Raw genomic sequence first — 57,671 nt, 5'->3', positions numbered from 1 at the left:
AAAGCGTTAAGACCTAAAGTTGGAGCAGATGCAATGGGGTAGTTGGCAATCACGCCCATCACAATACAGGTAAAAGCACTTGCTAATGCAGTAGTAGTGAACAAAGCTCCTTTATCCATCCCGCTTGCACCTAAGACATTAGGATTAACAAACAAAATATATGACATACTAACAAAAGTTGTCAGTCCTGCTAAAAGTTCCGTTTTGATTGAAGTCTGATTTTCCTTTAAATGGAAAAAGTGACTGATAGAGTTCATATTTACCTCCATAATATGAATATTGTTCGTAAAACATTATTTATATATAAGATATAAGCAGATAAAAATATTATATTTTATTATTATCCGAATATTTATTTTTAATTATACTTAAATAGTTAACATTTTCAATAGAAAGAGATAAATTTATTCAGTTTTTTAGGTAAAATAAAAATGCCACCAATTGGTGACATTTTCATTACTTAATATTTAATACCCATAAGAAGATTAAGAATACGAAGAATAGTACCCACATCATTGGGCTGATTTCTTTTCCACGTTTTGCAGAAATCATACAAATTGGATAAGTAATCATTCCAAGTGCAAGTCCGTCAGAAATTGAATAAGTAAGTGGCATCCCAAGTAAAATTAAGAAACTTGGTACAGCAATTTCAAGTTTATTCCAATGAATATGAGCTGTATTTTGTGCCATTAATACCCCAACGATAATTAAAGCAGGAGCAGTAACTTGAGTAGTGAAAAGTCCTAACAAAGGACTAAAAATCATTGAAATCAAGAAAAAGATTGCTACAAATACAGCAGTAAGTCCTGTTCTACCACCAACAGCAATTCCGGCGCTAGATTCTACAAACGCTCCAACTGGAGAAGTCCCAAATATTGAACCAAACATCATTGCAGTTGAATCAGCTGCCAAGGCCTTCCCAACACGTGGCATCTTATTATTTTTCATAAAACCAGCTTGTTGAGCAAGTCCAATTAAAGTACCAGCAGTATCAAAGAAAGTTACTAATAAGAAAGTAAGTACAACTACCCACATTTGCAAACTATTAATATCTTTTACGTGAAAAACTGCTTGACCAAAAGTTGGTGCTAAACTTGGAGCAGTTGAAATAATTTTATGTGGCAATTGAATTTGACCAATACATACTCCAAAAATTGCAGCTAATAACATTCCGATGAAGATTGCACCAGGAACTCTTAAAATCATTAAGATAATAGTAACTAATAATCCAAAAATTGTAATCCAAACAAGTGGATCATGAAGAGAACCTAAGCTAACTAAAGTTGATTTGTTATCAACAATCATATGACCATTTTGTAAACCAAGAAAGGCAATGAAAAGACCAATCCCTGATGAAATGGCAAATTTTAAATCACTTGGAATAGCATCAATAATTTTTTCACGTAATTTAAAAAGTGTAATTAAAATAAAAATAATTGATGCAACAAATACACTAGCTAGGGCTGTTTCCCATGAAACATGCATCCCTACACATACTGTATAAGCAAAAAAGGCGTTGATACCAAGTGCTGGTGCTTCACCGATTGGATAATTTGCTACAATTCCCATAATTGCAGTACCAAGAGCAGCTGCTAAAGCAGTTGATGTAAATACTGCTCCTGTATCCATTCCACTTGCTCCTAAAACACTTGGGTTAACAAAAAGGATATAAGACATACTAATAAAAGTAGTTAATCCGGCAATAAATTCTGTTTTGATGCTTGTATTATATTTATCAAGCTGGAAATAACTCTTAATAAAATTCATTTTATCTCTCCAAAAAAGTAAATGTTCGTGTTTTATCTTTTTAAGACAACTATTATACTTTACCATTCATTAATAAGAATGTAAATGCGAATTATTTTAGGAATAGACTAGCAATACAGTTAGAAATTTTAAAGCATATAATATTTATTTTTTAAGCAATCTTGAAAGCGCTTAAATTAATGTTGAATAGATAGTTATGAATAGTTATTATAGATAGTAACTTAAAAAATATTACTAAAAACAGAAAGCGGTCGGCAATGTATACTATTAAAGATATAGCAAAAAAGGCAGGTGTTTCACCATCTACTGCTTCAAGAGCCTTAAATAATAATCCAAGAATTAGTGAAGAAACTAAGAAAAGAATTCGTAAAATTGCTTCCCAAATGGAGTATCAACCTGATTATGCCGGAAGAAATTTAACTTTAGGTGAAGCAAATATGGTTGGAATCATCTTTCCAGTAACAGGCGAAACAGCTCCAGCTAATCCATTTCATATTGATTTGATGAGAGGAATTAGCACCGAACTACAGAAAAGAAATTATGAAATGTTAGTAGCAATCGCTCCCAGTCAAAAGCAGTTATTAAGTCAGGTTCAATCCATGGTCAAACAAGCAAAAGTGCATAATTTTGTTATTTTTTATTCTCAAAAAAAGGATCCTATTATAAAGTACTTAGCTGAAAAAAATTTAAATTTCGTAATAATTGGATCTTCTAACAAATATAAATTTGTTGATAATGACAATGTTGCTGCAGGTTTTTCTGCAACTGAATTTTTATGGGAAAATAAGCAAGTTAAATATCCAGCATTTGTAGAATCTAGTTATCATTGGTCGTATGAATTAGATAGAAGAAAAGGTTATCAGAAGTTTTTAACACAGAAGAATGTCAAAACTAAAATAATTGATTTAAATCCAGATAAAGATGAATTAAATCAATTTCTAAAAAATAACTCTCAAGTAGATGGATTGATTTTTTCAGATGATATCTTATATTTGAGATATTTGCAAGAGTTAAAAAATGATAAGAAATATCCTGTAATTTGCTTTAATAGCAGTAAACTACTTGGAATGGTATTAGGGACTACTTTACAAGTTGATTTGCAACCAAAAAAATTGGGTAATGCTGCGATTGAAGTTTTATTTTCTAAACTACAGCATAAAATTATTCCATATGAGATTGGCTGATAAGCGAATCTTTTTATTTTTGTGCAAACGGTTGCACAAAATTAGAATATTTGTTATAGTAATAGTCAAGGAAATGTGAAAGCGCTTTTAAGTAAAAATAGGGGAATATTAAAGATGAGTCAAGAAAATAAATCAAGTATTGGCTTGCCTACCTTAGCTAAAAGTACAATTTGGATGATAAACTTTGGCTATTTAGGGGTTCAGACAGCTTTTACTTTACAGAGTTCACAAATGAGTCGTATCTTTCAAACTATTGGTGCTGATCCGAATAATTTAGGTTGGTTTTTCATTTTACCACCTTTAGCAGGACTTTTAGTTCAACCAATCATTGGATATTATTCAGATAAGACATGGCTTCCTAAGTTGGGTGGGCGTCGTTTGCCATATTTATTGCTCGGGATGATTGTAGCTGTTATCGTGATGCTACTTTTACCAAATGCGGGAAGTTTTGGCTTTGGTTATGGGTCTCTTGCAGCATTATGGTTTGGTGCAATTACTATTGCATTATTAGATTTATCTTCTAATGTTGCAATGCAGCCATTCAAAATGATGGTTGGGGATATGGTTAATGATAACCAAAAGAGTTATGCATATGGAATTCAAAGTTTCTTATCAAATACTGGTGCGGTTTTAGCTGCAATTTTTCCATTTTTGTTTACTCTATTTGGAATTCCTAATACTGCAGCTAAAGGCGTGGTTCCACCATCTGTAGTTATTGCTTTTTATGTTGGAGCTGCAATTTTAGTTGTAACTAGTTTGTTTACAGTATTTAAAGTTGAAGAATATGATCCTAAAACTTATGCTCATTACCATGGAATCAATGAGGATGATAATAAGGAAGGGGGAAATTGGCTTCAACTTTTAAAAGAAGCACCACAAGCATTTTGGACAGTAGCTGTAGTACAATTTTTCTGCTGGTTTGCATTTCAGTATCTTTGGACTTATGCGCCGGGAGCAATTGCTCAAAATGTATGGCACACTGCTAATCCATCTTCTGCTGGATATCAAGCTGCTGGTAACTGGTATGGGGTTTTATCAGCTGTTCAATCTATTGCAGCCGTTATTTGGTCATATGTTTTAGCAAGTGTTCCAAACAATCGTCATAAGTTTGGTTATGCTGGTAGTTTGCTGCTGGGTGCACTTGGATTTATCTCAGTATTCTTTGTTCATAGTCAATGGCTATTAGTTATCTCATTTATTCTAATTGGGATTGCTTGGGCTGGGATGAGTACTTACCCGTTAACTATTGTTACTAATGCACTCTCTGGTAAACACATGGGAACTTACCTGGGCTTGTTCAACGGTTCAATTTGTATTCCGCAAATTGTTGCTTCGCTATTAAGTTTTGTTTTATTCCCATTATTAGGAAACTCACAGGTAAATATGTTTATTTTAGCAGGAATCGTGTTAGTATTAGGTGCAATTTCTGTTAATGGAATCAAAGAAACTTACGTTAATTAATTGATGAATAATAAGAAAAGAGGATTATTTTTATGAAACGTACTTTTAATGTTGCTCCATGGAACGTTGCTACAGAAAATTGGGCTCCTGAAGATAAGCGTCTTCAAGAATCTATGACTAGTATCGCAAATGAAAATTTGGGTATGCGTGGATTTTTCGAAGAAGGTTATTCTGGTGACACGCTAGAAGGAGTATATCTTGGTGGAGTTTGGTATCCAGATAAAACTCGTGTTGGTTGGTGGAAGAATGGCTATCCACAATACTTTGGTAAGATGATCAACGCAGTAAACTTCATTAAGATGCTTATTAAAGTAAATGGTGAACAACTTGATTTAGCTAAGCAAACTCCAGAAAACTTTAAGTTGGATTTAGACTTAAAGCGCGGAATTTTTACCCGTAAGTTTGATGTAGAAATTGGTGGCAGTAAGCTTCAATTTACTTTTGAACGTTTTGCAAGTGTAGTTCAAAAGGAATTAGTTGGTCAAAGAGTTCTGGTTAAAAACTTATCAGATTCTGCAGTGAAAATTGAAATCAGTAACATCATTGATGCTGATGTTTATAATGAAGATGCAAATTATGATGAACAATTCTGGAATGTTTTAGCTAAGTCTGCTAAAGGTACTCACGCTGAAATCATGTCTCAAACTAAGAAAAACGATTTTGGTGTACCTCAATTTATGGTCGGAATGCGCAATAGTGTTAAAACTAACCTAGATCATATTGATGATGCAATCGGTGAAAAGGATGTTAGAAATACATTTGCTGGTGAAATTCAAGCTGGCGAGGAAATTACTTTTGAAAAGCGCAGCTTAGTTGTGACTTCACGTGATTTTGATACACAAGAAAAAATCGATCAAAGATTAGATGCTTTAATGGCTGTTGTAGATACTCAAAAGTTCGATGAACTTTTAGATCCACATATTGCAGAATGGCAAAAACGTTGGGATAAATCTGACATCCAAATTGATGGTGATGAAGAAGCCCAACAAGGTATCAGATTTAACCTCTTCCAATTATTCTCAACTTACTATGGTGATGACTATCGCTTAAACATTAGTCCAAAAGGTTTCACTGGTGAAAAATACGGCGGTGCAACTTACTGGGATACTGAAGCCTATTGTGTGCCCGTATACCTTGGAGTGGGTGATCCTAAGATTGCAAGAAACTTATTAATGTATCGTTACAAGCAATTGCCAGGAGCTTATATCAATGCTGAGCAACAAGGCTTAAAGGGTGCTCTTTTCCCAATGGTAACTTTCAATGGTATTGAATGTCACAACGAATGGGAAATTACTTTTGAAGAAATTCACCGTAACGGTGATATTGCTTATGCAATTTACCTTTACACTAACTATACTGGTGATAAGAGCTATGTTCTTCATGAAGGGGCAAAAGTTTTAACTGAAATTTCTCGCTTCTGGGCTGACCGTGTTCACTATTCACAAAGAAAGAACAAGTACATGCTTCATGCTGTTACTGGCCCTGATGAATACGACAACAATGTTAATAATGATTGGTACACTAACCTTCTTTGCCAGTGGACTTTAAGATATACTCTTGAAATTTTAGATGAAGTAGATGAAGAAACTGCTAAGAAATTAAATGTTTCAGAAGATGAAAAGCGTCGTTGGAAGGGTATTGCAGATAACATGTATCTTCCATATGACAAGGAAAAGGATATTTTCCCAGAAAATGATGGTTTCTTAGATAAGGACTTAAAACCAGTTTCTGAAATTCCAAGTGATCAATTACCACTTAATCAAAATTGGTCATGGGACAGAATCTTGCGTTCACCATATGTTAAGCAAGGTGATGTTATTCAAGGTCTTTGGGACTTCATTGATGACTTTACTCAAGAAGAAAAGAAGAATAACTTTGACTTCTATGAACAATTTACTGTTCATGAATCAAGTCTTTCTGCTTCAGTATATTCAATTATTGCTTCTGATATTGGTTACCATGATAAAGCAGTTGAATTATATGAAAGAGCAGCTCGTCTTGATTTAGATAATTACAACAATGATACTGAAGATGGTTTACACATTACTTCAATGACTGGTAGTTGGCTTGATATTGTCCAAGGATTTGCTGGAATGAGAGTAAGAAATGGTGAACTTCACTATGCACCATTCCTTCCAAAGAAATGGAATTCATACAAATTCCGTCAAGCATTCCGTGGTCGTGTATTAGAAGTAACGGTTGATAAGAAGGGTACTCATATTGAATTAGTATCAGGTGAACCATTAACCATTGACTTAAATGGTGAAAAACTTGAATTAAAATAAATTGGAGGAAATTATGACTTTTGCTGATATTCAAGGTTTTGCAATTGACTTAGATGGTGTGATTGCAGATACTGCAAAGTTTCATGGACAAGCTTGGCGTCAAGTAGCTGATAAAGTTGGTACTGAATGGACTGAAGAACTTGCTGATAGCTTACGGGGTGTAAGCAGAATGGATTCTTTGGAACTGATTTTAAAAGCTGGCGGTCATGAAAATGACTACACTCAAGAAGAAAAAGAAAAGTTAGCTGAAGAAAAAAATGACAACTATCTTGAATTGGTAAAAACTCTAACTCCAAATGATATTTTGCCAGGGATGAAAAAGTTCTTGGATGAAGCAAAAGCTAAAGGCTATCATTTAGCTCTTGCTTCTGCTTCTAAAAATGGTCCAACAATTCTTAAATATCTTCAACTTGGAGATTATTTTGAAGGTAGAGTTGATCCTGCTAAGTTAAAGAAAGGTAAGCCAGATCCAGAAATTTATTTGCAAGCTGCAGAAATTATGAATTTGGATCCTGTACATGTAGCAGGTATTGAAGATGCCCAATCTGGTGTTGAATCAATTAACCGTGCTGGTGAAATTTCAATCGGAATTGGCAAGAATCTTAAAGATGCAGATGTTAAATTCAATGATACTAGTGAATTAACACTTGATGCTTTAGCTAAAAAGTTAGGGTAAATAAAAAAGCGCCATTCGGCGCTTTTTTTAATATTAAAATGCTCCGCCACCGGAACCTCCGCCAAAGCCACCCGAGCTTCCTCCAGAAAAGCCTCCGCTAGACCCACTAGTTGAACTATCAAGTCCTGCTCCCGATTGTAAGCTAGAATTAAAGCTTCTTTCAAAATTGCCACTATACCAGTAATAACTTGAAGGAGGAAAGACTGTGGCAATTTCAGCCTTATCAAATTCAATATTTAATTGCTTAATAACTTTTTTAGAAAGACCAAAGGCAACTGCATAAGGCATAACTTCTTCCCAAAAAATCAATTCCCCAATGTCTTTCATTTTAAAATTACCGATATCATCAAGCATTTTTTCAAATCCTCGCACTTTGTTGGCTTCTTCAGCACCCTTTTTAGTGTAAATTGAGTTTGCTTTTTTATAGAATAATCCTAAGGTGATGTTTATCAGTGCCAAAAGGAAGACAATAATTGGTAGCCAGATTTTACTTGGAATGAATAATAGGGAAACGATGAATAAAACGATATAAACTGACGTAGACCAGCGATATAAACGTCGCCCTTTGCTATATTTTTCTTCATATTCTTCACTAATTAAGTTAGCTTGTTCAACTTTTTCAAACATTTCATCTTGCCAATCATTAAAATCTTCTTCTAAGTCGGCTTTTTTCATTTGTTTAGTTGTGAAACTTGTGCCGTCTCCAACTTCATCAAAAAGTGTTTCTACTAACTTGGATTCATCTTTTACAGTTGGATCTACTAGAGTTATGCGGTAGTTCTTTCGTTTAACATTTTCAATTTTAATACGGTGTTTACCAGCAAGCTGTGTTAAATAAGCAGTAAAAGCATAGGTATCTGGGTTACTACCATCATCTAATATTTGAGCGGTGACTGGATCGACATTAGGAATTTCATAATTATGAGGCAAATCAGAATACTTTCTCAGTTTTGTACCAAAATGAGGAGTTTTTAAAATTTTAATACTTCCAAATAAAGATAAGACTGCTGCAATAATAATTATTCCCCAGGAAATGATTTGCTCAAATAATTCATGCTGATGACGTTTTCTGTTAGCTTCTTCAGCAAGTGCTTTTTCTTGAGCTAATATTGCCTTCTTATGATTTTTATCACGAGTATTTTTATTTAATGAGGTAATAGAAGTTGGGAAAATTGCATGAACTTCAATTCCACTGTCGCCAGGAACATCTGTGTCAGTTAAAGTGGCTTGACCTAACTTGCGATTAACATTAACATAGCCACTAAGTGGACCATGTGCCCAGACTTTAAGTTCTGGAACTGCTTTTGAATTATTAAAGTTAATTTTTATTTTTACTTTATTAAGATCAGTGTCCCAGCCATCACCAATTATTTTGTAATTAAGTTCAGCTGTATCACGCCAGTTGATAATTGCATTTGTAATAGTGTAAGAGTATTTGACTGTTACATCATCACCATCTTCAATATTATGATAAAGCTTGAATTTATAACCATCAGTATCATAAGTTAATTCATAAGTGTTATTAGTTTTTGTACCTTTTGTAGCGACAATTTCTTTGCCATGGTTAGTTGTAACACTTACTTTTGGATTAATAAGTTTTTGTTTTGTATCTAAGTTTTGTCGATAATATACTCCATGAGCATCACTATCAAACTTATAAGATACATAACGTTGAATTTTAAGCGAGCCGTCTTTTTCCACTGTTGCATTAACTTTCACTTCATTAATATCATAATCAACATCTGCATGAGCGATGTTAATACCAGTGAATAATAAAATTATGGTAAAGACAAAACCTAATAAGTATTTAAATTTATGTTTATTCATATTTTTCCTTCTATAGAAATATAAAAAACTGAAATAATTAATTATTTTTAATTATACAAAAAAAGCTACTACAAAAATATACTTTTGTAGTAGCTAATAAATTTTATGCTTCAATTTGAATGTCGGTTGACTTATCCCAGTCTTCGGGAAGTTTACCAACTTCTTTTAATTTATCTACGATTTTATCAAGTACGATTTGTTTATCATTTTCACTAGACATAAAGTCAAGTTCATCACCGTTGATTGTCATCTTTGGTGAATAATCATAATTTTCGTACCATGGTTTGTAGTATTTTAAAAGGCGCTTGTAGTAGTCTTCAAGAGTTGCATCGTAGCTTAGTTGTTCATAAGGACGACCACGTTTTTGAATACGTTTGATCATCGTATCATAAGATACATCAATGTGAACAAGCAAATCAGGGTTCTTCTTAGGCATTCGCTTAAGTTCATCCATCATATTGTGAAGAAGTTCATAGTAAGTATCAACTTCTTCACTGGTGGCACGGCCAATGTCTGCGTTCATTTGGAAGAAAAGGGCGTCTTCATAGATTGAACGGTCAAGAACGTTGTTGTCTTGGCTAAGTGCTGCTTTAATGCTGTGAAAGCGTGTATTTAAGAAATATACTTGAAGTAAAAATGCATATTTTTCAGGATCAGCATAAAAAAGTGGCAAGACAGGATTTTCATCAACACTTTCATAAAATGGCTTAGTTCCTAAATAATCTGACAAAATACTAGTTAAACTGGATTTCCCGGCTCCAATTGGCCCGCTTAAAACAATAACTGTCATCACGTTCCTTCTTTTTATCTTTTATAAATTATAAATTACCAATTTCGCGTAATTTATTATCGATTTCACTTAAAACTTCTTTTTTAGCATCTTCATCAATAACAAAATCAAGTTTATCACCATTGATTCTGATTTTTGGAGAAGCGTTATAGTTTTCATACCATGGTTCATAGTAGCTAAGAAGACGAGCATAGTAGTCTTTTAAACTTGGATCGGTAGAAAGCTGTTCATAAGAACGACCACGTTTCTTGATTCTATTAAGCATTGTATCTAATGAAACATGGATATAGATAAGAAGGTCTGGCTTCTTGCTTGGATTGCCAGGAGTATCTTCCATCATATTTTCAAGTAAATCATCATAAATTTTAAATTCAGTTGGATCAGCAACCTTGCTATCAGCGTTCATTTTAAAGAAAAGGGCATCTTCATAAATTGAACGATCAGAAACACTGTTCTTATCACGAATAGCTTGATTGATTTGTGCTAGACGATGGTTGAGCAAGTAGGTATTAAGCAAAAAGGTGTATCGCTTCATATCCTTGTAATATAAAGGAAGAACTGGGTTAGTATCAACACCCTCATAAAATGCTTGAGTACCTAAATGTTCAGCTAAAATACTGGTTAAACTGGATTTCCCGGCTCCAATTGGCCCACTTAATACAATAACTTGGATCACATTCTTTCTTAAATACTAGATGTAGTTGAGTACTTAACTAGTGTAATACGAGATGTTGTGTCTAACAAGGAGAAATTTAATTTGCTATTTTTGAAAATTGTCAAGGAATTTGACAATTTTTTTGAATAGAAATCTTCAAGATTGGTCGGAATGGGATTATTTGAGTAGAAAACGAAAATCAGTTAGCAATAATTTTGCTAGCTGGTTTTTAAGTTGATTTACTTTTTTGCTAATAAATATAATTGTCGAATACCAATAACTAGAGTGGCTATTCCAAGAATTGGTTCACCGATATTTGGTAATGAGAATCTTTTTTGGAGTAGAATAATACCAAAATCTACTCCTGTTGCAAATATACAAATAAAAGCGCCGAAAGCTGTAATAAATTTGGAAATAATTTTATTGTTAAAGAAATTTTTGATTGAATTCATATTATTTAAATCTCCTAATTTTATATTTATTATAGAAAGTTTATAAATTCTTACAATACTTTGAAGTATAATTTTTAGAAAAAACAATTATAAAAAGTTGGATTTATAATGTACGTCAATGGTGATCAGACAATTGGTTTTAGTGAATTGTCTGAAAAGATTAAAAGTTACATTGAAAAACAGCTAGATAAGCAGGGATTATCCTTATATCCAGATAATTAACATTCCCTAGAAAATAAAAACCAGTTAGCAATAATTTTGCTAGCTGGTTTTTTATGTTCAAAATAAATTATGTTTAGTTCTTATATTTGTCGTCAAGTTCTTTGGCTGCAGCTTCATCTATAATTACAGTTACATCTGGGTGCTTTTGCAAAACTGATGCAGGAACTTCTTCAGTGATTGGTCCTTCAATCATTTTCTTAATTGCGTGAGCTTTCTTTTCACCAAAGGCCATTAAAACAATCTTTTTAGCAGACATAATGTTGGCAATTCCCATGCAGATGGCACTAGTTGGCACATCTTCGATACTATCGAAGAAACGAGAATTTGCCTTAATAGTATTTTCTGTTAGTTTAACTTCACGAGTTACAGTATCAAATGAGGAACCTGGTTCGTTAAATGCGATGTGGCCATTTCTACCAATTCCTAAAAGTTGAATATCAATTGGATTATCTTTAATAATTTTATTGTATTCATCACAAGCCTTTTGTGGATCTGTAGCAGCTAATACACCATTTGGAATATAAGACTTCTTGAATGGCTTCTTGTTAAATAAGTGTTCTTGCATGAAGTAATGGTAACTTTGAGGATTATCAGGTTTTAAGCCGACATATTCATCAAGGTTAATACTTGTTAAGTTATCGCAATTTAAGTCACTCTTAACCCAGTTTTGGTAAAGAGTAACAGGGGTTGAGCCAGTTGCTAAACCTAAAGTCTTGGCACCATTTTTGATACCTTTTTCAAAAATTTCAAATGCTGCAGCTCCACCTTGAATGTCGTTTTCTCTAACAATTACTTTTATCATGATTAAATCCTCCTTGTTTACTGGTCTAGTCCATTATAAAATGGTATGTACCATTATGTCAACCGCTTTCTTAAAGAAAGTAGTAGAATTTAAGTGAGGTGATTAATAATGAAACTATCCGGCATTGGCATGGGTACTTGGGCCATGGGAGATAATTTAAATAAGAAAAATGATGAAATTTCTGCACTGCGCTATGGCTTAGATAATGGTTTAACAATAATTGATACAGCAGAAATGTATGGTGAAGGTAAAAGTGAAAAATTAGTTGGGGAAGCAATTAAAGGATATGATCGAAGTAAGATTTATTTAATTTCGAAATTTTATCCTTATCACGCAACACCTGAACTAGAAAGAAAAAGTCTAGAAGCAAGTCTAGATCGTTTAGGAACTGATTACTTAGATTTGTATTTACTTCACTGGCGAGGAAATCATAGACTTTCAGATACTATTTATGGATTAGAACAGTTGAAAAAAGAAGGCTTAATTCATGAATGGGGCGTATCAAACTTTGATACTTCTGATATGGAAGAGTTAACAAGTTTGGAAAATGGTAATAATTGTTTTGCTAATGAAGACTTGTATAACTTGGATCATCGTGGGGTAGAGTATGACTTACTGCCTTGGCAAGAAAAGAAAAATATTAACTTTATTGGATATTCTCCATTTAATTCAGGAAGTGGAAATTCTATTAGAATTACGCAAAACTTAAAAATCGTTGCTCGAAATCATAATGTTACTCCACATCAAATTATGTTGGCATGGGCAATTAGAAATAAAAATGTGTTGTCGATTCCTAAGGCTGCTTCTATTAAACATATGGAAGATAATATTAAGGCGTTAGATATTGAGCTGACAGAGGATGATTTGCGCCTTATCAATGCAGATTTTCCAAAACCTGTTGCGAAACAGCCATTAGACGTAATTTAACTAGCTACAAGATATGGTATATATAGTTAACCAATTTCAACATCTTGTGGATAACTCTGTGGATTTGTGTGAAACTTTGATAAAATGATATTAAATAGTATGATATACGTAATTTCAACAATTATTTTTATAGCTTTAATAATTTGGGCGTATAATACGCCGGAAAGAAAAGCTTATGATGACTAGTATGCAAAGAAGCTGGGATATTGGGACACAGTATTATGTATTTCGTTATTAGTTATATACAATGTCGTCATGTACGCACTATTTGGAAAATTAGGTTTGATTTTTCCATTTAGTTTTGTGTATGACACTATGTTAATTTTTGCAATTATTAGTTCAGTTATAAGAGTTAAGCGCGTAAGAAAAAAGAAGAATAAATAAAAAAATCGCCCTCCACTATCTGGAGGGCGATTTAATTTAGATAAAGATATTCAATTACATTCTACGCGCAAGTTTTACTAAAAGTGAACTAAAATAAGTTAATTATTCACTTCTAAGAGCAATTGCGGCATCCTTTTTAGCAGCCATTTTTGCTGGAATGTGACCACCAATTAAAGTTAAAACAGTTGAAATAATAATTAAGATAATGGCTGCTTTTGGATCAAGTTGTGCAACATTTGCAAGATCGGTAATCTTATAGATTACACTGTTGATTGGGAAAGTGAGAATGTATGCAATTCCTACTCCAAGAAGGCCTGCAAATACTCCAAGAATAAAAGTTTCTGCATCAAATACTCGTGTAATGTCACGTTTTCTAGCACCAAGAGCTTTGAGAACACCAATTTCCTTAGTTCTTTCAAGTACTGAAGTGTAAGTTAAGATACCAATCATAATCATTGAAGTAATTAAAGAAATTCCCGCAAATGCAACAAGTATAGTAGTAATTCCGTTAAGAAGACCACCAGTCATTGTAGTTACGACGCTAGACATATCTGTATAAATAATTTGGTCCTTCTTAGGTTTACCTTTATTCCACTTATCAAGATAATCTAAGACTTTATCTTTAGAATCAAAATTATTTGGATAAATCATAATTCCAGTAGGAATGCTAGTAGCACCCAAAGTTTGTAGGATTTGTTTCTTTTGACTAGAGTTGATATTTTGCCCAGTAATAACATTATTGTTTGATTGCTTTTGGGCTTTAACAATATCAGAATTTTTGTTTTCATTGATTACACTTTGAGTCAACTTATCACTATATGCAATTCCTGTTGATAAAAGTGCCATTGAATCTTCATTTTTAGGACGAATTACAGCACTTAGGCGTAGTTTTTTACCAGAATTGTACATAGATTGGTTAGCCTTTTTAGGAGCAAAAGTTCCAGTAGGAAGCTGGCTGTAGTAATCATTATTTGAGACAAGGCTGAATTCTTTACCAATTAACTTATTAAACTTAACTTTGTCACCATCATCAATATCAAAGCCTAAATTTTTAAGAGCATTGATATTAACAGTATTTTTATTATCTGTTACTAAGACAAGGTCAGTTGATTTAGTTGGCCAGCTACCTGAAAGAAGTTGGTAATTTTGCTTTAAGAATGAACCTTTCTTCTTATTAAGAGTAGTAGGAAAAACGCTTGACCCAGCACCCATTGAATTCATTGCTTCTTGGCGCATGGCTGTCATCGACTGAGTGCCACTTGAATCATTATTAGAAAATTGAATGCGGTCAATGTTACCATTTACTTTTGAAAGTAAATTCAAATTAGTGGCACGTTGATAAGAAATATTATTAGCATAATTGGAATTGATTTTCTTTATGTAGTTTACATAAGCTTCAGTAATTTTATTACTGTGAGAAGTTTGTTCACTTTGGTCTTTTTGAGCAGTTACATAGCCTCGATTTTTGACGTTTTTATCTGATTCTTTTCTCGTAGTTACAGCATTCATATCAGTAGCCGTTGGTGTAATTGCAATTGGATATTTGGCGAGTGCCTTACTCATAGTAGTGTCAATTTGTTTTTGAAAACCATTAGAGATTGAAAGGACTACTGCAATTGAAATAATACCGATACTTGAAGCAAAAGCTGTTAAAATTGTCCGAGCTTTTTTAGTCATAATATTAGTAAAACTAAGTTTAATAGCATTCCAATATGACATTTTGGTTCGCTTTAATTTGAAAGTATCTTTTTCTTTTTTAGCCTTAAATGGATTAGAATCATTTAGAATTTTACCATCTTGGAAGTTAACGATTCTTGAAGCATACTCTTTAGCAAGTTCTGGATTATGAGTGACCATAATGACTAAGCGATTTTTGGAAAGCTTTTTGATCAGTTTCATAATCTGAATAGAAGTTTCAGTATCAAGTGCACCAGTTGGCTCATCACAAAGTAAAATGTCGGGATCGTTGGCAATTGCACGAGCAATAGCGACACGTTGCATTTGACCACCAGATAATTGATTAGGTTGCTTGTGCATGTGGTCTTTTAAGCCTACTTCAGTTAAAGCTTTAATTGCTCTTTCGCGACGTTCTTTTGCTGGAACCCCAGATAAAGTCATTCCTAATTCTACGTTATCCATAATTGATAGATGCGGAATTAAGTTATAATTTTGAAAAATAAAACCCACAGTATTATTGCGATAAGCATCCCAATCCGTCTCAGTAAAATTCTTAGTTGACTTACCGTTAATAATTAAATCTCCTTTGTCATAACGGTCAAGTCCACCAATTACATTAAGCATAGTGGTTTTACCAGAACCACTAGGTCCTAAAATCGCCACAAATTCTTGATCTCTAAATGAAATAGAGACATCGTCTAAGGCGTGTGTGACGGTGTCTCCAACTTTATATGATTTATAAATATGTTTAAGTTGAAGCATATTTGCACCTTTCATTAAAAATACAATTATGCTTAAGTATAGTAATAAATTTATACTCTATAAATGAAAATGCTTAAAGTTTAGATATTCTTAATTAAATCATTCGCCACTTAAGGATTCCTCCTGCTGCAAATAACGCTTGAATAATAAAGAATACAGTAATTAAGCTAATAATGATAAAGTGGCGCTTTTTATTCATGACAAATACTCCAGCAAATTCCCTAATTATTGCATTAGGCAAGAAGTAAAATCTAGTATAACATCCTATTCCATTAGCATTGAGGCCTGCCATTTTGGCATACAGAGCAGCTCGAAAAATATGGTAATTATTGCTAAAAAATTTAGCCTTGAATTTGTAATTTCCATAGTCTTTTTTAGCAACTTCTTTTGAAAAGAGCATGTTTTCATAAGTATTACGTGATTTATCTTCAAGTAAGATATCATCAGGAGAAATTCCTCGTGCGATTGCATATTCAGTCATCGCTTGAGCTTCGGAAACTTTTTCATCAGGTCCTTTTCCACCAGACATAATAATTTTGGGCATTTTATGTCCTTTGTTGACCTGCTTTTGTGCAAATTGAATAGCGCGATTAATACGTGTAGCTAATAGTGGCGTTACACGTTCACCATTAATTAATCCAGCACCTAAAACAATTAAATAGTCTTGGTCATATCTGCGAGGAACAAATTGATATAAAAAAGAGTTAATTAGGAAGTTATACATTACCCAAAGTAGATATACTGCGATGACAGGTGCAGTTGTTAAGAGAATGTTTAACCAATTTGGTAAATATTTTGCTGGACCAGTAATAGCTATTACCCAGGTAATAATTAAGCCAATTCCTATAAAAAGTGTGAGTAAATTAGGCAAAGTGTGACTTTCATATTTCCAGACAAAATAAGCATTCCACAAAAAGAATAACCATGAAAAGGCTGCAATAATTGCTATTAGCATTAATATTCCAATTACAATTAAGGTATAGACTTCTTTAAGAGTTTTAAGGTTTGTCGCAAAAACTAAAAGACTGACCCATATAGCAAATAAGAAAATAAAAAGTGTAAATATCATCCCATTAACTAATCGTCTTGGTTCAATCAACCACGAAATAAGAAACATAAAAAATACAAAAAGCATGATAGCAGAAAAAATCGAAAATTGTCGATTTTGTTGAAAAAGCTGAAATAATGCATGCATAATAAATACTCCCACTTATGTTAGAATTATCATAGTTTATTATAGAAAATAAAGCTAAAAAATCCTAGAAAATCAAGGTGGTCTAATGAGAAAATTTTTACATTATGCAGGTAACATTGCAGGAATGATAATTGCATTTGTTTTGTACGCATTTTTACAGGGTTTTTATTTCTTTCCTAAAAAGATTCATATGCCAATGAAAAGTGTGGGGATTGCTTTAATTACAGTGATTGTGTTATGGCTTATTTTTTGGCTATATAAACAACAACTGAAATATGTGAATAATTGGGGATTTAATGAAGAGCCACATTGGAAGTGGAAGAAAGTGTTGGTTGCTTTTATTGGATTTATCCTAATTACAATTGGTGCAGTAATCACTTTAAATTTAGTTAGTGGTGGAAAGACTGTTTCAACTAATCAGCAAGAGTTAAACAGAATTTCCCTTCAAAGTGGCATGATGTTCAAGATTATGGTTGGATTTATTGCACCGTTTTGTGAAGAAGTAATTTTTAGAGGAATGTTTTTCAATACTTTCTTTACTAAAGCAACGTCATTTAATAAGTGGGCCGGAATATTAGTCAGCGGATTTGTTTTTGCCTTTATGCATGATCCTGCACTTTCAAAATTTATCATTGTCTATTGGGTACTTGGATGTGTGTTAGGTTGGGTTTATCTACAAACAAAAGATTTGCGTTATTCAATGATGACGCACATGGCATATAATTTATTAGGAGTAATATAAAAAGGAGCGTAGAAGCTCCTTTTTATTATGATTTTATTTTTAAGCATTTTTTTGTTTATTGATAAAGTAGTTCAAAATAAATGGTGAAATCACAGTAGTAACAATGATTACTAGAATTAAACTTGAATAAATATCTTCTGGGAAAAGATGATGAGTAATACCAATTTGAGCTACAATCAAGGCTACTTCTCCACGTGATACCATTCCTGCACCAACGATATTACCTTCATTTTTTGTAAAGCCAAATAATTCACTAGAATATTTTCCAGCCCAAAACTTTGATAATACTGCTAAAATTGTCATTACAATAATAAACCAAAGATCACGAACAAAACTAGCAAAAGTCATTGAAAGTCCAATATCCGCAAAGAAAACAGGAATAAAAATTGAATAGCCGATTGCAGATACAGATGCATTAACTTCTTTATATTGGGGCGTTTGACGAATAGCAAGTCCACCAAAAAATGCACCTACTACTGCAGAAAGTCCAACAAAATCTGCAGCCCATGCCATCGTTAGAGCTAGAACTAAAGAAGCAATTACTACTGAATAATTAACGTCTAATTTTTCTGCAGTTTTCATGAAATATGGTGCTACAAATTTATAAACTATCCACACAGCACCGAAATAAAGCACTTCAATTGCTAAGTTTAAGAAGAAGTTATCAGTGAGGCCACTTTTACCGCCTTCATGACTAAAAGTAGTAAATAAACTTAAAACGACAACTGCTAAAATATCGTCAACAACAGCTGCTCCTAAAATAGCTACTCCTGAACGAGTATGCAATTGATTGGCTTCTTGCAAAACAACAACGGAAATAGATACGCTAGTTGCTGCAAATACAATTCCGATGAATAATGCCTCTACAAATTTCATCCCAAATAAGTAACTTGCGATACCTGTAAAGACAACTGGCAAAATAACCCCAATGGAGGCTACAGTGAAACTTAGTTTGAAATATTTCTTCAATAAATCAAGGTCACTTTCCAGCCCTGCAAGAAACATTAATAGAATTACGCCAAATTCTGAAAATAAACTAATAATATCTCCAGATTTTACCCAACCTAAAATGGCTGGGCCTAATAAGATTCCAGATAACAATTGTCCAATAACTGCAGGCATATTAAATCTAGAAAATAATTGTCCTAGTAAGCTTGTTGCCAGTAAAATTAAGATTAATTCTCCTAAAAATTCCATTCATTGCTCCTTTCAAAAAAGAAAAAACTTTCAAGAATGGTCTTTCACCCAAAAGAACCTAATCTTGAAAGTTTTATTTATAATAAAAACCCAACCGCTTGAAGTATTTAGTTAGATTTTATTGTAATAATTATTGTATATAAATGCAAGTTACTGCTGTTCCTCTTCACCTAATTGTTTCTTGCTTGGCTTGGTCTTAGCAAGAAGAGCTAAACAAATGGTAATTAAATCAACTACTTCTTGTAAGATAGCACCGATGAAGGCAGGAATAACACCAGTTGCAGCAATAACTTCTAAGATGATTACGATGAAAATTGCCGTTAACACATCAATGTTAGCTACTTTCATTGTGTGTTTACCAATGGCTACAGCATCATTTACTTTGCTTAAATCATTAACCATAATAACTGCATCGGCACTTTCACTGGCAGCTGTTGCACCTTTTGCACCCATGGCGATTCCAACATCTGCTGCAGTTAAACTTGGAGCATCATTGACACCATCTCCAGTCATTACAACAGGACGTAAATTTTCTGGTACATCTTTAATTGCTTGAATTTTTTGTCTTGGAAGCAAGTTATATTTTACATCAGTGATTCCGGCAGCTTTAGCAACTTGCTCAGCGACATTTTTATGGTCGCCAGTAAGCATCATAATTTCTTCTGCACCTTGTCTACGTAAACGAGCAATTGTGGATGAGGTTTCTGGGCGAATTTGATCTTTAAAAGTAATATAACCAGCATACTTACCATCAATTGAAATATAAACAGCTGTAGAATTTACGCCATTAACTTCTTCATTAGGAGCAACAAAACTAAGTTTACCAACTTTAACTTTTTTGCCATTAACAACTCCTTCTACCCCTTGAGAAGTAGTTTCCTTTAAGTCTTTTACCATATGAATCATATCTTTTGGAGTACTGTCGACTAAAGAAGTGGCAATAATATGAGTTGATTGCTGTTCAGCACTTGCTGCCAGAGATTGGATTTCTTTTTTATCAAAACCATTTTGGGCAACAACTTCGCTGATTTCCAACTTGTTTTCTGTTAAAGTACCTGTTTTATCAAATGCAAAAGTTTTAGCACGGGATAATTTTTCAAGCGTTGTACCACTTTTTACAATAATGTGATTTTTTGACATTGCACTCATCCCTGATACTAAGGCAACAGGTGCAGCAATTAGAAGTGGGCATGGAGAAGCTACAACCATAACTTCCGCAAAACGAGTAAAGTTCCATCCACCTAATGCCATGGCAATAAAACCTATTACCAAGGAAATAATTGTAAAGGGGATAGCATAACGATCTGCCATTTTAACAAATTTTGCAGGACGAGCTTCAGATGATTTAACCAATTCCACGATTGATTGGTATTCAGAATCCTTGGCAAGTTTAGTTACTTGAAGTTCTACAGAAGCATCTCCGTTAATGGACCCTGACATAACTGTATCGCCAGGCTTTTTGGAAACAGGGACTGATTCACCAGTTAATGAAGATTGATCAAAACTAGAATCACCTTTGACGATTTTACCATCAATTGGAACTTGTTCACCGGGTTTAACAATGATGTGGTCACCAATTTTTAAATCATCAACGTTTACTTGAGTAATTTTACCATCTACTAGTTTATTAGCTTTGCGTGGGGTGTTATTAATAAGAGAACGTAGTTCTTTATCGGCTTGACTTGTAGCGTAGTCTTCAAGGGATTCTCCCCCAGTAAACATTACCAAAATCATCCAGGCAGCCCAATAGTCGCCGATTGCCATAGTTGAAACGATAGCAATAATTGCTAAAATATCAACTCCCCAGCGACCTTTGCGAATATCGCCAATCATTTCAACAGCCATTGTAATTGCAATATAAATACCAAAGATATCTATTAAAATACCAGCGATAGGTAAGTTTGCAATTGTGGGTTTTCCGCATAAAAAATCTAAAATAGCGCCAATAATACCAAGTATTAGAACAACTATTAGCTTCCATTGGTTTTTTAACATATTTTCCCTCCAAAATAGTACAACAATTATCTATAAGAACAATTTTACCACTGTTTCATGAAATGTAAATTATAATCATTCTAAATTAGATGAAGAATAAAAAAACTGCCTAATGGCAGTTCTTAAACTTATTTCGTTGTTACGATCTTGTTTATCAGTTGTGATTTAGATGGCTTTTTGGGAATTGCCATATAATGTTCATCATAAGTATGAAATACATAATTGAAAGCTTTAATCCATTCTCGTCTAGTTAACAATCCTTGAAAGACTCCTTTAGAATCAACTACAGGGAGGAAAGGATTGTCAATTAATAAATGAAGTTGCCGCTCTAGAGTAGTTTCAACGAAGTTTATTTTTGGAAAATCCCGTTGCATTACATCTCGCACCTTTAGATTATTTAATGGATCAATTGAAATTTCATCAGTTTCTAGCATTTTATCAGTAATCATTGCTAAAGTAATTAATCCAACTACACGACGATTTTTATCTAAAACTGGAATTTTAGAATATTTAACTTTAGTTAAGATTAAAAACGCATGATATAGTGGATTATCGTCTTGTACAAATGCAATGCGACTTGCTGGAATTAAAAATGAACCTGATTTTTCTTCTATTAAATGTTGAATTGATGGTGAAATCATAATTTCTCCTTTCACTCACCATTATAGTTTGATAATTTATTTCTGAAAAAGGAAAAGGCCTGCAAACATTGCAGACCCTATTAGTTTCATCTACTTTGGAGGAGTAAGAATGAATGAAATAAAAAAGTGGGAGTATGTAACAAGTTCTACCGCCTTGCTACGATTTATATAATACAGAGAAATTGTGAAGTAAAAGTGTTTAAATTCTTACGAAATGGTAAAGAAATTTTAGCGATTTGTTTAAGAAGAAAAGAAAAGCTCGCGAAGTACCGCGAGCCGAAAGGGATAGATATGAAATTGACTATCAAAGTCAATTCTTTTTATTTTCATTATTTACTTGGAGGAGTATGAATGAAAAACAAAAAAGTTGAGTGAAGTGAAAAGTTTTCCGTTTATTCTTCACTTCACTTAATAGTATAACCTTGAATTGTGAAAAATGTGTGACCAAACACCTAAAAAATTTATTTTTAGTTTATTTTAGTCTATAACAATCATGGATAAACGCTTTCATAATAATGCTTTTAGATACTTTTTAAAAATATGACAAATTTTAAAAAATTTTGGATAAAATAGACTACAACTAAATTAAGAAAGAAGAGAGAAACTAAAATTGAAAAAACGAGGCAAAATTATTTTTCGAATAATTTTAATAATTGCACTCATTTCAGGAATTGGTGCTGGTGGCTACTGTGCTTATGAATGGTGGCAAGATCAAGAAATGCAAAAAGGCCGCCCAGACTTAGTAAAAGACAAAGATGGGACAAATATTAATGCTTCTTGGCATAAATACTCAGAATACCAAAAAGAGTTACGACAAAAATACCCTTTTATTAATAAAGCTTCGAATTATGTCCCTCCCCGCACTTGGGATGGTAAGGATGCTATTGTGCCGGGGTTAGTTACGACAAAGAGTTATAATTTTTCTAATAAAAAGTTCGATACTGCTCATGCAATGACACCGCAAGGAATTACGGTTGCTGGAAAATATTTATTGATTACAGCTTATGATGGTGAACATAAACATGCTTCAGTGATTTATGTGCTTGATAAAAAGACTGGAAAATATTTAAAGACCATTCAAATAAAGGGAAAGCCTCACTTAGGCGGGATTGCCTATGATCCAGTTGCAAAAAATATTTGGATTACCGGATCTATGGGTGGGGTTTCAGCTTTGATGTCATTTTCAATGAAAACTTTAAAGAATTATAATGATAAAACACATATCCCTATTAAATATGATAATCAAATTTCCATTCCTACTATAGAACGTGCATCCGCTCTTACTTATTATGATAATCAATTATTTGTTGGTTTCTTCAATATGTATGGACGTGGGCGCGTTGCTAGCTATTCTATTTCTCGAAGTGGAAAAAATAAGGGTACTATTACTAATAATGAAATTAAAGCCGTTACTGGAAATGTATCTTGGTCTGACCCCAATGGAGAAACTTCCATGGATAAGCAGATTCAAGGAATAGCTATTTATGATGATAAAATATTTTTAAGCCAGTCTTATGGCAGTGGGGACTCAAAGCTGTATATTTTTCCATCAACTGCCATAAATGCTCTTGATGAAAAAAATGCTGAAAAAGTTATTGATATGCCACCTTACTTAGAACAGATTACAGCTTATAAGGGTCAACTTTTATGTTTATTTGAATCTGGATCAAAAATATATGCAAAACCACATATTCTTGTAATGGATCGAGTTTTATCTTTAAATATAAATGCTCTATTTGGAAATTAGCTTGTTAATAAAGAAAGGAAAATTATGACTCCTAATTATCAAAAAAGAACTATATTTTGGTTGCGTTTTTCAGGATGGTTCTGTTTGCTTCCAGCTTCAGCTTACCTATCTCTTCTTCAGATGACTACTTGGTCAGCTTATTCTTATCTTTATATTGCTGAAATTGTAATTAGTATTCTCTTAGGGGTGTTTGTTTTAACGACGGCAAATTCTAAAAAATGGCAAAATCCAAGTAATATAATGAAACTTATGATTTTTGCGTTAGTATTTACTTCATTTGTGGTTTTCATTCCATTATGGTTTGCATATGCAAATTGCCGAAAAATAGACAATTAAATCTACCTATGAACACAATTTGTAGTAAAATTTAATCGTACGATTTTAGCTATTTGTTTAAATTTGTTAAAATATCTAATAAGTGCTCTTAACTACTTGATTATTGTAGTAACATAGGGCGTAAGTAAATATAGTTACTGAGGGAGATACATGGAGAAAAATACAAAAGTTGACTCTCGAGGCAAACGTATTGGAATGTTTGTCTTGAAGACAGTCGTTTATTTTGCAATCCTGATGGCTCTAATTTATTTGTATGAGTATAGTGGATTAACATCAGTTCACTTTATTTATAACGAATTTTAAGGCAGGTGCTATCAATGATTGAAGATGTAATTAAGAAAATCGAAGAAATTGCTGTAAATGATCCAGATAGAATTGTTTATGACTATCTTGGTGAAACTAATACTTATGGTGATTTAAAGAAGCGCTCAGATGCTTGGGCACATAAAATCTTAAGTTTAGATATTCCGGAACATGATCCAATCATGATTTGGGGTGGACAAACCTTTGAAATGATTGCTAGCTTCTTGGGAAGTGTAAAGGCAGGTCACGCTTATATTCCAATTGCAAGTTATTCTAATGCAGAGCGTTTGACTATGATTCAAGAAGTTTCTCAAAGTAGAGCGGTTCTTGCTGTAGATGAATTACCAGATGTTGATGTAAGCAATCTAGAAGTTATAAAGCCAAGTGATGTAATTGATGGTGATTACACAATTGATGAAAGTCACTATGTTGAAGGTGAAGATAATTTCTACATTATCTTCACTTCTGGTACTACTGGCAAGCCTAAAGGTGTACAGATTAGTCATGATAACTTGCTTAGTTTTGTAAACTGGGAATTGACTGACTTTAATTTGCCAGAACATCCTAGTTTTTTAGCACAAGCTCCTTACTCATTTGATTTATCTGTAATGAGTCTATATCCAGCTCTTGTTTCTGCAGGTAAGCTTGTGGTATTGCCACACGATGTAACGCAAAACTTTGCGCAATTGTTTGCAACTCTTCCTAAGATGCAATTTAATGTTTGGGTATCTACTCCATCATTTGCACAAATGTGTTTCTTGGATAGAACTTTTGATGGTGAACATCACCCAGACTTAACTCATTTCCTCTTTTGTGGGGAAGAGTTACCTCATAGTGAAGCAGCTACTTTGCGTAAAAAGTTTCCTAATAGCCATATCTTCAATACTTATGGTCCAACAGAAACTACAGTTGCTGTAACTCAAGTAGAAATTACCGATGAAATTCTTGAAAAATATGATCGTTTGCCAATTGGTAAGACCAAAGAAGATACAAGAATTACTATTGATACTTCAAAAGGTGATAAGCCTGGCGAAGGCGAAATTATCATCGAAGGTCCTAGCGTTTCTAAAGGATACATGCATAATCCTGAAAAAACTAAGGCAGCTTTCTTTAAAAATCCAGAAGATAAATACGAAAGCTATCGTACAGGAGATGCCGGATTCTTTGATGGTGATATGCTATTTTATAGAGGAAGAATTGACTTCCAAATTAAGTTCAATGGTTACAGAATTGAGCTTGAAGAGATCAATTTCTACTTAACTAAGAATGAACTTATTCGTTATGGTGTAGCTGCACCTAAATACAATAAAGATCACACTGTTAAGCAAATTGTTGCAGAAATTGAATTAAAAGATGGTGTACGTCGTAAATATTCAGATGCAGAACTTACTAAGCTGATTCGTGAAGACTTGGCGAAGAATGTGATGCCTTATATGATTCCGCAGCGTTATATTTATCGTGATAGTTTGCCAATTTCTCAAAATGGCAAGGTGGATATCAAGGCTGTTATTAAGGAGGTTAATAAGTAGTGAACTTTAACTTCATTAACTTACAGCCTTACTCCAATCCGCAATACTTTATCTGGTTGATGATTGCATTAATTCCAATTATCGTGGGTCTTTATAATGGTAAACGTTTTAAGACTTATGAAGCAATTTTCTCAATTGTTTTCCTATTTTTGATTTTTGATGGAACTCATTGGCAAGAAGGAATTAACTTACTTCTATATTTGATATTTGAATTTTGTATTACGTTTATTTATCAACACTATAGAACTAAGAAAGATAGCCCAAATAAAACTTGGATTTTTTGTTTGGCAGTTATCTTAGCAATTGTGCCATTAACTGCGGTCAAGATTTTGGCAGTTGCTCCAGCAGGTACGGTTCCGTTTACGGTTGGATTTTTGGGTATTTCATACATTACTTTTAAGAACGTACAAGTGATTATGGAAATTCGTGACGGAGCAATTAAAAAAGTAGATCCCAGCACTTATGCTAGATTCCTACTATTCTTCCCTACTATTTCTTCAGGTCCTATTGATAGATACCGGAGATTTAAGAAAGATTTTGATAAAGCTCCAAGTAGAGAAGATTACATTACTGATTTGCAATATGCAGTTCGCTATTTATTTCAAGGTTTTCTTTATAAATTTATATTAGGATGGTTCTTTGGAACATTATGGCTTCCAAGATTTAGTGAAGCTGCGCTTGCTGCAGGTAATGCTAATGGAGGTCTTAAATTATCATGGTGGGTAGTAGCTTACATGTACTGCTACACGATGTATTTGTTCTTTGACTTTGCTGGATATTCACTTTTTGCAGTGTCAATTTCATATTTTATGGGAATTCACACTCCAATGAACTTCAACAAGCCATTTATTTCTAAGAACATTAAAGATTTCTGGAATCGCTGGCATATCACACTTTCATTCTGGTTCCGTGACTACATTTATATGCGGTTTACATTCTTTGCAATGAAGAAAAAATTGTTTAAGAATCGAATCAGATTGTCTCAAGCTTCATATCTGTTGCTCTTCCTTATCATGGGATTTTGGCACGGCCTTACTTGGTACTACATTGCCTATGGGTTGTATCAAGCACTAGCCATTATTATCAATGATATGTGGATTAGATTTAAGAGAAAGCATAAAAAGCAAATTCCATCTAATAAGTTTACAAATTGGTTTGCAATCTTTATTACATTTAATGTTGTCTGCTTTGGTATGCTTATCTTTTCAGGATTCCTGAGCACATTGTGGTTTGGTTGGCAATAAAATATAATATAGAAAGATAGTTTTTATTAAAAAGAGGTATTTAATTATGAACACACAAGAAGAAGTTTTGAACATTTTAAACGATTTAACTGGTGAAGATTTGTCAGATCAAATGGACGAAAACATTTTTGAAAATGGTTTGCTTGATTCAATGGCAAGTGTTCAAATGCTTTTGAGCTTACAAGAAAAGTTTGATATTGATGTTCCAGTTTCAGAATTTAACCGTGAAGAATGGGATACTCCAGCTAAGATTGTGGCAAAGGTGGAAAGCTTAGAAAATGAGTAATAAACGCCGGCTGTGGCAAATATTTGGCCCAGTTCTTTGCGCTTTTATCCTTTTATTAGTTGTATTTCTTTTGCCATGGGAGAGAACTTTTTCAAAAGATGCTATCTTCCAAGCTGCAAATTCTCAAACTGATACTGTCTTCAAGGGTGTAAAAATGAAGCAAGAAGCCTTTGAAAATGGCTATGTTCCATTTTACGGTTCAAGTGAATTATCACGTATGGACCCACTTCACCCAAGTGTGATTGCGGAAAAGTATAAACGCAACTATCGACCATTTTTACTTGGTGGTCCAGGTAGTCAAAGTTTGGCTCAGTTTATTGGGATGCAAGGGACAAGTGAGCAGCTTAAGAACAAAAAAGCTGTTTTGATTATTTCGCCACAATGGTTTACTAAGAGGGGTCAAGATCCAGCAGCGTTTAGTTTGTATTATTCACCGCTTCAAACAACGATGTTTTTACTTAATGCTAAAGATAACACTGCTGACCGTTATGCAGCTAAGCGTCTTTTAGATATGCCAGATATTAAGACTGGAATTATTAAATCAGGTCTTAAGAAGATTGCTGCAGGTCAAAAATTGTCTGATTGGGATAGATTCTTATTACAAAATCGTCGTCAGATGCTTGCAAATGAAGATACATTCTTTAGTTCATTCCAGCTTCGTGATCGTGTCCAAAAGATTCGCAAACGTGCGCAACTTTTGCCTAACCATTATTCAGTAAAAGCTTTGAAGAAAGTGGCTACTGAACAAGCAGAAATTCACACTAATTCAAATAATTTGGGAATTGACAACACTTTCTATAAGAACCGTTTAACTAAAGGTGTTCTTAAGAAGCTAAAGGGCAGTCAAAAGAATTTTGATTATACTAAATCAGCTGAATATGGAGATTTCCAGCTTCTATTAAATCAATTTGCTAAGCAACATACTAATGTCTTGTTCATTATTCCACCGGTAAATGCCAAGTGGGCAAAATATACAGGCTTGTCACAAAAGATGTATCAAGAATCTGTAGCCAAGATGGAATACCAATTAACTAGTCAAGGTTTTGAAAATATTGCTGATTTGTCAAAAGATGGTGGTAAGAAGTACTTCATGGAAGATACTATTCACCTCGGCTGGAATGGTTGGGTAGCAGTAGATCAAGCTGTAAAACCATTCATGCAAAAACCTAATAAGGCATATCATTATGATTTGAATAACTATTTCTACTCTAAGAAATGGCAAAATCGAACTAATATAAAACCTATAAACTTATCTGATAAGAAAAGTTTAAAAGACAAGTAGTGCGACAGGCTATTGACCGTTTAGGTGTGAAAGGTTCAGTCACAGTTATAAATAACGGTAAGACTTTGCTTAAATATGCTACTGGTAATAAGCCTGACACTAGCTATTTGATTAATTCAGTTCAAAAGTCGATGACAGCAACAATGGTCATGCGTGAAGTTGAAAAAGGAAAACTAAGTCTTAGTGATACTCTAAGTGAATTTTATCCTGAAGTTGAAGGTAGTGACTATGTTAAAATCAGTAACTTGCTTAATATGACTTCAGGGCTAGACCTTCAAAAAGGAAAAAAACTCGGTACTAAAGTTTTTATTTCAGATGAAGCTAACTTGAAGCATGATATTAAGTACACGACCTTTGATATGAAGCGTCTTGGAAAATGGCACTACACTTCAATTAACTATGTGTTACTTTGTGGAATTATTTCTAAGATAGAAAATAAATCTTATGAGGATTTATTTAGAGAAACTTTTATCAAACCATTAAAGCTTCAAAATACTGAGTTTTTATGGTCTGACAAAACAAAACTCCTCAATACTAATTGGGTTCCTGGATATGTTTATAGTGATATTGATCAAGCTTACAACCGAGTTCCTCATGAAACAGCAGTAAAAGATGCCCATGATGAATTAGGTGCAGGGTCAATTGTGATGTCTAACCATGATTTAGCAAAAACTATGAAATATATTTTGACAGGAAATGTATTGAGTGATCAAAGCCGGGCAGTATTGTTCAAGGGTAAGGGACCTAAGTTTTATAATGGCGGTTTTTATAACTTGTCACAATATAAGGTAGCTAATGGTGCTGGTGAGGGTTATTATACTTTCATGAGAGCTACACCAAATGCTAAAAATATGATTATTATTCAAAGTAATCATACGACTAAAGGAAAGTTTAAGCTTTACAAGAGTGAAGTTAATAATATTATGTCAATGATGCTCAGTATGGAATAAAAGTGAGGGTGAGAATCCTCACTTTTTTATTTTTTTGATAGCGGCTAACGGTTGTTTTTTTGTTAGTGGAATGCTAAAATCTACATTGTACCGTTGCTATAGTAGTCATTTTCTCCGGTAGCGAAAATGTTATCTTCTATATGTGGTCAAAGTGACGGTATTACACTGTGTGAGCCTAGTTCCAGTTTCGTGGAATTAGGCTTTTTTTAAAAAGAATATCAACTTTGGAGGATTTTATGACAAGAGCGGAATTAAAAAGCGATGCCAGAGATCAACTTCGTGGAAATTGGCTTTGGGCAGTTGGATTATCATTTGTAGCATGGTTTATTATTTATGTTATTAATGATATTGTCTCATTTGCAGAAACTGGTAATGACTTAGTATATAGATCAGTTACTACTATTTCAGGTGATGAAATCTATAATGAAGCTTACAGAGTGAATCCATTTAGCGGAATAATCAGTTTTGTTGTTAATATTTTTGTGATTATGCTGCTATGGGGAGTGGCGTACACAATTTTGAGGTTCCGTGACAGCGGTGATACGCCAAATATCTTGAAGGGGATATTTAGTGGATTTACTGGTGGAAGATTTTAAACTACATTTTTAACAGGTTTATTAACTTGGATTTTTACTTTTTTGTGGACACTTTTGTTTATTATTCCAGGAATTATTAAGGGATATTCTTATTCCATGACTCCTTATATTATGAGGGATTACTATACTAGTGGTAAAAAGCCTAAGGCTACAGAAGCTATTAACGCTAGCCGTAAACTAATGAATGGCCATAAGACGGATTTATTTATACTTGATTTGAGTTTTCTAGGTTGGGCAATTCTTGGTATTATTAGCTGTGGAATTGGATTCCTTTGGATTACTCCATATTATCGTCAGACTAAGGCTAACTTTTATAGAAAACTTGCCGGTGACCAATTCTTAACAAATGATAAATAAATGCTCAATTTGAGCAATAAAATATGAAAAAATCACTTTCTTAGGTAAAGTTATACTTGAGAAGGTGATTTTTTATGTGTAAAGATAATAAAAATATAGAAAAAACATATTCTGATAGTGAAGTTCGTGGAGAAAGAAGTGATAAAAAGCCCTCAGAGATTAAGAAAAAAGGAGGGTGGACGAATGCCTGAATTAAGATTTACTGAACAAGCAAGGAAGCAATATAAAGCTCTAACAGGTCCACAAAAGCAATTTATAGATCAAGGCTTGGATAATCTGAAGCTAGATACTAAAAGCATTTCTCAAGAAATAGTACAAAAAGAATTAAAAATGAAAATTAGAATTCGTAGGGAAAAAGCATTTATTATTGTGGAAGAAATCATAGCAGGAGGCTTTGAAAAAACAAAACAAAATTTACACGCTATCAAGCGAGCAAAATCTTGGAATAATTAATATTTAGGCAGCCATTATTGGCTGCTTATTTTGTTATAATGAGGTGAAAGAAGGCAGAAAAATGGACAAAAAATATAAATTAGATCGTGAACAGTACATTAAGTTTCGCACTTATCCTCGCACTTATGGAATTGTGTTTTGGACAGTAGCAGTAATTGGGATTTTGGCAACTTTTGTGGCGTTTCCGCTAATGCACAACAATTTAGTGGTTGGTGTATTTGGAGTTACGAATATCATTGTGGCATTCTTTTTGGGAGTGACAGAAGCAATTACTGCTTTGATTTATAATTCAAAAGTTCCTAATGATTTAGATAAAGAACATAAATGAAAAATGGACACCAAATGAAGGTGTCCATTTTTTAGTCTTCTTTTTTCAAATATCCTAAATCTTCAACTTTATAGTTAAAGTTATTTAGTAATTCTTTCATCTTCTTTGTTGTAGGACGTGAAAATTCTTCAACATCCCCATTTTTAAAAGTTACTAAGCGGTTCTTAAGATCGATTGAAGCGATATTATTAGGATTTGCCAAACAAGATTGGCTAAGTTTTACAAGTAGTTTTGGATTATTTTCAGCATATTCATTAATACTGCCTAAAAATTGCGCTTCTCCATGATCCTTAATTAATAATAACTTATGTGGGGTTAAGGTTGTAGTAATGTACATAACTTTATTAATATTAATATTCTTAATTATTCGACCTATTTTGTAAGTGAAGTTCATTGATTGAATGTAATCAAATTTTTCGATTTGATATAAGGCAACTTCAATTGTCTTTACCATTCGTTTTTTAAGTTCATCTACATCATCAGTTTTGACAATGTAATCAACCGGACCAAGACGTCTTTGATAAGTAATGATAGATAAATCTTGGTGACTAGTGACGAAAATGATTTGAGCTTTTTCATCTCTAGATTTGATTAAATCTGCAATATCAAACCCATTTTCATCATTAACATCTTTTCCAAGTTCTACATCAAGAAAATAGATGCCTCCCTCAATTTGATGTTCTTTGATATAGTTAACAGCATCTTGATAAGTAGTTGCAGTGTTAATATTAAATCTAACTTTTTCTTCATCAGAGAGAATCATTTCTGCTCTACCTAAAATCTTAATAGTTACGTTAATTTGATCTTGATCATCGTCACAAATAAATACTGGATATTCCATAATTATTCCTCCTCATCTGGCAACACTATTAAACTAAATGTGAACCAGTCATCATCTATCCCATAATTGACTAATACTGTTGATTCGTATTTTTTAGTAATTTCTGTAACATTAGCTAATCCGATTCCCATATGGTGTTCTTTAGTTGTGTAATTTTTTCGGCTGATTAGCTTAGTATTGATTTTTTTAGGTCTAATTTTATTTCTAATTTCAAATTCAAAATCTCCATCTTCTTGATAATATGTAGCTAAAATTTGTGCAGAATCTAAATTACCAGTTTCTTTTCTTAAAGCCATACTTTCTTCATAAGCATTATCAAAAGCAATTCCAATAATTCTTGTAATATCTAGATAATCTATAGTTTTAGGAATTCGATTAATTTCTTTATTACAGCCAAAAGAATAGTTTATATCCGCATTATAAAGTTTGGCTAGTTTAGCAATTGCGATACTTTTTAAAAAATCAACGTGGACATGATTAAGATCCTTATACTTACGTAAAGCTTTGGAATTAATGTGACTATTAGTGTATTCCTTTAATTTAGATACTACTTCATCTGTTTTCCCGTTTTCGGCACTGATAATTAAACTATTCATCATATTTTGATAATCATGTTTAAATTTGCGCAAATCATCTTCATTCTTATCTAGGTATTCTGCATATTCTTTTAGCTGATTATGTTCCTCAGTTAGCTTATCTTTTTCGTTTTTAAGTAATTCATATTGTAATTTTTGTCGTTGCTTTTCTTGACTGAGTTCATTATTTTTAGCTTTTAGCAACTGGTTTTGAAGTTTTTGATTTTCCTGTTCTTTTTTGGACAAGAGATTATTTTCAGTTTTTATCATTGCGTAGTAAAGAACAAAGGCGAAGATAGACTGTAGTAATAATAATCCCAGAGAAATTGTTACTACTTCTGTGGTTTTATTATCACCAGAAATAAAAAATTCAACACCAATTCCAATTATATAAAGGTATAACAAAATACCGATAAAAATATTGCTATTTTTGTCGGTGAGTAGTTTATGTAATTGTGAGAAATATCTTCTAATTATTAAATAGCCAACTATTTCTACAGTAATGCTAATGATGCTATCAAAATATCGATTTCCATAAGGAATTATATCCATTAAAATTCCACATATTAGATATAATGCAGTATCAAAAACTGTAAAAGTTAATATAGAACCAAAAACTAATTTAATATTAACTTTTTTAAGTATTGCAAAGTAAAGAAATAATACTATTACTTGGAGTAAAGTTATGCCAATATCAGCACCTAATTCTGATAAACAGATACTTGCTATGAATATAATTAAGCTGAATAGTGAAATAAAATATTTATTATTCTTACTTAGTGGTATATGAATAAGTTTAATAACTATAGCAAAATCTATAATGATTGGGATAATTAAATCTGGGATACTCAATAGGATATTTATTACTTTTATAAAATTCATAATTATTTCTTAAACAGGCTTAAAAGTGATGACAATACATTTCCTTTTTTTGCGTTTCATATAAAAACTAACCGTAGGATCAAAAAACATCCCAAATCCACCAGTGATTTTACTTAATTCTTTCTCATTTAATTTTTTCATATTTGTACCTCTTTCATTTAACTTTATAATTATACTACCTAAATATTTAAGACCATAACCAAAATCCTCAAATTCTGTCTAAATAGCGTCATATTCTGCAAAATATGATTGCTAAATTACAAAATATGACAATTTTCTATATTGAAGTACAAGTTACATTAAACTTATTACTATCATTAAGAGAAAGTAGGGAGAGTATGTTACTTAAATATAAGTCAATTTACATACCACAAGTTGATGAAACAGATTGCGGAGTTGCTTGTCTTGCCATGATTCTAAAAAATTATCATTCTAGAGTATCAATTGCACATTTAAGACATATTGCAAAAACTAACATGGAAGGGACCACTGCATTAGGGTTAGTAAAAACTGCTGAAAAGTTTAACTTAGATGTTCAAGCAGTTCAAGCTGATATGTCAATATTTGAAATGGAAGATATTAATTATCCATTTATTGCTCACGTTTTAAAGAATGGAGAATTACTGCACTATTATGTTGTATTAAAGAGTAATAAAAATTCAATTATTATTGCGGATCCTGATCCAGATGTTGGAGTTAAAAGAATATCTAAAAAGAAGTTTGCTCAAGAATGGACTGGAGTAACTTTATTAATACAACCAAATTCTAAATTTGAACCAATTAAAGAGAAGAGAAATAATCTTTTATCATTATTTCCATATATGTTCAAACAAGGAAAGTTGGTTAGAGATATTATTTTAGCTTCGTTATTGATGACAATAATAAGTATCTGTAACTCATACTTTTTACAGGGAATAATTGATAATTATATCCCTAATGGAACGTATAATACATTATCGATTCTTGCGATAGGTTTGCTTATTGCATATGTATTTAATTCAATATTTTCTTATGGGCAACAACTCTTACTTAATGTATTAGGTCAAAGATTATCAATTGATTTAAATTTAAGTTATATTAGGCATATTTTTGAATTACCAATGGAATTTTTTGCTACAAGAAAAACTGGTGAAATTACTTGTCGATTTTCAGATGCAAGTAGAATTATAGAGGCATTAGCAAGTACGGTAATATCTCTGTTTTTAGATTTATCTATTGTAATTTTGATGGGAATAACGCTAGCTATTCAAAATACAACTTTATTTTTGATAACAATTGCTTCTTTGCCATTGTATGCAGTTGTAATTTTAGGTTTTACTAAAAAATTTGATCATTTAAATAATGAACAAATGGAAAGCAATTCAGTAGTAAGTTCTTCAATAATTGAAGATATTCAAGGAATTGAAACTATTAAAGCTTTAAATAGTGAAAAAGTAAGATATAAAAAAATAGACAGTCAATTTGTTGATTATCTAAAAAAATCATTTAATTATAGTAAAACTGAAGTTTTTCAAGCATCTTTAAAAACTTTTATTCGTATGTCATTGAATATTCTTATTCTTTGGATTGGGGCTGGAATAGTAATGCATAATCAAATGACAATTGGTGAATTGATGACTTTTAATGCTTTACTTTCATACTTTATTGATCCCTTACAAAATATTATTAATCTCCAACCAACACTTCAATCAGCTAATGTAGCTCAAAATAGATTGAATGAAGTTTATTTAGTTGAAAGTGAATTTAAAAATAAAGCAGATATTAATAGTATTTCTAAATTAAATGGAAATATTAAATTTGAAAATGTAGATTACAAATACGGTTATGGACAAGATGTACTAAAAAATATAAATTTAGAAATTAAAAAAGGAGAAAAATTAACCATTGTGGGGATGAGTGGTTCAGGAAAATCTACTCTTGTAAAATTACTAGTTAACTTTTTTGCACCTACTAGGGGGAAGATAACTATAAATGGAAATATAACTACAAGTATTGATAAACATGTTCTACGCTCCTATATAAATTATGTCCCTCAAACTCCATATGTATTTTCTGGAACTATTAGAGAAAGTTTGTTGTTAGGTAGTAGAAAAAATGTAACAGAGGAAGAAATTAAGAAAGCATGTAAAATTGCAGAAATATATCAAGATATTGAAAATTTACCATTAAAGTTTGATACACAAATGGATGAAAATGCGACAATTTTATCAGGTGGTCAAAAACAACGCCTTACTATTGCTAGAGCGCTTCTTTCTCAAGCTAGTGTATTTATCTTTGATGAAGCAACAAGTGGCTTAGATACAATAACTGAAAAGAAGATTGTTGATAATCTAATTAGTTTAAAAAATAAGACTATTATTTTTATTGCTCATAGATTATCTATTGCTAAAAAATCTGATGATATTGTTGTCTTAAATCACGGAAAGATTGTGGAAGAAGGCAACCATGAAGATTTATTGGTTAAGCATGGATATTATTATGATTTAGTGAATAACTAGGGAGGAGATAAACGATGAATGATGATTTTGAAAGTAGTAAATTTTATTCATATAAATCAAAAGCACTCTCTAGGATAGTAATTCTTCCAGCCTTTATATTAATACTACTAGTTTTTATAAGTTCAATTTTTATGGTAAAAGAAGATTCGATTCACATAGGTGGAATTATTGTTCCTAAAAATACAATGATAATTAAAAATAATAAGAACTATGTAGAGGGAAAATATGTTTATCAAAATCAAAAAGTACAATTAGTTAATGGAACTAGTAAAAAATTGGCTCAAGATAAAGTAGTTCATGTTGATAAAGCGAATAATGTAATTTTAGTTCCAAATATAAAAGAAGAAAGCAGTCTAGAAGTTGTATCTTATGTAGGAGTTGATGAAGTTAAAAAATTAGATAAAAATCAAAAGGTAAAATTTGAAATTAAAAATAAGAAAAATGTTGCTACTTTGATTAATGGAAAAATAAATTCAATTGGAGTGTATCCTGATCAAATTAAAGGAAAAGAAGCTTATAAAGTAAGTTGCTTAATTTATCCATCTAAAAGAGAACGTAATGAACTTAGATATGGGATGCAAGGAAGTGTAGCAATTATTGTTAATAGGGAAAGTTATTTTAACTTTATTAAAGATACATTTTTAGGTAAAGAAAATTAAAGTTAGAAAAAATCAAATTTGGTTGATTTTTTATCATATTTTGAATGATTGCAGAATATTCGTTTATTTGACAACTTTTGATAATTTTAAAAATAAAGCAACAAAGCAAGTAAAATATGTATTGTAAGTTGATGAAGCAAGAGCTGATTCACTTATAGATGTTGAAAAGAGGAGAAAAAATGGAAAAGTTTCAAAAGTTGAGTTCTGCTGACTTGGTTGAAGTTGTTGGTGGAAAGAGAAGAACTAAGAAAAATTGGTGGTGGAAAACTACTGAATTTGTCAATGGTTTTTGGAACGGTTTATCACATTAGTGATATTATTGAGAGGAAAAAAATGATGGAAGAAAAAACAAAGAAATTTGAACAAATCCAAACAACTGATTTGGAAAAGATTATTGGTGGAAAAAGACATTCTGGTTACTACCGTAATGGTTATGGTACTGCTCATAATTTGCGTGCTGGTTTAAATTTGTATAATATTGGTAAAGCACTTTGGAAAACTTATGAAATTATTAGATAAAAATTCAATATCTAGGAAGGAACTGCTTCTCTAGACTAAAAAGCTAAAATCTAATTTAAAAGAGGAGGAGTATAGTTGCTCCTCCTTTTTTAAAATTGAAATATATCCAAAAATTAAAGGGAGCGATTTCATGAATAATCTGGCTTTGACAGAATATGTAGATTTAATAAACGATTATGAACGTAAAAAAGATATTAGGCGATTATTAATTGCTTTTGTCATATTAAATCTCATATATTTATTTGGACCATTTATATTTAAATTCTTTCATTCATCAATGACAAAGCGGGTTTTATATGCAATTTATATAATTCTAATGGGAGGAGTTACTTACCATTTCTGTAAAACTACAAAGACTGTAAAACATAAAGTAAAACAGGGATGGTTATGGATTTTGACAGTATTTTTTTACTTGTTTTGGTTAGTAATGCCAATACTGTCAGAGTTATCAAATAAGATTGCAACTTTTAAATTCTCATTTGATAAAACTAGTGCTATTTGGTTAACTGCAATTAGTGCTGGAGTTATTGAAGAATTTTTATTCCGTGGACTTTTGTTTAATATTTGTCTAGAGTATTTTGCTAAAAGTAAATACAAATTTATTTGGACTACCATTATTACGTCAATCTTATTCAGTTTGATGCACTTAGTAAATGCCATTCATCAATCAATGATTTCTACTATTGGACAAATATTATTTGCATTTGGATATGGAATGTTATTCAGTTATGGACGGCTTATAACCAATGGAATAAGCATAGGAGTTTTTTTACATATTTGGCAAGATGCAAGTCCCCAAATAATTACTAACAATTTAGGAAATACAAATATAAGATTGATATTTCCATTAGCATTAACTGAAATGGCTTTTAGTTTACTCTGTGTTTACTTTTACAACAAAAAATATAATCAACAATTTGGAAATACCGAATATGACACCAAATCAACAGAATTTGACGTAAATACGCAGGAATAATTATTTTGAGTAGAATATGATTAAGCGAGTCGAATAGGGAGAATTCATTATGAGAAAAGTTATTTTAGTTTTATTAGAAGTATTAGAAGTTATGTTTTTACTTAGTAATTTGTATCAACCAACTACAACTTGGGGTTACAATCTTAAAGCAACGATTGTACTTTTAGGGATGATTTCCTTAATTATAGAAGTGGCATGGTGGAGTATAAGACGAGTAAAAGGCAAAAAAGGCTTTGGAATAGAAAGAGCAAAATAACATGCAATTCTGGATTAGCGCGTTTTGTATCGCGATTGGCCTTGGTATTTATGATTTAGCTAAGATTGGTATGAAGATATTAATTAAAAGAAGAAAGAAGAGCTAAAAATGAAGATCAAAGATAGATGGGCAGGATTTATATTAATATTATTATTGGCATTAATTAATACTGTAAAAACAGAAAACGTTTATACTAATCCAGTTAACATTATCATTGGTGTAGTTGTTCTAATAACTTTGGTATTAACTATCATGTCTTATACAAACGAAAAAGTTGGCGCAACATTGGAAACGACTGTGTGGTTATTAACTTTTGTTGAAGTAGTAGCTGGTTGCTTAGGTAAGCTTGATGTAGAAAATAAGATACTTTTAGCAATTGAAGCTGTAGTTATCGTTTACTTCACAGTAAGACATGTTCGTGAAAGAGTGAGATAAATTATGACACTACAAGAAGCGTTACAAAAAGTAAAACTAGAAAATCCTGAAGAAAAAAGAATAGTTGAAGCTGCAATTATTTCTCTTGAGAATGGCACTTTTGAACCAAAGGTTTTAAAAGAACTTAAAATCGCCTTTGAAAAATTAGCTCAAAAAAATCAACTATCAAAATCTGGCATGAAATTCTACATGGAAATTTCAAAACCAAATTTCAACTTAGATTCAGATTTATCATCAATAATTACATGGTTTTAAAAAGGTCGAGCATTATGCTCGACCTTTTAATATCCACCAAAATCTCTATAACTAGAACTAAGGATGTCATCAACGTACTTAGAACGTTTGATGTCTTTTTGTTTGATAGCTTCTTTGATTTCATTAGGGCTTAGATGATTAATAACATAATATTTGAGGGCTTTATTAGTAAGTTCATTTAAGTCCATCTTATCACCATTCATTGTCATATATTTATCTACTAAATTTTCAACTTCATCAGTTAATTCAATTCTTTTTCTTGCCATGTTGTTCACCTTTATTTTTCTTTTTAATTAAATTATACCACTGGCTAAGTTAAGAAATACTAGTATAATTGAAAGGAATGATTTAAGGAGAATGTTGGTATGAATTACTTTATCAAGTCTTTAGTATGGTTGAGACGGCGAGTATTTTTTAGAATTGTTCAGCGAACACTTGTGATGCTGATGCCGGTTGCAACTATTGGGGCTATTTTTCAGTTATTAAGGGATGAATTTTTTTCACCAGATAGCCTTATCTATAATATATTTAATTTTGATCAAAATATGTCCAATCAGGTTTGGGATGCGGGTAATAGTATCACCCGGGGAATGGTACAGGTAACAATTGGAATCTTTGGTATTTACGTTGCATATTTTGCAGCAGTTTATACTGCGCGCTTGTATCGAAAAGATTCAACTATGGCAGGAATTGCGGCAGTAATTGTAATTACTTTCTGTTCATATTTAAGTGAAGTTACTAGAAATCCAGGTAATAATCGAGCAGTATTTTATTCAAGAATGCTTAATATTAATGGAACTCTTTTAGCAATTATCATTGGATATATTGTAGGACAAGTATTTCATTATTTAGGTAAAGATTACGTCAAGTCAACGTTTGAGCATACTGATCGGATTCGTCATCGTGCTTGGAATGCACTTTTGCCAACTAGTGTAGCAATATTATTAGGATTAATAATTGGGATTATTATCTATTTATTCAAGATTCGTTTGCTAGATTCTTATTACATTACGTCTTTAGCAACCAAACTTCAAAATTCTAATAATCTATTGATAATTATTCCTTTAACTATAATTGTTTCGCTATTATGGTGGTTTGGGATTGGTTATCCTATTTCATCTTTAACTACGGCTTCTAATAGTGGTGCTGCAATTGCTAATTTGAATTACGCTTTACGTCATGGTAATTCTTACAATGTCCCATATAAATATCTCGGAAGTGCATTGATTAATTCTTATGCATTAATGGTTATTTTTGCATTGGCAATGGTCATAATTTTATATACTAAGCAAAAAGAAATAGAAGCTGTCGCTAAAATCAACTTGATTCCAGTAACTTTTGGAGCAACTAATGGACTTTTCATTGGATTACCGATTATTTTGAATCCAATTTATTTTGTTCCTATTGTATTTTTACCAGCAATCAATGAATTATTTGCGGCTGCTGCAATTAAATTGCATATAATAATGCCGACAGCTTATCCAGTTTTGTCGGGATCTCCTAGTTTGTTGTATTCATTTTTTGGAACTAATGGTAATTGGGCAACTTTTATTTTTACAGTAGTATTATTTATCTTTGATGTTGGAGTATTGATTCCAACTGTAAAAATAGCTCAAGAAATTTCTGAAAAAGTATTAGCTTATGATAAGGAAGAAGATAAATATGCTAAATAAACGAAATTTCAAATGGTTATTAATTTTATTTTTATTGGTGTTAGCTTTATCTATTCCAGGCTATACTTGGATGAAGAAGACCAACCATGATCGAGCAGAACGTCGTAAATCAATGGTGTCACCTGTAGTAATGGTACCCGGTTCAAGTGCAACAATAGAAAGATTCAATCCTTTAATTGCAAAATTAAATAAAAATAACCCGCATCCGCATAGTGTCTTAAAAATTGAAGTTCAAACTAATGGCGATTTGAAATATAGTGGTTCAATTAATAAAGGTGACAATGAACCTATCATAGTTATTGGTTTTGAAAATAATAAAGATGGTTATGCTAATATAAAAAAGCAAGCGAAATGGTTTGATATTGCATTTGAACAGGTCAGTCAATCTTATAAATTCAATAATTTTAAGGCATTTGGCCATTCTAATGGTGGATTAATTTTAACGTATTGGTTAGAACACTACTATTCTGATTATTCTGATGAAATTAAAATCAAGAAATTAATGACTTTAGCTTCACCGTTTAATTTTAATGAAAGTAATATTAGTCATAAAACTCAGATGTTGAGCGATTTTATTAAATATAAAAAGAATTTGCCAAAAAGTTTAATTGTTTATTCTTTAACCGGTGGTCAAAGTTACGAATCTGATGGAATTGTACCAGAAGCCAGTGTGGCAGCGGCTAAATATGTATTTCAAAATCAAGTTAAGCAATTTACTGAAATGACAGTAACCGGAACCAATGCGAACCACTCAGCACTTCCGCAAAATAAAGAAGTTGTAGATGCAATTAAACAATACTTACTTAATAAAGATTCTAATAATTTACAAAACATTCCTAAAAGGAAAAATGGCAAGAAAAGAAAAAGTTAAATAGTAACTAATAGCACTCATTTTGGGTGCTTTTTTATTTACAAAATTAATTAAAAAGTGACTTTAATTGAATTGAAAATTCAAGGTGGTAAACTAAGCTTAGAAGTTGGTAGGGCTTCCAATAGCCCGTCTACATAGTACACTTAGAAGCGGAATAATAATTGCACTCTGTGGAAAACTCCTGGCAAATTGCAGTATTTTTTCTTTAAAAATAGGTGTATCTTTAGAAATTCTTTAGAATTTGTGAAATATATGAAGTGTTGATATATCAATGTTTTAGCGGATATTTAATGTGAAAATCACAATATAATGAATTTCTGTGGAAAACTTTCAGAAAAAGTATTGCTTTTTGTGGATAACCTGCTATACTTATAAATGTAATCAATTAGCACTCGAATAACTTAAGTGCTAAAAGACTTAAATTTAATTATAGGGAGTGTTTGCAAATATGGCATACTTTGACAACAATTTTGACGACTTATTTAACCAATTGAATAGCTCATTCTTCAATGATGACTTTAGTTCATCATCAAGTAGAGGCTCAATTCCAATTAACTATTCAAGTAGCATGGGCGCAACACCTCAAACGATGACCCAAGCTCCACAACAAAAGGAAAAGCCAATTGGTGTTGACTTGGTTGAACAAGCTAAGAATAATAAATACGATCCAGTTATCGGTCGTGATGAACAAATTGATAACGTAATTGAAATTCTTTCCAGAAGAAAGAAGAATAACCCAGTATTAATCGGACCCGCTGGTGTTGGTAAAACTTCTATTGTAGAAGGTTTGGCACAAAGAATTGCGGAAGGCAATGTTCCAGCTAAGATGAAAGACATGCACATTATCGCAATTAACATTAATGATATGGTTGCAGGTTCTAGTCTTCGTGGTAGCTTTGAAGAAAGATTGAAGAAAGTTATTGATGAAGCTAAGAAGAACCCTAATATTGTTTTATTCATTGATGAATTGCACAACATTGTTGGTGCAGGTTCAACTGATTCTGAAAATAATAACGGTGATGCAGCTAACATTTTGAAGCCTGCTTTAGCAAGTGGTGAACTTAAATTAATTGGTGCAACTACTACTAGTGAATACCAAAGAATTGAAAAGGATCCTGCTCTTGCTCGTAGATTCCAACCAGTTCAAGTTCCAGAGCCATCAACTGAAATTGCAGTTAAGATTTTGGAAGGACTTAAGAAGAAGTACGAACAATTCCACCATGTAAAATATGACGACAGCGCATTAAAGCTTGCTGTTGAATTATCAGAAAGATACATTCAAGGTCGTTACTTACCAGATAAGGCAATTGACTTGATGGATGAAGCTGGTGCTAAGAAGGCACTTTTAGTTGAGCCAGCTGATGAAGAAAGTTTAAAGACTCGTATTCATGCCTTAGAATCTAAAAAGGCAGAAGCTGCTAAAGCAGAAGATTATGATAAAGCAGCTGAACTTAAGACCAAGATCGATAAACTTCAAAAAGATTTGAAGCATGTTGATAAGGCTGATACTCCAGTTGTAACTGACAAAGACATTTATAAGATTATTGAACAAAAGACTAATATTCCAATGAGTGAATTACATGCTGATGAAGCTCAAAAGAACTTAGATTTAGCTAATAAGCTTAAGAATGTAGTTATTGACCAAGATAGAGCAATAGATGTAATTACTGATGCTATTGCTCGTAAGCAAGTATTTAAAGACGGCGATCGCCCAACTGGTTCATTCCTTTTGACTGGACCTACAGGTGTTGGTAAGACTGAACTCGCTAAGCAAATTGCTATTAACCTCTTTGGTAATAAAGATCACTTCATTCGTTTAGATATGTCTGAATATCAAGACGAAATGGCAGTTAACAAGTTGATTGGTTCAGCTCCTGGTTATGTAGGTTATGGCGAAGGTGGACAATTAACTGAAAAGATTCGTCATCAACCATATAGCTTGATTTTGTTTGATGAAATTGAAAAGGCAAATCCACAAGTCTTCAATACTCTTCTCCAAATTATGGATGATGGTCGTTTGACTGACGCACAAGGTAGAACTGTTTCATTCAAGGACACTATCTTGATTATGACTTCAAACGCTGGATTTTCAGATAAGTTATTAGAAGATGGTGAAGTTGACCAAGACAAGCTTATCTCAGCTTTGGAAAACTACTTCAGACCAGAATTCTTGAACCGTTTGGATGCAATTGTTCCATTTAATTCACTTACTGAAGAAGACATGGGCAAGATTATCGACATTTACTTGAAGAGAATGTCACATGCCTTAGCTAAGAAGAATGTAGAAGTTGAAGTTAGTGAAGAAGCTAAGAAAGTTTTAGCTGAAAAAGGTTACGACAAGAAGTTCGGTGCTCGTCCACTTAGAAGAGTAGTAGAACAAGATCTTGAAACTCCAATTGCTAAGCTTGTAATGAAGGAACCTGACACTAAGAAGATTAGCTTCACTGCAGATGACAAGCACTTATACATGAATGGTGAATCAATCTTAGACCTTACTGCACCAGAAGAAGTAAAAGATGGTGAACTTGAGGCAAAAGATGAAGAAGCTGCTGAGAAAAAAGAAGACTAGTTATTAAGGCATTTAATTGATGAAAAGGATTATTCCCAGGGGAATAGTCCTTTTTTGTATTTTTGCAAAAAGGTTATAATGAGAGTTAGTACATGAATTACTTTGGAGGAAAAAATGCATAATAACAAAAAGTTTGATTTGAGTATAAAAATTATTTTAAGTTTTCTAGCAGTTTTTTCAGGAATAATCGCTTTTGTAGTACACTTTCCGGAAAAAACAGTTTTATTATCAATAATTTATGGAGCTTTTTATTTTATTGCTGCAATCTGTTTTTGGTTTCAAGAAAAAGCAAAATGGATTCGTGTAATTATGGAAATATCTTTAGTAATTACATTTATTCTGTCATTAACACAATCAATGGCAGATATGCCTTTAGGAATTCCAACAGATGGAACGGTTTGGATTTTAACTAGAGCAATTGTAATGGCACTTCCGTCTATATTAGGATTAATTTATTTTAATCTTGACAGCTTTAGTAATGGTCAAAAAGTATTACTGGTTTTCTTGCATTTATTTGTAACTTTTATTTTTGCTTACTTAGCTTTTATTACACTTATGATTTTAATAATTTCTGGAGCATATATTTATGGCTTGCCGGGCTGGATGCAAAATATTATGGTGGCAGCTTTCTATGTTATTGCATTTTATTATGTGGTTTATATTATTTGTAATTGGCTTAAGTTCTATCAAGGTATTATTGCCTGGATAATGACTGTTGTAGCTTTAATTGCTTTTATTCCTGTTGGATTTTTAGGCGGATTTATGATTAGTGACTTTTGGTGGTTAGGAATTATTGCAGTTATTGTTTTATTTACAGTTTATTGGAATAATCGGGTTAAAAGTCAAAATTAATTTAGTAAACGCTTAACATTTTAGTAATTGACAAAAAACGCCTTCAGTGCTTATAATTATAAGCAATTCACAACTAATGAAGCGGCGCCCAGATAGTAAAGTTTCATTTTACTAGCTAGGCGCCTTTTTATATCTTAGGGAGGCGCAATATTTTGAATGAGAAAAAAACGAAATTGAATCGTGGACTTAAAAGTCGTCACGTCACGATGATCGCAATAGGGGGCGCGATTGGTACAGGATTATTCTTAGGTTCCGGTTCTGCTATTCGTAGCGCTGGCCCTTCAATTATCTTGTCATATCTTATTGTTGGGATTATTACTTTTTTCATGATGAGAGCTCTTGGGGAACTGATTTTAGCAGATACAGAAAAACATTCCTTTTTAGATGCGGTTAAAGAGTATTTGGGAGATAGAGTTGAATTTGTTGCAGGTTGGATTTATTGGGCTTGTTGGCTAACTTTAGCGATGGCTGATTTAACTGCAACAGGAATATATTTACGTTATTGGTTCCCATGGCTTCCTCAATGGGTGGGGCCACTAGTTATTGTAGTTTTATTAATGCTAATTAATATGGTAGATGTTGGGCTTTTTGGAGAACTTGAAAGTTGGTTTTCTATGATTAAAGTTATTGCAATCATTGCTTTAATTTTGACTGGGGCAGTTTTGCTTTTGCTTCATACCAACGTAGCAGGAAGACCGGTATCTTTAAGTAATTTATTTAATCATGGTGGCTTTTTCCCAACTGGTGGCTGGGGTTTTATGATGTCTTTCCAAATGGTTGTTTTTGCTTTTGTTGGAGTTGAAATTGTAGGACTTACAGCAGGTGAAACATCTGACCCTGATAAGGATATTCCTAAAGCTATTAACACTTTACCAGTTAGAATTGGGCTATTTTATATTGGATCAATGCTTGCTATTATGGCTGTTTATCCTTGGAATAAAATTCAAACAACTTCTAGTCCATTTGTGCAAGTGTTTGGTGCAATTGGGATTGTTGGAGCTGCTGGTATTTTAAATTTTGTGGTATTAACAGCGGCAATGTCTGCAACTAACAGTGCAATATTTTCTACGAGTCGCTCTCTTTATGCACTGGCTCGAGGAGGCAATGCTCCCAAAAAACTTGGAGAATTAAGTAATAAGGCAGTTCCTAATAATGCCTTAACTGTTTCATCATTAATTCTATTTGTAATTGTTATCTTGAACTATTTAATGCCTGCCAAAATTTTTGATGTTGTTTCTACAGTATCAACTATTTGTTTTATTATTGTATGGATGATTATTATGTGGGCTCATATTAAATATCGTCAAGCAAATAAAAATAATCTTGGTAGTTTTAGAATGCCAGGTTATCCAATTACTAGTTGGTTGACACTTATTTTTTACTTTGTAATTTTAGTGATTTTATTCTTTATTGAATCAACTAGATTGCCTTTAATTATTTCCATAATCTTTGTAGTACTTCTTTGGGGATGCTATGGCTTAGTAGAAAAGCATAAAAATTAATTTATCTAAATAAAAATATTAAAAGTTTCTCATATTTCATGTATAATGTTAAAAAATAAGATTACGAATAGAAGATAAAGTATTTCCTTGGAAATAGTTTGCTTTGAAAGGATGATTGAGTTGAGTCAGAAGAAAGGAAAAGCTCCTGCCTTAAAACGGTCAATGTCTGCTGGACAAATGGAGATGATCTCGCTTGGAGGAGCAATTGGTGTTGGTTTATTCATGGGGTCCGCTTCTACAATTAAGTGGACTGGTCCATCAGTTCTTCTTGCATATATGTTTGTAGGGCTTATTTTATATATTGTAATGAGGGCCCTAGGTGAAATGCTCTATGTTGATCCTGGTACAGGATCTTTTGCGGATTATGCAAGTGAGCATGTTCATCCAATTGCAGGATATTTGGCTGAATGGGCAAATGTTTTTCAATATATCGTTGTAGGTATTTCAGAAGTTGTTGCAACTACCGAATATTTACGTTTTTGGTGGCCTAATACTAATGATTGGATGGCAGGAATAATTATTATTGTATTTTTACTTCTTGCAAATTTAGCCAGTGCTAAAGCATATGCAACATTAGAATTTTGGTTTGCAATGATTAAGGTTGTAACTATTATTTTAATGATCATTTTAGGGTTTATGGTAATCCTTTTTGGCTTTGGTAATGGTGGTCATCCAATCGGTTTTTCTAATTTATGGAGTCATGGAGGTTTCTTTACTGGAGGAATTAAGGGCTTCTTATTCTCAATGGCTATTATTGTAGGTTCATATCAAGGAATTGAATTAATTGGTATATCCGCTGGTGAAGTTGCTGACCCTAAAAAAGCAGTTGTAAAAAGTGTTAAATCAGTACTTTGGCGTATTTTGATTTTCTATGTTGGTGCAATTTTCGTTATTGTGACAATTTATCCATGGGATAAGTTAGGAACAATGGGTTCACCATTTGTAACTACTTTTGCAAAAGTGGGCATCACTGCAGCTGCTTCAATTATTAACTTTGTTGTTTTAACAGCAGCTTTGTCTGGAGCAAACTCAGGAATTTACTCTTCAAGTAGAATGCTTTATAAGATGGCTCATGAAGGCGAAGCGCCTAAGGTTTTTGGCCATATATCAAAGAGAATTGTACCAGATCGTGCTATTATCGGAATTACTTCCGGAATTTTTATCGGATTTATGTTGAATGTGCTTTTACAATTCTTTAGTAAATCTCTTGAAAATGTCTTTGTAGTGGTCTATAGTTCATCTGTTCTTCCAGGTATGGTTGCATGGTTTGTAATATTACTTGCAGAACTTCGTTTTAGAAAAAAGAATCCGCATTTAATGGAAAATCATCCATTCAAGTTGCCGTTATATCCATATTCAAATTACTTTGCATTAATTATGCTTACAGTAATTGTGATTTTTATGTTTATTAATCCAGAAACTCGCATTTCAGTAGCTGTAGGTGCAATAGTATTAATTATTGCGGCAGTCGTTTACATTGTTAAACATAAAAATAAAAAATAATTCTAAAAGCTGTCATTCTGACAGCTTTTTGTATATAATAATTACGTATTAAAAGTAAGTAAGGAGTGAATAATGATGACAAAACCACTTATTGGAATTTCTGGTTCAGTAATTATTGATGATGGTGGTATTTTTCCAGGCTACCATCGTAGCTATGTGAATGAGGATTATGTTGATTCTGTGATACAAAATGGCGGTGTACCTTATATCATTCCATTTAATGAGAATGATGAAGTGATAAAAATGCAGCTTGATAATGTTCAAGGTCTGATTTTATCAGGTGGACATGATGTAGATCCTCGTTTTTATGGTGAAGAACCAAAACAAAAAATTGGCGCTACTTGGCCAGAACGTGATCATTTTGATATGAGACTCCTTAAACTAGCAGAAGATAATGGCATTCCAGTACTTGGAATTTGTCGTGGTGCCCAAATTATCAATGTTGCTCATGGCGGTACTTTATATCAAGATTTATCTTATAGAAGTGAAGAAACTCTCAAACATATGCAAGGGCACTCTCCTAGTTTGCCAACGCATGGTATGAAAGTTAAAGAAAATTCCAAACTTGCAACAGTTCTTGGTAAAACAGAATTTAGAGTCAATTCTTTTCATCATCAACTAATTAAAGAAGTTGCACCTGATTTAATTGCAACAGCAACAGCTCCTGATGGTGTGATTGAAGGTTTAGAAAATAAAAACGGTAGCGTTTTAGCAGTGCAATGGCACCCGGAAATGCTCCACAAGAATAAGAATGTAGCATTCATGAACAATTTATTTAAATGGGTTGTTGATAATGCAAAATAAATAGAAGGTTAACAAATGAGTGAAAAAGAAAGTGACAAGTTAGGCTTTTGGTCAATAGTATTATTAGCAATTAATGCAATTATTGGTTCGGGAATTTTTCTTACTCCCGGAAGTGTTGTTCAGCAAGCAGGTTTAAGAGCACTTCTTGTATATTTAATTGCAGCCATTTTTGCATCAATTTTAGCAATTTCTTTTGCGGCAGCTGCCAAGTATGTAACTAAGTCTGGAGCTGCTTATGCATATTCTAAAGCTGCTTTTGGTGAAAAAGTCGGTTTTTATATGGGAATCTTGAGATATTTTTCAGCAAGTGTTGCTTGGGGTGTAATGGCTGTTGGAGTTATTCGTTCCACTATTTCAATTTTTGGTGGTAATTCTGAAGATTTCTGGGCAGTAACAATTGGTTTTATTATTTTGATGCTAGTTATCACGGTTATTAATTTGTTTGGGCAAAAAGTTGTTAAATATGTAATGAATTTGGCAACGATTGGTAAATTAGCAGCCCTAGTTTTAATTATTGTGGCTGGAGTAGTTTTATTGATGGTAAGTGGTGCATCTAGTCATTTAAATGAAGTGGATTCTATTACTCGAAATGGGCATAAGATAGTACCAACTTTAACTACTACTGGCTTTGTAATGGCAATTGTTTCAGCATTTTATGCTTTTACAGGTTTTGAATCTGTAGCTTCTGGATCTGATGATATGAAAGACCCTGAGAAAAATTTACCACGCGCAATACCACTGGCTATTTTAGTTATTGCGGTAGTATATATTGGTGTTGTAGCAGTTGCAATGATTCTTGATCCTAAGGCTTTAATGACAACTAAGCAAGTTGTAGCGATTGCAGCTATTTTTCAAAATGAAATTTTACGGGATGTGATTTTGGTTGGAGCTTTGGTTTCTATGTTTGGGATTAATGTTGCTTCAAGCTTTAATGCACCAAGAATTCTTGAAGCGATGGCTCGTGAAAATCAAATGTCGAAATCTCTTACTAAAAGAACAAAAAATAATTTCCCAATTAGAACTTTCTTTATCTCTGTAATTTTGGCAATTTTAATTCCAATGGCTTTTCAATACAATATGACTAATCTTATTACCTTAAGTGCAATGGTTAGATTTTTAGGCTTTATTGTGGTGCCAATTGCCGTTATTAGATTCTTCCAAGGAAAAGGCGTTGAAAAAGACATTATCTTAAAAGCTGATAAAAACGTTTGGACAGACGTTGTCTTTCCCGTACTTTCGATTATTTTGGTAATATTCTTATTAGTAGAATATAATTGGAAGGCACAGTTTGGTATAGTAAATGCTCAAGGTCAATTTATTGGATTGAATTGGTATGCAATTGCAATGATGATTTTTGGTTTCATTTTATTACCATTGATTATGTCATGGATTGCAAGAAGAGAAAGAAAAAACGAAAAATAATTATTCTAATTAAAATTCCGTTAGCAACATTTGTTTGCTAGCGGAATTTTTTCGTTATAATGAAGATGAAAAATAGAAAGGATGAGAGTATGAAGTTTAGAAAAATATTTATAGTAATCTTAGGAATCTTTTCAATGATTTGCTTGTGTGGCTGTGGAAAAATAATTATCAATAATAGTAGTAAAGAAGACGGTAAACAAGTTGATAAAGTTTTAAATAATAATATATTTTCAAATGTGATAGTAAATAGTGAGACAAGTAATATCGTTATAAAAACTGGGAAAAAATACCAGGTTCGCTATCAAGGTGGTAAGAAATTTTTGCCAAAAACCGAAAATAAAAATGGTCAGTTAATTATTAAACAAGAAGGCTCAAGTAAAGGTAATCCTGTAATTACAATAACTATCCCCAAGGGCACTAATCTCACGCAAGCTGATCTTAAGTCAGAAGAAGGAGATATTGCAGTAAATAATATTGTAATTAAGACAGCTCAGTTTAATACTGAGGAAGGTGATGTTGATATTGCTAATTCTTCAATCAATGGAGGACAAGTTAGTTCAGAAGAAGGGGATGTTAGCTTGAAAGACGTTCTAGAAAAATCTGGAATGACTATTAAAGCTGAACAAGGCGATGTAACTGTTAGTGATAATAACTTTAAAGGCTATGATTTAACAACTGAAGAAGGCAGTATTAGTGTAAATGGTCATAGCTATGCGAGTTCAACATATAAAAAGAAGGTACATGAAAAGAATGTCTTAGTAGTTAAATCAGAAGAAGGAGATATTACAGTGAAATAAAAAGCTTTGAAATGAATTTCAAAGCTTTTTTAGTTAATTAACCATTTCTACAATAATTCAATGTTATCTTGAGCACATTTTTTAATCATTTCTTCAGGCCAAACACTTGCTTGAACTTCACCAATGTGAGCTTTTCCTAATAAAAGCATACATAAGCGAGATTGCCCAATTCCGCCTCCGATAGTATATGGAAGTTCGCCATTTAAGAGCATCTTGTGGAATGGTAGTTCTGCACGATCTTCACAATGAGCTTTCTTTAATTGTTCGCGTAAGCTTTCTTCGCTTACACGAATTCCCATACTTGAAATTTCAAGTTTCTTTTTAAGAGGTTCATACCAAAATAGAATATCACCATTCAATGACCAATCATCATAGTCAGGTGCACGACCATCATGTGGCTTACCGCTTCTATTCAATTTATCACCAATTTTCATAAGAAAGACTGCTTTTTCTTCTTTAGCAATTCTATCTTCTCGCTCATCTGGTGTAAGGTCAGGCCAGCGGTCTTCAAGTTCTTGTGTAGTTATGAAAGTGATCTTATCAGGAAGACGATAAGTGGAACCAGGATAACGCTTAGTAACAGCCTTTTCTATTTCTTTAATTGATGCAAAAATCTTTTCAACTGTTGCTTTTAAAGTTTCTTCGGTGCGTTCTTCTTTTTTGATAATTTTTTCCCAATCCCATTGGTCAACGTAAATTGAGTGAACATTATCCAAATCTTCATCACGACGAATTGCATTCATGTTAGTATATAAGCCTTCATGCATACCAAAGCCGTACTTTTTAAGAGCCATTCTCTTCCACTTAGCAAGAGAGTGAACTACTTCGATAGTTTGCTCAGGCATATCTTTCATGTCAAAAGCAACCGGTCGTTCGACACCGTTTAAGTTATCATTTAAACCAGTAGCCTGCTCAACAAACATCGGTGCAGACATTCTTTGAAGGTTTAATTTATCTGATAAAATTGCTTGAAAGTTTTCTCTAATAAAAACAATAGCTGCTTCGGTATCTCTAACTGTTAATGTTGGTTTATAGTCTTTTGGTAAAATTAAATCCATAATGATCTCTCCTAAATTTACTCAGAGTAAAGAAAAAGCCCTTCGCTCCTAGAATTACTAGGGACGAAAGGCTTTTTTCCGCGGTACCACCCAAATTGTCTATTACTAGACCACTTATTAGGGTACAATCATACCCCACCGGTGTGGTAACGTGCCGGAAACGTTTCAACCTACTTAAGTTTTTTCGGTGAAATAGCTCAAAGTGTTTTTCAATAATTCAGGGTCTATTAGCTTCACACTAACGCTAACTCACTTAAAGAATGAATTATTTACTCGTCTTTTCATCGCTTTTTAATTATTGAAATTAATTTTAATAGATAAAAATAAAAAAAGCAAGTACATTTTGTACTTGCTTTAAAAAATCGGGAAGACAGGATTCGAACCTGCGACCCCCTGGTCCCAAACCAGGTGCTCTACCAAACTGAGCCACTTCCCGTTAATAAATGCGCCCAGAAGGATTTGAACCTTCAACCTTCTGATTCGTAGTCAGACACTCTATCCAGTTGCGCTATGGGCGCGTTATTTATCAACTACAATAGTATAACATAAATTTTCCTACTGTCACGAAAAAATTTGGAAAAATTGCAAAAAAATGCTTGGGACTGACTACCTAACAATCCCAAGCTATGATATTGTATCGAATTTTGCTTTTTAATACTATATTATTTTTTGTTATTTAATGAAATGGTTAAAAATTGGTCATTAAATCTTCACAAATTAATAATCCCCATTCATAATCGTATTTTTCACAATTACATAATCTACCAGCTTGATTGCGTTTAAATCGCGTCCACCTGCATAAGAGATAGAAGATTGTAAGTCTTGCTGCATTTCAATTAAAGTATCACTAATTGATCCGCGATAAGGTACAAGCATTTGCTTACCTTCAACGTTGCCATAGGCTCCCTTTTGCACTTCAGAAGCTGATCCCCAATATTGTTTGTAAGTTTTGCCGTCTATCTTAATAATATTGCCTGGGGATTCTTCATGACCTGCAAGCATTGATCCAATCATAACCATAGTTGCACCAAAACGGACAGATTTTGCAATGTCTCCATTATGACGAATTCCACCATCAGCAATTAAAGGCTTAGTTGCAACTTTTGAACACATTCTAAGTGCTGCAAGTTGCCAACCGCCAGTTCCAAATCCAGTCTTAAGTTTTGTGATGCAAGCTTTACCAGGACCAACTCCGACTTTAGTAGCATCTGCACCTTCTTGTTCTAATTCGCGTACTGCTTCAGGAGTAGCAACGTTTCCAGCAGTTAAAAAACTCTCTGAAAGTTTTTCCTTAATGTAATGAATCATATCAATTACATAGGTAGAGTGACCGTGGGCAACATCAATAGTAATGTATTCTGGAATTACATTTTCTTTTGCAAGGCTATCGATAAAATCATATTCGCTATCTTTGATTCCAACAGAAATTGAAGCAAAAAGTCCCTTTTTATGCATTCGTTTAATAAAATCTAATCTTGTTTCAGGTTGAAAACGATGCATTACATAGTAATAGCCATTTTGAGCTAGCCAAGTAGCGAGTTTTTCATCAATAACACTTTCCATGTTGGCAGGTACAACTGGAATTTTAAATGTTCGGCTTCCAAACTTAATACTTGTATCTGCATCATGGCGACTTTTGATAATGCCTTTATTAGGAACTAATTGAATATCATCATAGTCAAAGGCTTCCATACTAAAATAATTGCTCACTGTAATATTCTCCTTAAATATCGTGAAGTTTTCGAAACAAAGATAATATAAAAGAGAATCATCTTTTTGTCAACAATAAAAGCGAACTATATTTTTGAATTAAATAAAAATGATTCGCTTTTTACATTGACATTCTAATAATTATTGCTAGAATATCATATGTAACAATTATTGAGATTTAGAGGAGAAAGTAAAAATGACAGCAGTTGCAGTTGTAGGTAGTCAATGGGGCGATGAAGGTAAGGGTAAAATTACCGACTTTTTAAGTAAAGAAGCCTCAATGGCAGTTCGTTCAAATGGTGGTAACAATGCTGGCCACACTATTGATATTGATGGCAAAACTTTTAAGATGCGTCTTATTCCATCTGGAATTTTTGCTGCAAAAGATGGTGCAGTTATTGGAAATGGTGTTGTTATCAATCCTGAAGTAATGTTCGGCGAACTTGATAACCTTGAAAAAGAAGGCATTGATACAAGTAAGCTTCGTATTTCAAACCGTGCTCATATCATTATGCCTTACCACATCTTGCAAGATGAATATCAAGAAGAAGCCAAGGGAGATAAGAAGATTGGTACTACTAAAAATGGTATTGGTCCTTGTTATATGGATAAAGCTTCAAGAGTTGGTATTAGAGTCTGCGACTTGCTTGAAAGAGATACTTTCGAAGAAAAATTACGTGCAAACTTAGCAGAAAAGAATGCACTCTTTACTAAGGTTTATGAAAAGCCTGCTCTTAATTTTGATGATATTTTTGAAAAGTACTTAGAATATGGTCAAAGAATGAAGAAGTATGTAACTGATACTTCTGTCCTTGTGAATGATGCACTTGATAAAGATGAAAAGGTACTTTTTGAAGGTGCACAAGGTGTAATGCTTGATATTGATGAAGGAACTTATCCATATGTAACTTCTTCAAACACTATTTCAGGTGGAATTGCTTCTGGTATTGGAATTGGAGCTAATCGCTTAAAGACTGTAATTGGTGTCTGCAAAGCTTATACTACTCGTGTTGGTGAAGGTCCATTCCCAACTGAATTATTAGATGAAACTGGCGATAAAATTCGTGATATTGCTCATGAATATGGTACTGTTACTGGTCGTCCACGTAGAGTTGGTTGGTTTGACTCAGTTGCTCTTCGTCATGCAAAGCGTGTAGCAGGAATTAATGCTTTAAGTCTTAATTTGCTTGATGTCTTTTCCGGTTTTGACAAGATTAAGATCTGTACAGCTTATGAACTTGATGGCGAAAAGATTGATTACTACCCAGCAAGTCTTAAGGAACTTTATAGATGTAAGCCAGTATATGAAGAACTTCCTGCATGGGAAGAAGACATTACTGGTGTAAAGACTTGGGAAGAATTACCAGAAAATGCTAAAAAGTTCTTGAACCGTGTATCAGAATTAGTAGGTGTTCCATTGGTAACTGTTTCAGTTGGACCAGATCGTGAACAAACTATCGTTTTGAAGAATCCTTGGGAAATTTAATTTATGTTAGAACGTTATACTCGTCCTGAAATGGGCAAAATTTGGTCACTTGAAAATAAATATGCTGCTTGGCTTAAGGTTGAAATTGCAGCAACTAATGCTTGGGCTAGCCTTGGGGAAGTTCCAGAAGCAGATGCAGAAAAAATTGCAAAAAATGCAAGTTTTACAGTTGAACGTGTGGCAGAACTTGAAGAAATTACTCATCATGATGTAGTGGCTTTTACTAGAACTGTTTCAGAAAGCTTAGGCGATGAAAAGAAGTGGGTCCACTTTGGTCTTACTTCAACTGATGTAGTGGATACTGCACAAGGCTATATTTTAAAGCAAGCCGATGAAATCATCCGTCAAGACTTAGCAGCTTTGAAAAAAACTATTGCTGAAAAAGCAATTAAATATAAAAATACGGTTGAAATGGGACGTACTCATGGGGTACAAGCTGAACCAACTACTTTTGGTCTTAAACTTGCTCGCTGGTATGCAGAAATCAATCGTAATATCGAACGCTTTGAACATGCTGCAAAAGGTGTGGAAAGTGGAAAAATTTCTGGGGCCGTAGGAACTTTTGCAAATGTTCCACCAGCAGTTGAAACTAGTGTAATGAAACAACTAGGTCTTACTCAACAGCCAATTACTAGTCAAATTTTACCACGAGACTTACATGCAGAATACATTGCTACGATTGCTTTGATTGCAACTAGTATTGAAAATTGGGCCACTGAAATTCGTGGTTTGCAAAGAAGCGAAATTCATGAAGTAGAAGAGCATTTCCGTGCTGGTCAAAAGGGTTCATCTGCAATGCCTCATAAGCGTAATCCGATTGGTTCAGAAAATTTATGCGGGATGGCTCGAGTTCTTCGTGGTGAAATCGTAACAGCTTATGAAGATGTAACTTTATGGCATGAACGTGATATTTCTCACTCCAGTGCTGAACGTGTTATTTTGCCAGATGCTACAATTGGCATTGATTACATGCTTAATCGTTTTAACCGTATTCTTACTAACTTGGATGTATTTCCAGAGACAATGCTCAAGAATATGGATCGTACTTATGGCTTGATTTATTCGCAACGTGTACTTCTTAAACTAATTGATGAAGCTGGTCTTTCTCGTGAAAAGGCTTATGATATGGTACAAAAATTAACCGCTAAGTCTTGGAATGAACAAACTTCATTTAGAAAGTTAGTTGAAGATAGCGAAATTATGAACTACTTGTCTGAAAGTGATATTGATGATGCTTTTGACTATCATTATCACTTACGTCATGTGGACGACATTTTTAAAAAGCTAGGCTTAGAATAAGATGGTAAAAAGACCTGAAAAGGTCTTTTTTGTTTTTCTACTATAAAAAATAGGAAAAAGATAACAAAGATATCTGCTAAGAAACTGAAATATATCATGGGATAGAAAATAAGATAACAAGCGAAGATAAATAAAAAATTTATTTGTATTATGTATAAAAATGGGTTTGACTACTAAAATAAGTAAAAATACTTATATAACAAGGTTTATTTTTAGAAAATATGATTTTGTATATTATAACTTTGGTTATAGTAATATATTTTTTTATATATTTTGAAGAAAAATAAAAAAACATAAAATTATTTATCTGATTTTTATTCTATAACGCCTATTATGGAACTTGACTTATTGCATGGGTAGAAAATAACTAAGGTTATATATTAAATACTGGTGTTATTTAACCTATTCGCGGGTAGACAATTATTTAAACCCTGCTATCCTTATAAATGAAGAGACGTAAAGGACTAATTGAGTTGATGACGAAATTGACTACTTCGAATTCAATTCAAAAAAACATAGCAAATGGTTATATATTTAGTAGATTAGGGGATTAGGAAAATGAGAAAGAACGTAAAATTTTTAGCAGTATTTGGAATTGCAGCTGCATTATTTGGCGGTAGTGTTATGATGAGTAATGAAGTAGGGACTAATGCTTCAGCTCAAGCAGCAACTATTAGCATGTCAAGTGCTAAGAAAGCTGGTTACAGCAAATCTAGAGTTTTGAAGGCTAACAAAGGACGCCTTTCTCAAAGTGATAAGAACAAGTTGATTAAGGGTTCTATGGTCGGTATGAAGAGCAACAACTGGATCGATACAGATGCTTCAGACAGAGCTAAGATTGTTAATGTAACTAACTTATCATGGAGTGACAAAGTTGAACTTAGTCACTTCACTATGAACTTAATCAATTCTGCCCGTCGTCAAATGGGTAAGAAGAACTGGACCTACAGAAAGGGTGCGTTGAAGTTTGCAGATCGTACTGCTGCACAATACTACAACAATAACCGTTCATGCTGGGATTCAGACCACTATGTAGCAGGTATTCAACGTGCTGCAAAACAATCAGGTCTTAATTCCTCTGTAGGTCAAGTATATGAAGACGAAGCTGGTCTTCCTATCAGCAGTGATTGGCATGGTCAAACTCGTTCAATGGCCGCTCTTAAGAATCAAATTTACT

Annotated in this window: 54 protein-coding genes, 2 tRNA genes, 1 pseudogene and 2 other annotated features (2 of these 59 only partly in view); of the genes and pseudogenes, 37 read left to right on the top strand and 20 right to left on the bottom strand. The window is 32.8% G+C overall.

Features of this window, described 5'->3' with window-relative positions:
- Nucleotides 1-257 carry the beginning of an NCS2 family permease gene (locus tag FOD82_RS08365; RefSeq protein WP_144355975.1) on the bottom strand. 1,051 nt of this gene lie to the left of the window's left edge, so 257 of the gene's 1,308 nt are visible here — the first part of the coding sequence; its start codon is at nt 255-257; its stop codon lies beyond the left edge, outside the window.
- A gap of 199 nt (nt 258-456) precedes the next feature.
- Nucleotides 457-1,767, bottom strand: coding sequence for an NCS2 family permease (locus FOD82_RS08360; RefSeq protein ID WP_144355974.1), 1,311 nt, complete (start codon nt 1,765-1,767; stop codon nt 457-459).
- Nucleotides 1,768-2,024: 257 nt separating this feature from the next.
- On the opposite strand from FOD82_RS08360, the gene FOD82_RS08355 reads away from it, so the two are divergent.
- The 4 genes from FOD82_RS08355 (at nt 2,025) to pgmB (ending at nt 7,373) form a co-directional block, all read left to right on the top strand.
- Nucleotides 2,025-2,951 (top strand): LacI family DNA-binding transcriptional regulator, encoded by a 927-nt coding sequence (locus FOD82_RS08355; RefSeq protein ID WP_144355973.1) that lies wholly within the window; start codon nt 2,025-2,027, stop codon nt 2,949-2,951.
- A 114-nt stretch (nt 2,952-3,065) separates the two neighbouring features.
- The gene (locus FOD82_RS08350; protein ID WP_144355972.1) at nt 3,066-4,412 is read left to right on the top strand and encodes an SLC45 family MFS transporter; all 1,347 of its coding nucleotides are present in this window, start codon (nt 3,066-3,068) and stop codon (nt 4,410-4,412) included.
- A gap of 32 nt (nt 4,413-4,444) precedes the next feature.
- On the top strand, nt 4,445-6,697 hold the full coding sequence (locus FOD82_RS08345; protein ID WP_144355971.1) for a glycoside hydrolase family 65 protein: 2,253 nt from the start codon (nt 4,445-4,447) through the stop codon (nt 6,695-6,697).
- 13 nt (nt 6,698-6,710) lie between these two features.
- Entirely contained in the window at nt 6,711-7,373 is a 663-nt protein-coding gene (gene pgmB, locus FOD82_RS08340; protein ID WP_144355970.1) for a beta-phosphoglucomutase, read from the top strand.
- Between the two features lie 33 nt (nt 7,374-7,406).
- On the opposite strand, the gene FOD82_RS08335 is transcribed toward pgmB, so the two are convergent.
- From FOD82_RS08335 to nagB, 5 genes are all read right to left on the bottom strand, one after another.
- The gene (locus FOD82_RS08335) at nt 7,407-9,200 is read right to left on the bottom strand and encodes a DUF2207 domain-containing protein (protein ID WP_144355969.1); all 1,794 of its coding nucleotides are present in this window, start codon (nt 9,198-9,200) and stop codon (nt 7,407-7,409) included.
- A gap of 103 nt (nt 9,201-9,303) precedes the next feature.
- Nucleotides 9,304-9,990 carry a deoxynucleoside kinase gene (locus FOD82_RS08330; RefSeq protein ID WP_144355968.1) on the bottom strand — a complete coding sequence of 229 codons (687 nt, stop codon included), beginning with the start codon at nt 9,988-9,990 and terminating at the stop codon, nt 9,304-9,306.
- Nucleotides 9,991-10,018: 28 nt separating this feature from the next.
- On the bottom strand, nt 10,019-10,666 hold the full coding sequence (locus tag FOD82_RS08325; protein WP_144355967.1) for a deoxynucleoside kinase: 648 nt from the start codon (nt 10,664-10,666) through the stop codon (nt 10,019-10,021).
- A 218-nt stretch (nt 10,667-10,884) separates the two neighbouring features.
- Nucleotides 10,885-11,097: a hypothetical protein gene (locus FOD82_RS08320; RefSeq protein WP_144355966.1), complete on the bottom strand. Its 213-nt coding sequence runs from the start codon at nt 11,095-11,097 to the stop codon at nt 10,885-10,887.
- A gap of 295 nt (nt 11,098-11,392) precedes the next feature.
- A complete protein-coding gene (gene nagB, locus FOD82_RS08315) occupies nt 11,393-12,118 on the bottom strand; it encodes a glucosamine-6-phosphate deaminase (RefSeq protein ID WP_144356040.1) in 726 nt (241 codons plus the stop codon).
- Nucleotides 12,119-12,229: 111 nt separating this feature from the next.
- On the opposite strand from nagB, the gene FOD82_RS08310 reads away from it, so the two are divergent.
- Nucleotides 12,230-13,048: an aldo/keto reductase gene (locus FOD82_RS08310; protein WP_144355965.1), complete on the top strand. Its 819-nt coding sequence runs from the start codon at nt 12,230-12,232 to the stop codon at nt 13,046-13,048.
- 486 nt (nt 13,049-13,534) lie between these two features.
- Here FOD82_RS08310 and FOD82_RS08305 read toward each other — a convergent pair whose 3' ends face one another.
- Nucleotides 13,535-15,871: an ABC transporter ATP-binding protein/permease gene (locus FOD82_RS08305; RefSeq protein WP_144355964.1), complete on the bottom strand. Its 2,337-nt coding sequence runs from the start codon at nt 15,869-15,871 to the stop codon at nt 13,535-13,537.
- 94 nt (nt 15,872-15,965) lie between these two features.
- Nucleotides 15,966-17,066 (bottom strand): YdcF family protein, encoded by a 1,101-nt coding sequence (locus FOD82_RS08300; protein WP_144355963.1) that lies wholly within the window; start codon nt 17,064-17,066, stop codon nt 15,966-15,968.
- 85 nt (nt 17,067-17,151) lie between these two features.
- On the opposite strand from FOD82_RS08300, the gene FOD82_RS08295 reads away from it, so the two are divergent.
- Nucleotides 17,152-17,808 (top strand): type II CAAX endopeptidase family protein, encoded by a 657-nt coding sequence (locus FOD82_RS08295; protein WP_144355962.1) that lies wholly within the window; start codon nt 17,152-17,154, stop codon nt 17,806-17,808.
- A 39-nt stretch (nt 17,809-17,847) separates the two neighbouring features.
- Here the strand turns inward: FOD82_RS08295 and FOD82_RS08290 are convergent, their stop codons facing one another.
- The 3 genes from FOD82_RS08290 to cbpB all read right to left on the bottom strand — a co-directional run bounded on the left by FOD82_RS08290 (nt 17,848) and on the right by cbpB (nt 21,641).
- Nucleotides 17,848-19,005, bottom strand: coding sequence for a cation:proton antiporter (locus FOD82_RS08290; protein WP_144355961.1), 1,158 nt, complete (start codon nt 19,003-19,005; stop codon nt 17,848-17,850).
- A 38-nt stretch (nt 19,006-19,043) separates the two neighbouring features.
- Nucleotides 19,044-19,101, bottom strand: a sequence feature (sodium ion sensor (DUF1646 type); this cis-regulatory element may regulate processes involved in with the transportation of sodium ions).
- A 54-nt stretch (nt 19,102-19,155) separates the two neighbouring features.
- On the bottom strand, nt 19,156-21,000 hold the full coding sequence (locus FOD82_RS08285; RefSeq protein WP_144355960.1) for a heavy metal translocating P-type ATPase: 1,845 nt from the start codon (nt 20,998-21,000) through the stop codon (nt 19,156-19,158).
- 128 nt (nt 21,001-21,128) lie between these two features.
- Nucleotides 21,129-21,641: a cyclic-di-AMP-binding protein CbpB gene (gene cbpB / locus FOD82_RS08280; RefSeq protein ID WP_144355959.1), complete on the bottom strand. Its 513-nt coding sequence runs from the start codon at nt 21,639-21,641 to the stop codon at nt 21,129-21,131.
- 610 nt (nt 21,642-22,251) lie between these two features.
- Between cbpB and FOD82_RS08275 the strand changes: the two genes are divergently transcribed.
- The 11 genes and pseudogenes from FOD82_RS08275 to FOD82_RS08225 all read left to right on the top strand — a co-directional run bounded on the left by FOD82_RS08275 (nt 22,252) and on the right by FOD82_RS08225 (nt 31,052).
- Nucleotides 22,252-23,388, top strand: a complete 1,137-nt coding sequence (locus FOD82_RS08275; RefSeq protein WP_144355958.1) for a hypothetical protein — start codon at nt 22,252-22,254, stop codon at nt 23,386-23,388.
- A gap of 24 nt (nt 23,389-23,412) precedes the next feature.
- Nucleotides 23,413-23,724 carry a hypothetical protein gene (locus tag FOD82_RS08270; RefSeq protein WP_144355957.1) on the top strand — a complete coding sequence of 104 codons (312 nt, stop codon included), beginning with the start codon at nt 23,413-23,415 and terminating at the stop codon, nt 23,722-23,724.
- Between the two features lie 150 nt (nt 23,725-23,874).
- The gene (locus FOD82_RS08265; RefSeq protein ID WP_144355956.1) at nt 23,875-24,027 is read left to right on the top strand and encodes a teichoic acid D-Ala incorporation-associated protein DltX; all 153 of its coding nucleotides are present in this window, start codon (nt 23,875-23,877) and stop codon (nt 24,025-24,027) included.
- A gap of 14 nt (nt 24,028-24,041) precedes the next feature.
- A complete protein-coding gene (gene dltA, locus FOD82_RS08260) occupies nt 24,042-25,556 on the top strand; it encodes a D-alanine--poly(phosphoribitol) ligase subunit DltA (RefSeq protein WP_144355955.1) in 1,515 nt (504 codons plus the stop codon).
- Nucleotides 25,556-26,800, top strand: a complete 1,245-nt coding sequence (gene dltB / locus FOD82_RS08255) for a D-alanyl-lipoteichoic acid biosynthesis protein DltB (protein WP_144355954.1) — start codon at nt 25,556-25,558, stop codon at nt 26,798-26,800. Before dltA ends, dltB begins: the two co-directional genes overlap by 1 nt.
- A 46-nt stretch (nt 26,801-26,846) precedes the next feature.
- Nucleotides 26,847-27,086 (top strand): D-alanine--poly(phosphoribitol) ligase subunit DltC, encoded by a 240-nt coding sequence (gene dltC / locus FOD82_RS08250; protein WP_144355953.1) that lies wholly within the window; start codon nt 26,847-26,849, stop codon nt 27,084-27,086.
- Entirely contained in the window at nt 27,079-28,368 is a 1,290-nt protein-coding gene (dltD, locus tag FOD82_RS08245) for a D-alanyl-lipoteichoic acid biosynthesis protein DltD (protein ID WP_144355952.1), read from the top strand. The genes dltC and dltD overlap by 8 nt, the downstream gene beginning before the upstream one ends.
- Nucleotides 28,368-29,318, top strand: coding sequence for a serine hydrolase domain-containing protein (locus FOD82_RS08240; RefSeq protein WP_144355951.1), 951 nt, complete (start codon nt 28,368-28,370; stop codon nt 29,316-29,318). The genes dltD and FOD82_RS08240 overlap by 1 nt, the downstream gene beginning before the upstream one ends.
- Nucleotides 29,319-29,554: 236 nt before the next feature.
- Nucleotides 29,555-30,271: pseudogene (locus tag FOD82_RS08235) on the top strand (DUF975 family protein).
- Between the two features lie 183 nt (nt 30,272-30,454).
- Nucleotides 30,455-30,724, top strand: a complete 270-nt coding sequence (locus FOD82_RS08230) for a hypothetical protein (RefSeq protein WP_144355950.1) — start codon at nt 30,455-30,457, stop codon at nt 30,722-30,724.
- 61 nt (nt 30,725-30,785) lie between these two features.
- On the top strand, nt 30,786-31,052 hold the full coding sequence (locus FOD82_RS08225; RefSeq protein WP_144355949.1) for a hypothetical protein: 267 nt from the start codon (nt 30,786-30,788) through the stop codon (nt 31,050-31,052).
- 31 nt (nt 31,053-31,083) lie between these two features.
- On the opposite strand, the gene FOD82_RS08220 is transcribed toward FOD82_RS08225, so the two are convergent.
- From FOD82_RS08220 to FOD82_RS08210, 3 genes are all read right to left on the bottom strand, one after another.
- Nucleotides 31,084-31,893, bottom strand: coding sequence for a LytTR family transcriptional regulator DNA-binding domain-containing protein (locus FOD82_RS08220; protein WP_144355948.1), 810 nt, complete (start codon nt 31,891-31,893; stop codon nt 31,084-31,086).
- 2 nt (nt 31,894-31,895) lie between these two features.
- On the bottom strand, nt 31,896-33,020 hold the full coding sequence (locus tag FOD82_RS08215; protein WP_144355947.1) for a GHKL domain-containing protein: 1,125 nt from the start codon (nt 33,018-33,020) through the stop codon (nt 31,896-31,898).
- Between the two features lie 339 nt (nt 33,021-33,359).
- The gene (locus tag FOD82_RS08210; RefSeq protein ID WP_144355946.1) at nt 33,360-33,491 is read right to left on the bottom strand and encodes a bacteriocin; all 132 of its coding nucleotides are present in this window, start codon (nt 33,489-33,491) and stop codon (nt 33,360-33,362) included.
- Nucleotides 33,492-33,688: 197 nt separating this feature from the next.
- Here FOD82_RS08210 and FOD82_RS08205 point away from each other — a divergent pair, with 197 nt between their 5' ends.
- The 8 genes from FOD82_RS08205 (at nt 33,689) to FOD82_RS08175 (ending at nt 38,948) form a co-directional block, all read left to right on the top strand.
- Nucleotides 33,689-35,848, top strand: a complete 2,160-nt coding sequence (locus tag FOD82_RS08205) for a peptide cleavage/export ABC transporter (protein WP_144355945.1) — start codon at nt 33,689-33,691, stop codon at nt 35,846-35,848.
- A gap of 14 nt (nt 35,849-35,862) precedes the next feature.
- Nucleotides 35,863-36,507 carry an HlyD family efflux transporter periplasmic adaptor subunit gene (locus FOD82_RS08200; protein ID WP_144355944.1) on the top strand — a complete coding sequence of 215 codons (645 nt, stop codon included), beginning with the start codon at nt 35,863-35,865 and terminating at the stop codon, nt 36,505-36,507.
- Between the two features lie 179 nt (nt 36,508-36,686).
- On the top strand, nt 36,687-36,818 hold the full coding sequence (locus tag FOD82_RS09920; protein WP_277950085.1) for a hypothetical protein: 132 nt from the start codon (nt 36,687-36,689) through the stop codon (nt 36,816-36,818).
- 22 nt (nt 36,819-36,840) lie between these two features.
- On the top strand, nt 36,841-37,026 hold the full coding sequence (locus tag FOD82_RS08195) for a hypothetical protein (RefSeq protein WP_144355943.1): 186 nt from the start codon (nt 36,841-36,843) through the stop codon (nt 37,024-37,026).
- A 130-nt stretch (nt 37,027-37,156) separates the two neighbouring features.
- Nucleotides 37,157-38,002, top strand: coding sequence for a type II CAAX endopeptidase family protein (locus FOD82_RS08190; RefSeq protein ID WP_144355942.1), 846 nt, complete (start codon nt 37,157-37,159; stop codon nt 38,000-38,002).
- Between the two features lie 49 nt (nt 38,003-38,051).
- Nucleotides 38,052-38,258, top strand: a complete 207-nt coding sequence (locus tag FOD82_RS08185) for a hypothetical protein (RefSeq protein WP_144355941.1) — start codon at nt 38,052-38,054, stop codon at nt 38,256-38,258.
- Nucleotides 38,259-38,366: 108 nt separating this feature from the next.
- Nucleotides 38,367-38,693, top strand: coding sequence for a hypothetical protein (locus tag FOD82_RS08180; RefSeq protein ID WP_144355940.1), 327 nt, complete (start codon nt 38,367-38,369; stop codon nt 38,691-38,693).
- Between the two features lie 3 nt (nt 38,694-38,696).
- Nucleotides 38,697-38,948, top strand: a complete 252-nt coding sequence (locus FOD82_RS08175) for a hypothetical protein (RefSeq protein WP_144355939.1) — start codon at nt 38,697-38,699, stop codon at nt 38,946-38,948.
- 26 nt (nt 38,949-38,974) lie between these two features.
- Here the strand turns inward: FOD82_RS08175 and FOD82_RS08170 are convergent, their stop codons facing one another.
- Complete coding sequence (locus FOD82_RS08170; RefSeq protein WP_144355938.1) at nt 38,975-39,214, bottom strand: hypothetical protein; 240 nt, start codon at nt 39,212-39,214, stop codon at nt 38,975-38,977.
- 99 nt (nt 39,215-39,313) lie between these two features.
- Between FOD82_RS08170 and FOD82_RS08165 the strand changes: the two genes are divergently transcribed.
- The 9 genes from FOD82_RS08165 to FOD82_RS08125 all read left to right on the top strand — a co-directional run bounded on the left by FOD82_RS08165 (nt 39,314) and on the right by FOD82_RS08125 (nt 50,941).
- Nucleotides 39,314-40,621, top strand: a complete 1,308-nt coding sequence (locus FOD82_RS08165; RefSeq protein ID WP_144355937.1) for a PTS transporter subunit EIIC — start codon at nt 39,314-39,316, stop codon at nt 40,619-40,621.
- Complete coding sequence (locus tag FOD82_RS08160; protein WP_144355936.1) at nt 40,590-41,492, top strand: alpha/beta hydrolase; 903 nt, start codon at nt 40,590-40,592, stop codon at nt 41,490-41,492. The genes FOD82_RS08165 and FOD82_RS08160 overlap by 32 nt, the downstream gene beginning before the upstream one ends.
- Nucleotides 41,493-41,940: 448 nt before the next feature.
- Complete coding sequence (locus FOD82_RS08155; protein WP_144355935.1) at nt 41,941-44,061, top strand: ATP-dependent Clp protease ATP-binding subunit; 2,121 nt, start codon at nt 41,941-41,943, stop codon at nt 44,059-44,061.
- A 114-nt stretch (nt 44,062-44,175) separates the two neighbouring features.
- Nucleotides 44,176-44,913 (top strand): hypothetical protein, encoded by a 738-nt coding sequence (locus FOD82_RS08150; protein ID WP_144355934.1) that lies wholly within the window; start codon nt 44,176-44,178, stop codon nt 44,911-44,913.
- Nucleotides 44,914-45,065: 152 nt separating this feature from the next.
- On the top strand, nt 45,066-46,415 hold the full coding sequence (locus tag FOD82_RS08145) for an amino acid permease (protein ID WP_144355933.1): 1,350 nt from the start codon (nt 45,066-45,068) through the stop codon (nt 46,413-46,415).
- Between the two features lie 162 nt (nt 46,416-46,577).
- On the top strand, nt 46,578-47,918 hold the full coding sequence (locus tag FOD82_RS08140) for an amino acid permease (RefSeq protein WP_242450219.1): 1,341 nt from the start codon (nt 46,578-46,580) through the stop codon (nt 47,916-47,918).
- Nucleotides 47,919-47,993: 75 nt separating this feature from the next.
- On the top strand, nt 47,994-48,722 hold the full coding sequence (locus FOD82_RS08135; protein WP_144356039.1) for a gamma-glutamyl-gamma-aminobutyrate hydrolase family protein: 729 nt from the start codon (nt 47,994-47,996) through the stop codon (nt 48,720-48,722).
- 15 nt (nt 48,723-48,737) lie between these two features.
- A complete protein-coding gene (locus FOD82_RS08130; protein ID WP_144355931.1) occupies nt 48,738-50,144 on the top strand; it encodes an APC family permease in 1,407 nt (468 codons plus the stop codon).
- Between the two features lie 89 nt (nt 50,145-50,233).
- Nucleotides 50,234-50,941 carry a DUF4097 family beta strand repeat-containing protein gene (locus tag FOD82_RS08125; protein ID WP_186277726.1) on the top strand — a complete coding sequence of 236 codons (708 nt, stop codon included), beginning with the start codon at nt 50,234-50,236 and terminating at the stop codon, nt 50,939-50,941.
- A 47-nt stretch (nt 50,942-50,988) separates the two neighbouring features.
- Here the strand turns inward: FOD82_RS08125 and asnA are convergent, their stop codons facing one another.
- The 4 genes from asnA to FOD82_RS08105 form a co-directional block, all read right to left on the bottom strand.
- A complete protein-coding gene (gene asnA / locus FOD82_RS08120; protein WP_144355929.1) occupies nt 50,989-51,999 on the bottom strand; it encodes an aspartate--ammonia ligase in 1,011 nt (336 codons plus the stop codon).
- Between the two features lie 56 nt (nt 52,000-52,055).
- Nucleotides 52,056-52,293: a binding site (T-box leader), on the bottom strand.
- 68 nt (nt 52,294-52,361) lie between these two features.
- A tRNA-Pro gene (locus FOD82_RS08115) sits at nt 52,362-52,435 on the bottom strand.
- A gap of 8 nt (nt 52,436-52,443) precedes the next feature.
- A tRNA-Arg gene (locus FOD82_RS08110) sits at nt 52,444-52,517 on the bottom strand.
- A gap of 199 nt (nt 52,518-52,716) precedes the next feature.
- Nucleotides 52,717-53,709, bottom strand: coding sequence for a GMP reductase (locus FOD82_RS08105; protein WP_144355928.1), 993 nt, complete (start codon nt 53,707-53,709; stop codon nt 52,717-52,719).
- Between the two features lie 196 nt (nt 53,710-53,905).
- Between FOD82_RS08105 and FOD82_RS08100 the strand changes: the two genes are divergently transcribed.
- The 3 genes from FOD82_RS08100 to FOD82_RS08090 all read left to right on the top strand — a co-directional run.
- Nucleotides 53,906-55,195 carry an adenylosuccinate synthase gene (locus FOD82_RS08100; RefSeq protein WP_144355927.1) on the top strand — a complete coding sequence of 430 codons (1,290 nt, stop codon included), beginning with the start codon at nt 53,906-53,908 and terminating at the stop codon, nt 55,193-55,195.
- Nucleotides 55,196-55,198: 3 nt separating this feature from the next.
- On the top strand, nt 55,199-56,494 hold the full coding sequence (gene purB, locus FOD82_RS08095; RefSeq protein ID WP_144355926.1) for an adenylosuccinate lyase: 1,296 nt from the start codon (nt 55,199-55,201) through the stop codon (nt 56,492-56,494).
- A 558-nt stretch (nt 56,495-57,052) separates the two neighbouring features.
- Nucleotides 57,053-57,671, top strand: partial view of an SEC10/PgrA surface exclusion domain-containing protein gene (locus FOD82_RS08090; protein WP_144355925.1) — the 5' portion only. The gene runs 251 nt beyond the window's last position; 619 of the gene's 870 nt are visible here — the first part of the coding sequence; the start codon lies at nt 57,053-57,055; the stop codon falls past the right edge of the window.

The sequence above is a fragment of the Lactobacillus sp. LL6 genome, assembly GCF_007570935.1.
Taxonomy (GTDB): Bacteria; Bacillota; Bacilli; order Lactobacillales; family Lactobacillaceae; genus Lactobacillus.
Note: the sequence above shows the minus strand (reverse complement) of the source record. Positions and strands in the feature narration are given on the sequence as shown.

Coding starts and splice junctions, on each gene's coding strand:
- FOD82_RS08360 (WP_144355974.1), bottom strand. CDS start 1,767: ATGAATTTTATTAAGAGTTATTTCCAGCTTGATAAATATAATACAAGC.
- FOD82_RS08355 (WP_144355973.1), top strand. CDS start 2,025: ATGTATACTATTAAAGATATAGCAAAAAAGGCAGGTGTTTCACCATCT.
- FOD82_RS08350 (WP_144355972.1), top strand. CDS start 3,066: ATGAGTCAAGAAAATAAATCAAGTATTGGCTTGCCTACCTTAGCTAAA.
- FOD82_RS08345 (WP_144355971.1), top strand. CDS start 4,445: ATGAAACGTACTTTTAATGTTGCTCCATGGAACGTTGCTACAGAAAAT.
- pgmB (WP_144355970.1), top strand. CDS start 6,711: ATGACTTTTGCTGATATTCAAGGTTTTGCAATTGACTTAGATGGTGTG.
- FOD82_RS08335 (WP_144355969.1), bottom strand. CDS start 9,200: ATGAATAAACATAAATTTAAATACTTATTAGGTTTTGTCTTTACCATA.
- FOD82_RS08330 (WP_144355968.1), bottom strand. CDS start 9,990: ATGACAGTTATTGTTTTAAGCGGGCCAATTGGAGCCGGGAAATCCAGT.
- FOD82_RS08320 (WP_144355966.1), bottom strand. CDS start 11,097: ATGAATTCAATCAAAAATTTCTTTAACAATAAAATTATTTCCAAATTT.
- FOD82_RS08310 (WP_144355965.1), top strand. CDS start 12,230: ATGAAACTATCCGGCATTGGCATGGGTACTTGGGCCATGGGAGATAAT.
- FOD82_RS08305 (WP_144355964.1), bottom strand. CDS start 15,871: ATGCTTCAACTTAAACATATTTATAAATCATATAAAGTTGGAGACACC.
- FOD82_RS08300 (WP_144355963.1), bottom strand. CDS start 17,066: ATGCATGCATTATTTCAGCTTTTTCAACAAAATCGACAATTTTCGATT.
- FOD82_RS08295 (WP_144355962.1), top strand. CDS start 17,152: ATGAGAAAATTTTTACATTATGCAGGTAACATTGCAGGAATGATAATT.
- FOD82_RS08290 (WP_144355961.1), bottom strand. CDS start 19,005: ATGGAATTTTTAGGAGAATTAATCTTAATTTTACTGGCAACAAGCTTA.
- FOD82_RS08285 (WP_144355960.1), bottom strand. CDS start 21,000: ATGTTAAAAAACCAATGGAAGCTAATAGTTGTTCTAATACTTGGTATT.
- cbpB (WP_144355959.1), bottom strand. CDS start 21,641: ATGATTTCACCATCAATTCAACATTTAATAGAAGAAAAATCAGGTTCA.
- FOD82_RS08270 (WP_144355957.1), top strand. CDS start 23,413: ATGACTCCTAATTATCAAAAAAGAACTATATTTTGGTTGCGTTTTTCA.
- FOD82_RS08265 (WP_144355956.1), top strand. CDS start 23,875: ATGGAGAAAAATACAAAAGTTGACTCTCGAGGCAAACGTATTGGAATG.
- dltA (WP_144355955.1), top strand. CDS start 24,042: ATGATTGAAGATGTAATTAAGAAAATCGAAGAAATTGCTGTAAATGAT.
- dltC (WP_144355953.1), top strand. CDS start 26,847: ATGAACACACAAGAAGAAGTTTTGAACATTTTAAACGATTTAACTGGT.
- dltD (WP_144355952.1), top strand. CDS start 27,079: ATGAGTAATAAACGCCGGCTGTGGCAAATATTTGGCCCAGTTCTTTGC.
- FOD82_RS08230 (WP_144355950.1), top strand. CDS start 30,455: ATGCCTGAATTAAGATTTACTGAACAAGCAAGGAAGCAATATAAAGCT.
- FOD82_RS08225 (WP_144355949.1), top strand. CDS start 30,786: ATGGACAAAAAATATAAATTAGATCGTGAACAGTACATTAAGTTTCGC.
- FOD82_RS08220 (WP_144355948.1), bottom strand. CDS start 31,893: ATGGAATATCCAGTATTTATTTGTGACGATGATCAAGATCAAATTAAC.
- FOD82_RS08215 (WP_144355947.1), bottom strand. CDS start 33,020: ATGGATATAATTCCTTATGGAAATCGATATTTTGATAGCATCATTAGC.
- FOD82_RS08210 (WP_144355946.1), bottom strand. CDS start 33,491: ATGAAAAAATTAAATGAGAAAGAATTAAGTAAAATCACTGGTGGATTT.
- FOD82_RS08205 (WP_144355945.1), top strand. CDS start 33,689: ATGTTACTTAAATATAAGTCAATTTACATACCACAAGTTGATGAAACA.
- FOD82_RS08200 (WP_144355944.1), top strand. CDS start 35,863: ATGAATGATGATTTTGAAAGTAGTAAATTTTATTCATATAAATCAAAA.
- FOD82_RS09920 (WP_277950085.1), top strand. CDS start 36,687: ATGGAAAAGTTTCAAAAGTTGAGTTCTGCTGACTTGGTTGAAGTTGTT.
- FOD82_RS08195 (WP_144355943.1), top strand. CDS start 36,841: ATGATGGAAGAAAAAACAAAGAAATTTGAACAAATCCAAACAACTGAT.
- FOD82_RS08190 (WP_144355942.1), top strand. CDS start 37,157: ATGAATAATCTGGCTTTGACAGAATATGTAGATTTAATAAACGATTAT.
- FOD82_RS08185 (WP_144355941.1), top strand. CDS start 38,052: ATGAGAAAAGTTATTTTAGTTTTATTAGAAGTATTAGAAGTTATGTTT.
- FOD82_RS08180 (WP_144355940.1), top strand. CDS start 38,367: ATGAAGATCAAAGATAGATGGGCAGGATTTATATTAATATTATTATTG.
- FOD82_RS08175 (WP_144355939.1), top strand. CDS start 38,697: ATGACACTACAAGAAGCGTTACAAAAAGTAAAACTAGAAAATCCTGAA.
- FOD82_RS08170 (WP_144355938.1), bottom strand. CDS start 39,214: ATGGCAAGAAAAAGAATTGAATTAACTGATGAAGTTGAAAATTTAGTA.
- FOD82_RS08165 (WP_144355937.1), top strand. CDS start 39,314: ATGAATTACTTTATCAAGTCTTTAGTATGGTTGAGACGGCGAGTATTT.
- FOD82_RS08160 (WP_144355936.1), top strand. CDS start 40,590: ATGATAAGGAAGAAGATAAATATGCTAAATAAACGAAATTTCAAATGG.
- FOD82_RS08155 (WP_144355935.1), top strand. CDS start 41,941: ATGGCATACTTTGACAACAATTTTGACGACTTATTTAACCAATTGAAT.
- FOD82_RS08150 (WP_144355934.1), top strand. CDS start 44,176: ATGCATAATAACAAAAAGTTTGATTTGAGTATAAAAATTATTTTAAGT.
- FOD82_RS08140 (WP_242450219.1), top strand. CDS start 46,578: ATGTCTGCTGGACAAATGGAGATGATCTCGCTTGGAGGAGCAATTGGT.
- FOD82_RS08135 (WP_144356039.1), top strand. CDS start 47,994: ATGACAAAACCACTTATTGGAATTTCTGGTTCAGTAATTATTGATGAT.
- FOD82_RS08130 (WP_144355931.1), top strand. CDS start 48,738: ATGAGTGAAAAAGAAAGTGACAAGTTAGGCTTTTGGTCAATAGTATTA.
- FOD82_RS08125 (WP_186277726.1), top strand. CDS start 50,234: ATGAAGTTTAGAAAAATATTTATAGTAATCTTAGGAATCTTTTCAATG.
- asnA (WP_144355929.1), bottom strand. CDS start 51,999: ATGGATTTAATTTTACCAAAAGACTATAAACCAACATTAACAGTTAGA.
- FOD82_RS08100 (WP_144355927.1), top strand. CDS start 53,906: ATGACAGCAGTTGCAGTTGTAGGTAGTCAATGGGGCGATGAAGGTAAG.
- purB (WP_144355926.1), top strand. CDS start 55,199: ATGTTAGAACGTTATACTCGTCCTGAAATGGGCAAAATTTGGTCACTT.